Source organism: Paraglaciecola sp. (assembly GCF_051252315.1).
GTDB lineage: Bacteria > Pseudomonadota > Gammaproteobacteria > Enterobacterales > Alteromonadaceae > Paraglaciecola.
The window spans coordinates 1-57,671 of the sequence record NZ_JBPOFP010000003.1; the positions used below are offsets into that span (position 1 = coordinate 1).

Below are 57,671 nucleotides of genomic sequence, written 5' to 3' on the forward strand. Positions count from 1 at the left end.
GTTTAAGTGCGCAGTATTCGGTCAGTGAAGATTTAACGTTAAAATATGCTTATATTGATCAACGTAATAGAATTTTTGCACAAGACGCTGATGTTGATGCAAAAGATCATTTATTCAACGCTTCATATAAATCTTCTGTCGGAACATTAACCGGATATGGATATTTACTTGAAGCTGATAATGGCACAGAAAATAGCCTAGATACGTTCGGTGTGAGTTTTAAAGGCGCTACCAAAGCTGGCGATACAAAAATAACTTATGCTGCTGAATATGCGTCTCAGAGCAACGAAACAGCGGCTACTGATTTTAGTACCGATTATTTGATGTTAGAAGCAGCGGCGGTATTTTCTGGCGTGACAGCTAAAGTAGGTTATGAAGTATTAGGCTCTGACGATGGTATGAAGGGTTTTGCCACGCCGTTAGCGACTCTTCACAAGTTTAACGGTTGGGCTGATGTCTTCTTAGGTACACCAAATGAAGGTTTAGTTGATACTTCTTTCACACTTGCTGGTAAAGCATTAGGTGGTGGTTGGACAGTGGTATATCACAATTTTGAAGCTGACAGCTCAACGGCAACAGTCGATGACCTAGGCAGTGAATTAGATATTTCATACGGTAAAAAGTACGGTAAACATTATTCTGCTGGTATCAAGTACGCGGCGTATTCAGCTGGTGATATTAAAGTTGATACGGATAAAGTATGGGTTTGGGTTGGCGCTAAGTTTTAATTAAGCCAACTTGTTTACTATATAAAACTCTAGATATAGGTAAAACATTAGAATTACGCTAATCTTGATTGGTTAAACCCGCTTATTTGCAAAGATAAGCGGGTTTATTTTTATCTGCTAGTTTGGATTGGCTTATTACAAATTCCATTAAATAACTATTAGGCACTTTGTTACATCTGAAAACTGGAATTAGTTAATACTAAGCAGTACATTTAATAATAACTCAGTGAAATTAAGGCAGCATCATGACTCATCACCATAAAATTAATTATATTGAAATTCCTGTTAAAGCAATGGCCTCAAGTAAAGCATTTTTTAGAGAAGTGTTTGGTTGGGAGTTTAAAGATTATGGGGACGATTATGCAGCGATTAATGGGGCGGGAATTGATGGCGGTTTATTTGTTTCTGAGAATAATGTGTCTGTTGAAAATGGCAGTGTATTAGTCGTTCTTTACAGTAATAACTTGGAAAAGAGCCAAGAGGATATTCTAGCTGCGGGTGGAAAAATTAAAGTACCTACATTTGATTTTCCAGGTGGTAGACGTTTTCATTTTACTGATAGGAACGATAATGAATATGCTATTTGGAGTGAGAAGTAACAGACCGACCGTAGTAGGGGCGGGAGACCTTCTTTATTTTATAAAAAAAACGCGCTAACAGCGCGTTTTTTATGAGATAACTGATTAGTTCACTCTATTTTAAATTAGGTTGAAAATTTAAAGCTTTTACTAAGTGTTTTCTTTGCCATAGAAATATCTGAATCCTGTTCGCCAACAATCACTAAACTAGCTTGATTAAAATCAACGGTTTGGCTTTTATAGGTTTTGTCATTTGACTGACTCTTGTTGTCGTAATTGTCATTATTAGGTACCACAAATACAGATACTTTTTGTCCGTTTAATTGCATCACCATATGTAGGCTTCTGACATTATCAAAATCACAAAAGTTGGCATAATAAATCTGGCCAATCTCACCAGATAGTTGTCCACCAAAACTGGCTAGTTTGGCATTAACCTGCTGGATGCTAATGTTTTCATTAGCATCCAAGGCGTAACCTCCCTCAGCACGAACATGAGCGATAGCATGTTCGGTCATATTAATAAGGTTAACCTGTTGCCATAACGTAAAACTGATACCCATTATAAATGCGACTGAAGCGGCCATTGCCAACTGAAAGCGATGACGCTTTTTCGTGACCTGATGATTATGCATGGTTTGACGCAAAATCAGTTTGCTAGCCAGATCTTTAGGCACTTTGACTTGGCTTGCATCACACATTTTACGGTCAAGCTCTTTTAACTCTTGAATAAATTCTTGTTTTTTAGGATCGTCTTGTGATGCTTTTAATACTTCTTCATCGGTAGAGTTGGGATCTGCATACAAAGTACGACGAAATTCTAAATCATCCATTGTGTACCTCCCTTAGCGTTGTGGCTTTTTCTAATGCTTCTTTAACTTGGTTTCTGGCTCTGAATAACCGAGTCATTACCGTGTTTTTATTTAAATCGAGTTGTTTAGCTATTTCTTCACCGCTATAGCCAAATACTATCTGCAACATCAAAGGTTCTCTATATTCTTCATTGAGCGAAGCCATAATTGTTCGTAATTCTTTATGCTCAATTTGAACTTCGTTACTGAGAGACTCGTCAATAACAGACACATCATCTATATCAACTAAATCAAATTGTTTACGTTCAAAACGTCGGGCATTTTCCCTACGTAAAATGGTAATTAACCAAGACTTAGCCGCCTTTTCATCTTTTAGTGAATCTAAAGATTTCCAAGCTCTAAGAAAGGTTTCTTGTACTATGTCTTCCGCAACGGATTTGTCTTTTACCAACCAAATCGCGTAGCGGTATATATCACTATGAAGAGCCAGTACTAATGCTTCATAGCGTTGTTGTTTATTCGCCATATCATTAGAGACCGAGGCATTGTTACTTTGCTTTCGTGAAAACATTTTTAATTACCTAATCTTTTGGTAGGCAAGAACCAGAACATATTAAGCATTAGGATACAACGGCTGTAAAGACGAATTCGCTTTATTTTGCTGTGACCAGCTTTTTCTAAGCTCACGTAAAGTCGAATGTAGTTCATCACTATTCCAGCTAGCTTGAGTTTTAGCGTATCGAGCGGCTAATAAATTCTCAATTTGATTATTTAGTTTCTGGTTATTAATTAACTTTAAACTTTGCTCTAAGCTTGCTTTTCGGTGGTTAGTTAAGTGAGCTAACCATAGGCTAAGTTGTGAGTGTATATCTTGAGTTCGTCCCTGATTAAGGGCTTTTTCTAAATCCTTCCAAGTGGATTTTTCATTTTCTGAATGTCGTACTTCTGATTGTACTGAAGTGAGGTTTTTTGTAGACCGATTAGAAACATGTTTCCACCATGCCAATAGGGTTATTAACCACAATACGAACAAAGAAATGCTTAACCATTGCCAATATTGCTCAACACCTTGCACTTGTATCGTCGATGATGGAGCAGCATTGTCTTGCGCACTCGGTGTTATTGGGATCGCCGTTTGAGTGTTGGGTAATCCGGTACCAGGTTGATTGACAGCCGGTTTCACTTGTATGGTTTTGGCTGCCAAAATGGCGTATTCCGTTTTTTGAGTGATAGTATTAAACCACGGGATTTTAACCTCAGGTATGGTTAATGCTCCTGCCTGGCTAGGAATGATTGCAATGGATTCTTTACGTTGTGCGATTAAGGTATTGTCTTTTTCTACTGTGGTGGTTTCAGCTTGATCTGGATAGGTTTTCACAGAATCAGGGTATTGACTATTGATAGTAGGAAGTTGTTCTTCAATGACACCCATAGCGGTTAAGGTGATAGTGCGTGTAATTGGCTCTCCCGCAATGTAGCTATCAATATTTCCTTGCCACTCATCATCTAGTTGTACGAACTCGCTAGGTAACCAGTGCTCGTTGTACTTGCTAGGGATGGCCAACACTTCAATTTCTTGAGCGGGTCCAACACGATTTACTGCTTTGCTACGATTGAAAAAACCGAAACTTTGACGACTATTGTCGACGACTTCACCTTCAAAAAGAGGCCCTTCAATAGTAAATGTTCCACTTTGTTGCGGAATAATGGCAAAGGAACGTTCAATTATACGGTAGCGCTTGCCGTCTACTATTTGGTTGTATTCTTTGTCTTTACCGATTTGGCGAATATCCGCATTTTCTAAGGTTGGACTGGATAAACTACCTCTTTGGAGATCTTTTGCTAAGTGTAACTTAACCGTGTAATGAACTTGTTGTTGTAAGTAAACTTTGTCAATGTCGACGTTAGTGGTGATAAATAAATCCCGACCCTGTGAGCTATTATTGGTTGTTGGAGGGACGACTATTAAGTCTATTTCCTTTGTTTTACTGCCGGCAATGTCAAATTCAGGGATCTGGTAGATGCCCCTCTTTTTGGGAATAAGTACGGTTGTCCACGTAGTGCTTCGTGTGGTTGTAAAATTAATCATCTGAGTTTGTGAACTTACAGAGGTTCTACCTACAGTAAAATCTTTGAGCAAAGGTGAAGAATCAAATGCACCTCTGTCTACATCACCTTTTGCTTCTATGGTGAGATTAAACGACTCGTCAGCCATTACAGGGTTTTTATCAACACTTGCGGTGACTTCCACTTGTTGAGCCTGTAATGAGGTACTTAACGCCAATAAAACGATACTTAATCGGCCAAAACTATTTATTAAACTTTTCACTACTACCAATTCCCCTGAATATTTGTTGGTAACCTTTCTCTTTTGCGTCGTTGAGCTTCAATCTGCATTTTGCGTTTTAATAAAAATGCTGGATCATCTGGTACTCGGTTTAACAAGGTTTGCATGCGCTGCATTTGTTCTTTTTGCTCGTCGGTTAACTCTTCTTCTTGACCTTGCATTGCTTGAGCTTGTTGCTCTTGTTCTGATTGGTTTTCAGTTTCTTCTTCGTTTTGTTGCGCAGCCTGCTGTTCTTCAGACTCGTTTTGTTCTTCTTCGGTTTGCTCGTTTTGTGCGCCTTGCTGCTCTTCTTGTTCTTGGTTTTGCTCAGATTGACTGTCTTGTCCATCCTGCTGTTGCTCTTGTCCATCCTGCTGTTGCTCTTGTTGCTCTCCTTGCTGGCTCTCACCGTCTTGCTCTTGTTGATCGCCTTGCTGGTTCTCGCCATCTTGTTGTTGATCTTGGTCTGACTGGTCGCCTTGTTCGCCATCAGATTGATCTTGATTCTGTTGTTCTTGTTGTTGTTTTAATTTTTCCAATAAAGCCTTATTGGTCAAAGCATCCTCATGATCTGGTTGTTGTGCTAATACTTGCTCGTAAGCGGCGATGGCTTTGTCTAACTCTTGCATTTGAGCCAGCGTATTACCCATATTGTATAAAGCTTGTGGACTGTCTATTTGAGAGTAGGATTTTAACGCTTCTTCATAATTTTTATTTTTGTAGTGTGCATTTCCTTGCCACATTGGGTCGTTGAACTTTTCAGCTGCTTTTTCGTAATCCGTTTTTTTATAGGACTGCATTGCTTGTTGATTGTCAGTTTTCCACATATCTTGCCACCAATCAGCTTGTGCAGATGGTGTATATACAGGCAGTAAAAACGCGGCAAATATTACGGTTATGATACCTCGCCTAAATGCGTAAGCTGCAATTGGTAATAGGATTAATAATAAATATGGCCCCATTTCTTGCCATTTGTCGCCAAAGTTTTCTTTGTCCCCTTGTTTTTCATTCTCTTCTTGGTCATCGTTTTGCTCGATAAGGCTTTGGTCAATCAAATAATTAATGTCGCTGTCATCAGCTTGCATAGGGGCATATCTGCCGCCTGCTGACTTGGCAATGGAGTTTAAGTTACTGGTAGTTAATTTAGGTATAACAATAGCGCCGCGGCTGTCTTTTAATAATTCGCCATTGTTTAACTGAATAGGTGCGCCTTCCTCTGTGCCTACCGCCAATATCGATAACCTATACAATGAGTTATTGAGGATCTCGCTGACCTCCTGCATTTGTTGGTTTTCAACACCATCGGTTATCCAAAATATTTCACCTTGTTGGTAGCCGGCATTGGTTAACAATTCAATTGCTGATTGCAAACCTAATGCTGGGTCACTACCTGCAATCGGCATGATTTCGGGGGTTAAACTTGGGATCAGTGTTGTGAGGTTTTGTGCATCTGAACTTAACGGACTTATAGTGAAAGCGTCACCCGCATAGGCCACTAACCCGGTTTCTCCCTCGGTTATAGCATTAACTAAATCTATTGCTTTGTATTTAGCTCGGGTAAGTCGATCGGGAGTAACATCCGTGGCTCGCATTGATAAAGACATATCAATGAGAACGACTTTGCCCGTATTGAGTTGATATACAGGCTGAGGCAGCCTTTCCCATGTAGGGCCAGCTAACGCTAGAGTGGCAATGATCCAAGCTAAAGCTAAAAGAAACAGGGGAGGCCGTGTTTTTTTAGCCCCTTCACTGGTCATTAGATGTTGATACAAATGATTGGCTAAAACAGTTTGCCAACCAGATTGTTGTTTTTGAATATGCCGAGTTAACCCAACAATGGCTAAAAGCGGAATAATTGCCCACAACCAATGTGGACGAATGAAATGAAAGTCATGTAAATAGGACAATTGATCCATCATAGGTTGCCCCCAATATTTTTTGTGCGATTATTAAATAACCATTCTTTAAGCAATGGTCCAAGTGCCATCAGTACAGTAAGAAGTAGAGCTATTCCCAAAGGGTAAAAGTACAGAGCTCTAAGTGGACGCATCTGTTTACTTTCTCTGGCGATTGGTTCTAATTCATCTAAGGTGGCATAAATTTGTTGTAAGGATTGTGCATCTCTTGCTCTGAAATATTGGCCTCCAGTAGAGGTGGCAATTTGTGTCAGCATATCTTCATCGAGATCTTGAGATGGATTAACTTGCCTATTGCCAAAAAAGCTCTGAACCAACATTTTGTCTGCACCCACGCCTATAGTGTAGATAGTGACTCCGTTGTTCACGGCTAATTCATTGGCTTGTTCAGGTGTAATATTCCCTGCGGTATTTTGACCATCGGTCAATAATACCAGTACTTTGTTCGACTCTTTACGTGCTTCAAAACGTTTAATCGCTAATCCAATGGCATCACCAATGGCGGTTTGTTCACCTACTAAACCAATTAATGATTCATCTAAAAGTTGGTTAACGGTTTCTCTATCGTAAGTTAGTGGTGCCTGCAGATAGGCTGTATCTGCAAACAATATTAATCCAAGTCGATCGCCAACACGGCGTTGGATAAAATCGCTTAACACAAATTTGATCATGCTTAGTCTGTCTACTTGTCGTCCTCTGACTTGCATGTCATCAATTTTCATACTTCCGGATAGATCCACCGCTATCATTAAGTCCCGCCCTTCTGCTGGAATACTGACAGGCTCGCCTAACCATTGAGGTCTAGCTGTGGCCAACACCAATGCAATCCAAGCAATGATGGCGAGTAATAGTTTTAGTTTATTTGTGCCCTTATGAGTTTGCGTGGTTTCTATACCCGTGGTTAAACTTGGTACTCTAAGGGCTGCTTGTTGCCCTTGCTTTTTACTCGGCAGCAATAAGGCTAATAAAGGTAAGGGCAGGGCATATAATGCCCAAGACCATTCAAACTCAAGCATAATTCTGCTCCAGTTTTTGTTTTGTTTTGTTTGATGGAGGCACAGCTATTTTTATCCAATTAGCCGCAAGGCTTTGATAATCTGGTATTTCGTTTAGGTCACTGGTATTAGTGGTTTCACTATGTTTGCGATATAAATTATTTTGTAACGCTTTAATTTGACTAGACAATTTAACTTCTTGTTTAGAAGGTAAAGTGGCCAAAAGAAACTGTGCCCATTCATCACCATGTAACTTTTGAACAGGTGTACTTGGAAAATAAACCATGCATACACGTTTTAATAACTGGTTGATTTGAATAGAATAATTGGGTTCATCGCGGTTAATTTGTTTTAATTCTTGAAGCGCCAGTTTTTTGTTTTTTCTAATGGCATAATATTTAAGTAGCCATTTTGTACTTAATACTATTACCAGTAAAATGACAAAGGCCAATATCCACCACCCATAAGCGAAAGGCCACAGACCGATTTCCGCTGGATTATGAATATCTTGTAGGTTTTCTAAAGGATTCATTAACGTCTACCTCCAGAAAACGGATCGAGTTGTTCCGTTAATGGAACGCCTGCGCTAATCTCAACGACTTGCACTTTACATTGTTTAAGTGTGTGTTTAAGTTTGTCGAAATAAGTTTGATGTTGTTTACTGTATTCCTGCTCCGTGCCTTTTTCACCTAAAAGTATTTGTTGTCTATTTTTACCATCACTTAACGCCACTCTTTGGCTGGTTTTAACTTTAGGTAATTGGTGTTCAAAGGGATCACTTATAGGATGAGCTATCACTTCACAATGTTTACTTAATTGAGAAATATGTTGCTTAGCAATATCGTCTAACTGACTAAAATCACTAATAATAAATATTAGACTTCCGGGGTGGGCTAGACGACGTATTCTTGCACAGGCATCTGCTAATGTTACTTGCGGTTTTTGTTGATCTTGTGGCTGTTGTTGCACTTTAATCATGCTATTAAGAAAAGACAATACGGCTTTTTGTCGCGTGAAAGGTTTACATTCAATATGTTGGTGTTGGTTAAATACCAACCCACCTATTCGGTCACCGCGTTTTCGTGCAGCCCAGGCTATGAGTGAACTAAGATGTGCGGCTTGTACTGATTTAAAAAGGAGCCGGGTGCCAAATTGCATACTCGACGACAAATCAGTCAATACAAAAACGGGACGTTCTTTTTCTTCTCGATATAACTTGGTATGGGTCTTACCTGTACGCGCAGTGACTCGCCAATCAATAGCCCGAATGTCATCGCCAGCTTGGTAATGACGAGCTTCGTCAAACTCCATACCTCGACCTTTGGTTTTGGCCAAGTAAGCGCCGGCCAATTTGGCTTGTACGGCTTTACGAGGAGAAAGGTTTAATAACCCCGTTTTTCCTTGGTAATGGATTAATTCTTTTATTCCAAGATCAACGCCATTACTGTGATGTTTAGTTAGCCACTGTGCAATATCTTGCATGTTTTTACCTGTACTTATTCATAACGTAAATGTTTTTAACTTTATAGCTGTTAACCTATTGGTTTATAAATTAGCAACACTCAAATTACGGAACAGGTACTAGCTGTAAAATTTTGTCTAACACTTGGTTACGTCCAATACCTTCAGCTTCGGCTTCGTAGCTAAGCAAAACTCGGTGACGTAACACGTTATGAAATACTGCTTGTATATTGTCAGGGCCAACAAAATCTCTACCCATCAACCATGCGTGAGCTCGAGCACATTTGTCTAAAGCTATCGTAGCTCTTGGGCTGGCACCAAACTCAATCCAAGTAGCGAGTTCAGCGTTGTACTTTTCAGGTTGACGCGTGGCAATGATTAATTGCACTAAGTATTGTTCTAGGCTTTCGTCTAGATGAATTTTAAGCGCATCTTGTCTAGCAGCAAAGATATCAGCTTGAGATAAATTTGGTGGACTGACTGGATCTTTATGCATGGCCTCATCACGGGTTAAGCGCAATATTTCCATTTCGGTTTCTGCACCCGGGTAATCAATCTCTAAGTGCATTAAAAATCTGTCTAATTGAGCTTCTGGTAGGGGGTAAGTTCCCTCTTGCTCTATTGGATTTTGCGTCGCCATAACTAAAAATAATTCAGGCAAGTTATAGGTTTTATTACCTACAGTAATTTGACGTTCCGCCATCGCTTCTAATAAAGCTGATTGCACCTTGGCTGGTGCGCGGTTTATTTCATCTGCCAACACTAAGTTATGAAACAAAGGGCCTTGTTGAAATACAAAGTTACCCGTTTCAGGACGGTAAATATCGGTTCCTGTCAAATCTGCTGGCAGTAGGTCAGGAGTAAATTGTACTCGATGAAAATCACCCTCAACACTTTTAGCCAGTGCAGTTACTGCACGCGTTTTTGCGAGGCCAGGAGGCCCTTCAACTAATAAATGTCCATCAGCTAATAGCGCGACTAAAATGTTGGTTGTCAGTGTTTGTTGACCTATAACTTGACTGTCTAGATAGGCTTGTAATTGATTAAATTGAGCGACTGGCATGGCGTAAACTATTTCCTTCTTAACTGGGAATTATTTAAAACACAGTATTTCTTATAAAACTAACTGTCCTTACAGACAATGGTACCTGATATAAGGTTCATCCTCTGGAAAAACAATGTTACAAACCTTTTAATTTTTATAATTATTTGTAACGAGTGAACACAGGTGGAATACCCTTAATCTTCTATAATAAACAGAAAATCAACCTAACTTTGACTGTAGTTGCTAATTATTGTTGGTTAGTATGTTTTTGTTTTATATAGATTTAATTTGTTTGGGATGTTGGTTTTTTAGACCCTCTTGAAGTCCTGAGAGTATCTCTGTACAATCACTCAAAACGCCACAGGTCTGACCACTGGTTTTGCAAATTTAATAAGGCTAAATGATGACAAGTAAACAAATAGTTAAAACAAGAGACGGCGATAGGATCGCTATTGTTGCTGGCTTGAGAACTCCCTTTGCTAAAATGGCAACGAATTTTCATGGTGTGCCTGCTGTTGATTTAGGCAAAATGGTGGTCAATGAAATGATTACCCGTAATGATCTCGATCCAAAAATTATTGAACAGTTAGTTTACGGTCAAGTGGTTCAAATGCCAGAAGCGCCTAATATTGCGCGTGAGATTGTATTGGGCACTGGTATGGATATCAAAACTGATGCCTACAGTGTTTCAAGGGCCTGTGCTACTAGTTTTCAGTCAACTGTAAGTGTTGCTGAATCTATGATGTCTGGAAATATTAGTGTGGGTGTAGCGGGTGGAGCAGACTCTACATCAGTATCTCCTATTGGTGTGTCTAAAAAGTTAGGCCGGGCTCTAGTCGATTTGCAAAAAACGAAAACCTTAGGTCAAAAGTGGAACGTATTAAAAAAATTGGGTTTGAAAGACCTGTTGCCTGTTCCTCCGGCAGTAGCTGAATATTCTACGGGGTTATCAATGGGGCAAACGGCTGAGCAAATGGCAAAAACTCATCAAATTAGTCGTCAAGATCAAGATGCCTTAGCGCATAGATCTCATACACTAGCGGCGCAAAGCTGGACTGATGGTAAATTAGCGAACGAAGTGATGACCGCTTATCCAGAACCTTATAAAGCACCATTTGAAAAAGACAATAACGTACGTTTTGATTCAAAATTAGAAGGTTACGCAAAATTACGCCCAGTATTTGATCGTAAACATGGCTCTGTAACCGCTGCCAATGCCACGCCATTAACAGACGGTGCGTCTGCTATTTTAATGATGACCGAAAGCCGGGCGAAGGCCTTAGGTTATATACCTCTAGGTTATATAAAGAGCTACGCTTGGGCCGCGATTGATGTTTGGGAAGATATGTTAATGGGTCCTTCTTACGCCACCCCGATGGCATTAGATCGCGCGGGAATGACCCTAAATGACCTCACGTTAATTGAAATGCACGAAGCCTTTGCTGCACAAACGTTAGCTAACCTTAAAATGTTTGGCAGTGATAAATTTGCCCAAGACAAACTTGGTCGAAAGCAAGCTATTGGTGATGTGGACATGGACAGATTTAATGTTATGGGAAGCTCTTTGGCTTATGGACATCCATTTGCGGCAACAGGAACACGTATGATTACTCAAATGTTAAATGAACTTAATCGCAGAGGCGGTGGTTCAGGTTTATTAACCGCATGTGCCGCTGGTGGACTTGCAGCCGCTATGATTGTTGAAACGGAGTAGGGTAGAAATTATGACAACTATTGAAAACAACAAAACACAGAGTGCTTTTACCCTAGATGTGCGTGAAGACGGTGTTGCTATATTAACTATGGATGTGCCTGGCGAGTCTATGAACACGCTAAAAATTGAATTTGCAGAGCAAATTGATGCGGTATTAAAACAAATTAATGCAGATGCCAATATTAAAGGTGTGGTGTTGATTAGTGGTAAATCAAATTCTTTTGTAGCGGGGGCCGACATTAGTATGTTGGCGGCTTGTGAATCTGCCGCAGATGCCACTGCCATAGCAAAAAGTGGGCAAGACATGTTTCAGCGTATTGAAGATATGTCAGTAACTTTTGTTGCTGCTATTCATGGCCCCGCGCTAGGTGGCGGTTTAGAGTTGGCATTAGCTTGTCACTACCGCGTGTGTAGTGATGATCTGAAAACCCAAATGGGATTACCTGAAGTGCAATTAGGATTATTACCAGGTAGTGGTGGCACCCAAAGGTTACCGCGTTTAATTAGTGTGCAACAAGCCATGAAAATGATGTTAACGGGTGGCGCTGTTCGAGCTAAACAAGCTAAGAAGTACGGTATTGTAGATGAAATAGTTCCTCAATCTATTCTACTCGACGTAGCAGTAGAATTAGCCAAAAAATCAAAACCTAAGCGCAAAGGGCCTAAATTAGATCTGATGGGTAAGTTTTTAGAAAATACTGGTGTGGGTCGTAACTTGATGTTTAATCAGGCTCGTAAGCAAACATTAAGTAAAACTCAAGGTAATTATCCCTCACCAGACTTAATTATAGATTGTATCCAAACAGGGTTAAATAAAGGCTTAACCAAGGGCCTAGAGGTTGAAGCTAGGCATTTTGGTCACTTAGTTAAAACGCCAGAGTCAGAATCACTAAGAAGTTTATTTTTTGCCACCACCGAAATGAAAAAAGAAAACGGTGTACAAGGTATAGAGTCTGCACCTCTTGCAAAAATAGGTGTATTAGGGGGAGGACTCATGGGAGGAGGCATAGCCTTTGTCACAGCTGCAAAGGCCGGTTTATCAGCCCGTATTAAGGATATCCGTCCTGAAGGTATATCCAATGCAATAAAGTACAGTTACGACATTTTAAATAAAAAAGTTAAACGCCGTTTTATTAAAAAATCTGAAATGCAAAAACAATTGTCACTGTTAACCGGAACCTTGGACTATTCCGGACTAGGTAATGCTGACGTAGTGATAGAAGCTGTGTTTGAAAATTTAGAACTAAAACAAAAAATGGTTGAAGAAGTTGAGAATAACTGTGCACAACATACTATTTTTGCATCAAATACTTCATCTATACCCATCTCACAAATTGCAGAAAAAGCGCAAAGACCAGAGCAGGTGATTGGGTTACATTATTTTTCCCCTGTAGACAAAATGCCCTTAGCCGAAGTCATTGCCCATGACAAAACATCTGACCAAACTATTTCTACAACGGTTGAACTTGCTAAAAAGCAAGGGAAAACACCAATAGTCGTTAAAGATGGCGCGGGTTTCTATGTAAATCGAATTCTCGCTCCATACATGAATGCAGCAGCTGAAGCGTTAATGAGTGGCGAACCGATCGAACATATTGATAAGGCGCTGGTTAAATTTGGTTTTCCTGTGGGACCGGTTAAATTGCTGGATGAAGTAGGTATTGATGTTGGTACTAAAATAGGTCCTATTTTGCAGGCGCAATTTGGTGACCGGTTTGCTTTTAATCCCGGCTTTGAGAAAGTATTAGCGGATGATCGTAAAGGCAAAAAGAATAAGCGTGGGTTTTATAACTATTCGGGTAAAAAACCGGGTAAAGAAGTGGATGAGTCAATCTATACTATTTTAGGGCTCACTCCTTCTAGTACATTAAGTAAAGAGCAAATATCAGAACGTTGTGTCTTATTAATGCTAAATGAAGCGGCTATGTGTCTGGATGAAGGGGTTATTAGAAATGCGAGAGATGGAGATATAGGTGCTATCTTTGGCATCGGCTTCCCTCCATTTTTAGGTGGGCCATTCCGTTACATGCACACGCTTGGTATTGCTCATGTTATTGATCGATTAGAACACTATGAGTCATTATTAGGTGATAAATATGCACCAGCTGATTGTTTAAAGAAAATGGTTGAAGAAGGAAATTCTTTCTATTAAAGAATAATCTGATATACCTAGCTGGCTCAATTAATACTTGAGCCAGCTTTTTTTTGCCTGATTATTTAGTAAAATAGGGCCTATAAACTACCGATTGGTTGTTAGGGCGTAGCAGAAGGTTACGAGAGTGTTAAAATAAATCGGTAAGGGTGTGAAGATGTTGTTTGTATTAGGTTCGTTAGTATTCAGTGTACTGTATTATATTCAATCTCATAAAACAGGATTGACAGCTAAGAAGTGGGCGGTTGCAGGGTTAATATTTGGTCCTTTTATCTATCCATTATTTAAGTCTAGACAAAGAGTTAAGTTATTAAAATCCAGAGGGTTTGAAAGCGTATTGTTTCAAGTTTAACTTGGGAAAACGACACAATCATATTCGCTAAAAATCAAGTAGACGAATGAGTTGTTAAGGTGTTTGCTCGGTAAGTCCCTGTGAGCGGGTTTTGACTAAAGATAAAAAAGAGGTTCCCTCTCTTTTGGATTATCTTATCTTTACTTTGAAAGTTTAGATGTGTTGTCTTTAAAATCTAATAGTACCAGCTCTAAGACCGAATCTAATAGTACCAGCTCTAAGACCATTCTTAGTTGTTACTTTAGCTTTAGCCTGAGTCGTTTGACTTTTAGTTGGAGCTTGAACACTTTTTTCTGTTTTAGCTGCAACTGGAGTTGTTGCGAGTACCATTGCTACTGCATAAGCTTTTAACATCTTTTACTTTCCTCGTTTTTTTATTGACGTTTAAGTTCGCCGACATTTTTACGTCGGTCGACATCATTACTGCTTAAACTGTGCCAACTTTCACTGTTTTAATCCTCGTGTAACAAAAATTTAACAAAAGTGTCACCTTTGTGCGGTTAAAAAACAACTCCAAATGAAATCGATTGTTTTTTGTTCAATCGTTTAAAAGTAAAGCAAAGTCTGCAGGGTGTAGGTGAAATCAGTAAATAACTGAAGCGGCAAGTAGCTGCCTCAGAGTGGCAGGTTTTAATGCGCGCTGGCCAATTTATGCCTTCACGTTTTGAATTATTTTACGTAGTTGGTTGTTTTCTTTTAACAATGCTTCAAACCTTACTGTATTGAGAGGCTTGCTATACAAGTAACCTTGCAACATTTCACATTTAAAGCGTCGTAAAATTGACAACTGGTCTTCATGTTCGACACCTTCAGCTACTACTTTCAAGCCTAAGTTGTGAGCAATAGTGATGATAGATTGAGTCATGTACCTGTCTTCAGAGGCTTTGGCTATGTCGTCAATAAAGGCTTTATCTATTTTCAGAGTGTTAATGGGGAAACGTTTTAGATAGGCCAAAGAAGAGTACCCTGTGCCGAAATCATCCAGTGCTAAGTGAATACCCCGTTCTCTTAGGCGTTGCATCATAGTTAATGCACTTTCTGGGTTTTGCATTAAGGTGCCTTCAGTAATCTCGCACTCTAAATGTAAAGGGGATAGGCCAACTTGTTGCAAGATATTCATGATCCTGTCATCAAGATCTGGGATTTCAAATTGTCTTGCGGATATGTTTACAGCTACTCGACCTGTGAATAGTCCTGCGTCTACCCACTTTTTGGTTTCTTGGCAGGCTTTTCGTAACACCACCTCTCCAATGTCAATAATTTGGCCTGTTTCTTCCGCTAGAGGGATAAACTGAGCAGGGCTGACGATGCCTTTTACAGGGTGCTCATATCGCACTAAGGCTTCCATGCTAACCAGTTTGCCACTGGCAATATCAACCTTGGGTTGGTAAAACACTGTAAATAGGTCTTCTTTTAGACCGTGTCTAATTAGATTTTCAATTTGTAGTTGTCTAACTGCATTTTGATTCATTTCGCCGCTGAAGAACTGATACTTATTACCACCGGCATTTTTTGCAAAATACATAGCGGTATCCGCATTTTTTAATAGCTCTTGCGGAGATATGCCGTCTTCTGGGTAAAACACTATGCCTAAGCTAGCACCCAATACAAATTCTTGTTTATTAATAATAAAGGGGCGAGACATGACGTCTAAGATTGATTGAGCAAAGTGCGTAATCTTATGAATGTCAGTAGTGTTGTCTATGAGTACGCTAAATTCGTCACCCCCTAATCTGTAGGTTGTGGCAGAGGTACCGGCTAGTTTTTGTAAACGATTGGCAATTTGTTTAATTAACATGTCACCTGTTTGGTGACCGAGCGAATCATTAATTTTTTTGAAGTTATCCATATCCAAACAAATTAGCGCGTGTGGCGTGTTTCTGCGTACTATGTTGGCGTGGTTGGCCAAAAAGAAAGAGCGGTTAGGTAACTCTGTTAATGGATCGGTATTAGATAGTTTTAATAGTTCTTTTTCAGTACTTTTACGTGTTGTGATATCAGAAAAAACACCAACATAGTGACTAATTTTACCATCTTCATCGGTAATGGCATCTATGTTAAGTTCCATCTCATACTTTTCGCCGCTTACTCTGCGAGATTCAACTTCACCAATCCAATTACCTTTGTGTTTTAGGGCTTTTTTCACTTCTTCAGTAAATGCACCAGGGTATTGATGGAAGCTTAAATAACTGGCTAAGGCTTGCTCTCTGGTTTCACCTGTATATTTGCAATAAGAGTTGTTTACAGAAATATATTTAAACTCTGTATTGGTAATAAACACACCATCTGAAATAGTTTCAATTGAACGTTTAAATAGCTTTAATTGTTCTTCAGCAACTTTTAAATGGCTAATGTTTTTGAGAGTACCTGTCATACGCTGAGGTTGGCTGTTACTGTCTCTAGCCACTACTTTCCCTCTATCAAGCACCCATAACCAGTCACCCTTGTAGGTTTTTATTCTATAGGTTACTTCGTAGTGTTCTGATTTATCTTTTAGATGTGCATCAAGAGACTCTTGTACTCTAGGTATATCATTAAGGTGGATATTCGCTTCGTAGGAGCTGTTGACGCGAATGTCGTCCTGCGGGAAGTCAACAGTCCCCCAAGTATTTGAACGGAAAACCTGACCTTGGTAAATATCCCAATCCCATAACTCATCGCCACTGCTCCAAAGAGTTAGTTTTAAACGTTCTTCGTTTTCTTGAATTGATAATTGTATAGCGCTGCGGTTTCTAGCTTGTTTTAAAATATATAACAAAATCAATATACTGAGTATGCCATATATGACGAGAGCATTTTTTTGTAACCAAAACGGCGGAGCAATATTAATAGTTAAGGTACGAGTGGGTGACCATGAAGATAATTCAGTTTTACTTTGCACTTGCAGCTCATATGTTCCAAAGTTCAAATGAGAGAAGTGTGCATACCGAGGTGACTCAGATACGGTTTCTATCCACTTGTCCGATAGACCTTTTAATTTATACCGGTATGTTACGGCTTCGGGCATTGCTGGATTGATTTGCGCAAATTTAAAGCTCAACATATTAGACTCATAAGGTAAATCTATGTTGTTCAATAAGTGTAGCGGAGCCGTGAGAGGTGTATTTTCTGAGTGAATCGTAACGGGTAGGCTAAATACTCGGAATTGCATGATAGAAGGTGCTTTGTTTTCTTCATTTTTTGGCATGTTGAGTAACTGGTTTTCCACCGACAACTGGTTAGGGTCAAACATTAAAAAGCCATTACCACCACCAAACAGAATATGTTCATCACTCGTAAGCAACCCAACCCCTTCATTTAACTCGTTGAAATCGAACATTTCAGGGGCAATGTTTTGTAAAACCTTATGTGTGCTTAAGGATATTTCGTCGATACCGCCATTTGAATGTGCTGCCCACATGCTATTTTTGTGGATGAACGCACTTAACACTTGATTACTACTCAGCCCATTTTCCATATTGAGTTGATAAATCACCTCGTAGGAATTTTTGTCTATTGTGATCAATCCGTGGACTGCTGAAGATAACCAAAAGGCGTTTTCAGTTTCAATAACCTTGTTGACGTAACTTGTATCATTGTTGGCAAAATCTAAAATGAGCCGGGTAATTTGTTCTGTCACAATGTTGAAATGTAAGATACCGATATTAGTGTCGAACCAGATATTTTGGTTACTATCTAAGAATAAAGGATTGACCGAACTGATATTTTTATTGGATAAAGCAATTGAATGAATTTCAAAGTTCTGTATGTCGATCCAACTAAGTGAATTATTTTTGGTTGGCAGCCATATTTTGCCATCCAAAAAGTTAGCTTTCAAAATACTTTCGTCAGCAAAAAGAGTTTTCTTAAGCGTTAAATTTGAATTGCCATTTTGGTCGTATACGAATAACCCTCCTGAACTTGCAATCCAAATCTGTTCTAAATCGTCTAATGTTATCGACCATATGTGATGTTTAAAATCAGCTAAATATCTTTGGAAGGTGACCGTGTCAGGAGAGAATGAATTGATACCCGCTGTTTGTGAAGCAATCCAAATTTTTCCATCACTACCTTCTTTCATTCCCCAGATATTCTTCCCAGAAAGAGAGTTAGGGTTACTCGAAGAAGGGCTGAATAACTTTATGTCGTTTGCTTTAGGCGTATGTTTATAAACACCGCCAGAATAGGTACCGAGCCAAATAGTGTTATTAGAGTCTGCGTAAAGTCGGTAGAAATGGCTACTCTTTAAGCCAAAATCAATGTTGTTTTGATCATCATAGGTCAATAATAAGTTTTGATTTTCATCTAAAATGCTAATTCCTGTAGAGGTGCCAAGCCAAACTCGGTTATCTCCATCTTGGATGATACTTCTCACTTCTTGACCGGCTATGGCTGGTAAGCTGTTTGGACTCAGTAAATCTACTTGTGACAAGGTAAGATCGACAACATAAGCACCTAGCTCTGTTCCTAACCAATATTGATGGCCGACTTTTTTTATGTCGAACAAATAATTGGCATCTAGGGAAATATTCCAAGGATTATTTTGTTTTAGGTCATATAACCGATTGGAGCTGTGTTCCAACAAAAATAAACCGTTTCCAAAACTACCGATCCAAGTTTTATCCTGTTCGCTCAATATAAATTTAATTTCGTTCGGAAGTTTCCCTCTATTAATTGAAAAGGGGAGAAAACTATTTGACTGACTATCAAACAAATATAGGTCTTCGTTTGTGGCAACTAATAAGTCTCCATTTTTATCGTTGGCCAAAGTATTAATTTCGTTACTTTTTAATGAACTGTTGGTTTTATCGAAAACAGTGAAATTGTCTTGAATTGTATTGTACTTAGCTAAACCACTAACGGTTGCTATCCAAAGGTTACCTTGACTGTCTATGTGGGACTTTTTAATAAAACCTGCGGGTAGGGCATCTTTAACGTTTTTTGAAGGCGTATAGTTCTTGAATTCGTAACCATCGAAACGACTTAGTCCTTCAAACGTAGAAAACCAAATAAAACCATCACGGTCTTCCACTATATCAGTGACAGTATTTTGAATCAGGTTATGGGATTTGTTGTAATTTACGAAGGCATTACTTGCAGCATGAGTTGAATGACTACATTCAAAACATAACAATAAAAGAAACAAAACTGAATTGATTTTACTACGAATATTCACGTTACACCTATGGTAGATATCTACCTTATTTTTATTCTTATTAATTTGCAGCGTATCCGTATCGCTTATAGGTAAATATGCCTAATTTGAGGCCTAGCTACAAGAGGAAATGTAATAAAATTCGTTCAAATGTTATAAAATAAAGTGGTTTGTAGGAAAATCATCCAATTTTCTACTTTTTTACAGGTATCTCGTTGTTTTTTTAAATATTTTGGGATCATTAATGTTTTGGAATTGTTGATCTTTACTGCTGTTTGAATAGGTCCCACAGTGCAAAATTATTTCCCCGAATTCCTGTCGTTCTAATAGCTGTTCAAAAAATACAATTAATTCATTTAAATCTAAACCTTCTATCGCTTGGATCATTTTCTGTGAATGGGAGAAGTCATTATCTTGATTGTTGATTGCCATCCAGAATCTTTGTGCTTTCATACTTAAGTTTGTATCTTTTTCTGATAACTGTTTAATGACACCATTCTTAATGGTTTGCCAAAAATTGGTATATTGATTCAAATCTTTAGTGATCTGTCGTATAAAAGTGTGAATGGCCTCTACGAGTTGCTCTACCGATGCTTGAGGAGATTGAACATAAAACGCAAGGCCGGGGTGTTGATTATAGGGAATGTAACCACTACCAACTAAGTAGCCGAGTTGTTGTTCCGTTCGTAATTGATGAAAGAACGGGCCTGACACAACTTGTTCTGCAATGATGGTTAAGACTGTGTTTTTTACGCCGGCATCCGGAGATTGAAAATAAATGACTACAGCAGAATCTGAATGCTGGCTTTCCACTTGGTGAATGTAAGTTGGTTGATGTCTAATATCAGCGACGCCACGAGGTACTTTGTCCCCAGTCTTGTAGTTATTTCTAAAACTTTTAATCACTTTGGAAATATCTAGAGCCTCCGCATGAGTCCAGTTTCCATACATTAAACCTTTTAAATGGAATTGGTTTAATAGTTGATTTTTTGTTTGGTATATTACTTCAGGCGTGATGCTTTGCATTACGTCACACATGTCTAAAGGCATGTAATTGTGTTGTTGCATCAACACCGCCAATCGAGCAAATAGGCTGTTTATTGGTTTATTTAATAATTTGTTAGATAACCCTAATAATTGTCTGTTTTTTACTTGTTCGAAACTGTGTTCAAAGTATTCATGCTTTACAATTTGGGTTAAAAGTTTGCTATAAAACTCTAATTGATTGTCACTAAATCCGTTGGTTTGTAATGAAAAACCACCTTGATGTGGATAGAAATGAAAATGCATGCCAGCCAAATTTGCTTGGTAATACCTTTGGTTTAACTTTTCATTTAGAAGCGCAATCCATAAACGTTTTGCGGTGACTACTTCAATCCCTTGATTGACGGCTAGGCAATCGAAAGTTAAATAACAATCACCTTTGGGTTGGTTAAATTTACTGTCTTGGCCATACCAAATATGTAATCCGGGGTCTTCAATCACCTTTTGTGGAGTGTCAAACTTTTGGTTAATTGGTTTTATGGCCTGTTCTTTTGGTAAAAACTCGTTGGGTTTAGCGAGGTTTAAGCTTGAGTCGACGTTTTTATTTGAGAAAGCTTGAATAAGCTGATTACTTATTTTATCGACCGCGTAAGGTGTTTCATAATATTTAGCTATTTGGTTGGTTTTAATATCAGGCCAAATAGATTTAAGCCGCATATTTTCCGGGGTAAAATATTCTAATAACTCTAAGACTAAGTCAGGTTTAATCTGATCTAAAACATAATCTCCTTCGAGCAAAAACTCTTTGGGATATTCAAACATTGTTTGGCTAATATGCAAACTTTCATCAACGCTTTTGGTGGTCTCTGCGTAGTGCCACATTAGTTGGTTTATAGCGGCAACTTCTTCTATTCTCCAGCTTTCAATTCCATCGTTTTTAATAAGGTGAATAAACGAAAAAAGTGTTTGGGTAATTTCATTGATTTTGCCAATACCAGCAGGCGTTAGCTGAATATTTATATTAAAATCTTTAAAGTTACTTCCTTCGATCCCGCCGCCAGCATTTACACTGGTTGCCCATCCTTTCTGTTTATAAAAATGTAATAAACTGCCTTCTCCTTCATCACCAAATATATGGCTTAGGATAATCAGGGGTTTACTTCTAAAGTCTTGTTTAGGATTAGGTAAGGCAAAAGTAATTATCAAGCGTTGTGTTTTTACGATTGGTTTTATATTGATGTTAATCGCTAAATTTTCTGGTGCATAAAGGGGGGGGAGCTTTTTTGAACCAATTGGCGTTTCTTTTTTCCAGGATTTAAAACAGTTTTCGACATGTATATGCAGTTCGTCTAAGTGCAAAGGACTTACAATACATAAACAAGCATTTTGAGGTTGATAATATTTGTTATGTAAGGTTTTTAACTTTTTCTGTAATTCAGAACTCGGAAATGATTGGAATATGTCTTTATTGCCGACTGAAAACTGACTAAAAGGGTGGACTTGGTTACAGGTTTCTTTGTGTACTTGATAAAGGCGACGTAATTCGTCTTTTCTTTTTAATTGAAACTCAGCATCGATGACTTCAATTTCGTTGGTTAGTAGTGCTTCATCAAACAAAGGGTGGATTAACATTCCGCCCAAAAGGTGCAGACTTTGTAGTAGGTGCTCATCAGGGCAGTCTAAAAAATAACTTGTAAATTCAGTGCCCGTCAGAGCATTAATACTTCCATTAATTGATTCAAGAAAGTTTGGTACATGATTGGCAGTAGCGTTATTACGATCACCTAAAAATAGCATGTGTTCTAAAAGGTGACTTAAACCTTGGCAATCATTGTCATCATTAAAATGGCCTGAATTGACGGTTATTGAAGCAGCGCTTTTGTCGCAAAATTCGTCCTGAATTAGAAAAACACGTAGGCCATTGTGTAAAGTTAAGTGTTTAAATTGGCGATGGTCATGGTCACTTATGCGCAAAACTCGACTCTCTTTATTACGAAATCTTAACAAGCATAAACTAATTTTCAGATGTTAAGGATTTTTCATCTAAATATTTGCTATATTCTTAATACCCTCTAGATTTTCATTAAATATATGAAATTAATTATCATGCGTCATGGAGAAGCAGAAACATTTGGCACACTAGATAGTGCAAGATGTTTAACTCCAAATGGTATTAAACAAGCTCAAGTTGCAGGTACTTGGCTAAGACAGTATCTTGGTGAAGATCAACACGTCGATATTGCTTTAGTGAGTCCTTTTGTTCGTGCCGAGCAATCCTTTATTGAAGTCAGTAAAGAAGTGAATTGCTCTCAAAAACTCATTTCTAACGACATTATCCCAACTGGAAATCAGCAATTAGCCCATGACTACCTAAGAACTTTATTCGCCGGTGATAGCGAAAATAAACACGTGTTGCTGGTTAGTCACATGCCTTTTGTGAGTTATTTTGTAGAAGAAGTTACGATTAATAAATGTGCTATGTTGTTTGACACGTCAAGTATAGTTGTCATTGATTACAACGAGGGAGAATTAGCTGGTTTATTAGAGTGTGTCTATCACCCGAATTAGTTAAAAAATAGTAGGATTTTTCTTCAGGAAAGTAGGGTGTCGGCCGATAGTTTGTTCATGACGACTAAAAGTTTACCGGCCTACTTACAACAGGTGTTAAAAAACCATGTTGATGAATCACAACTGACTCACGATGATGAGCTTCAGGGAATTATTGATCGTCTTAGTAATTTGAATGATAAAGTTGAAGTCTTAAAGAAGAAAATTAAAGTCAATCGTCAAAAAAACGAACAAGCTTAGTTATTTATTCAGACACTTCATCTTCTACAGAGCGGTAGTGTGCAGGCATAACTTGGACCGTTTTAACCATATTATCTTTCATTTCTTTAATTTCTATGGGGTAACCCGCTAAACGTAAACTGATATTAGCTTCGGGAATTTCTTCAAGATATTCTAGAATTAGACCATTTAACGTTTTAGGCCCTTCTGTTGGAAAGTGCCAATCAAGTTCTTTATTTAGTTCTCTTATGTTGGCACTGCCATCAATGAGCACACTACCGTCTGTTTGAACGTCAGCTTCTTTACTGTGATCCGGTAAAAAGCTAGTGGTGAAATCACCGATAATTTCTTCCAAAATATCTTCAAGCGTTACGAGCCCTTGAATGTCTCCATATTCATCTACCACTAAACCAATACGTTCTTTTGCCGCTTGAAACTTATACATTAGAGTATGTAAAGGTGTAGATTCTGGGGTGTAATATATTTCTCGAACGGCTCTTAATAAAGACGCTTTAGTGAACTGATCTTTTGATAAAAGTCTTAATGCATCACGCACATGCACAAAACCCACTGCATCATCTATACTATCGCGGAATAATAAAACACGAGTATGTTGGGAGTTGACTAGTTGCTTTTGAATATCTTTCCAATCGTCATTAATGTCTATAGCTACGATATCACTACGAGGCACCATGATATCTTCAGCAGTCACTTTTTCTAAATCCAAAATTCCCACTAACATATCTTGGTGTTTTTGCGGGATTAGCGCTCCGGCTTCGTGGACGACTGTTCTTAATTCTTCACGACTTAAGTTTTTCCCTTCATCATTAACGGGACTTATACGAATCAGCGCTAATAAACCATTACAAATTCCATTCACTAAAAATACAAATGGATAGAGTACAAACATTAAAGGCAATAAGATGATAGAACTGGGGAATGATATCTTTTCTGGATAAAGTGCTGCTAGTGTTTTGGGCGTCACTTCAGCAAATATTAACACGACTAACGTTAACGAAAATGTGGTAATGGCAGTGGCAACACCTAAACCTAAGTGGCCAAATAAACGCATACATATAATAGTCGCAATGGATGAAGCGGCTATATTAACAAGGTTATTTCCAATTAAAATAAGGCCGATTAAACGGTCTGGCCTTTGTAGTAATTTTTGGACTCTGATCGCGCCTTTGTGTCCTTCATTTTCAAGATGCTTTAGACGATATCGATTAATTGACATCATGCCGGTTTCTGAGCTTGAAAAATAAGCGGAAAGTAGAATTAAAACACCCAGTATTATGAATAAACTACTGGTGGTGATGCTGTCCAACTGGGCAAATCCTTGGTAAAAAGTGAAGTCGAACTTTAAGTGCTATTGAGTTTGTATTCAAGCGTTAAGTAGCACTTCTCTAACAAAACGACTGCCGAAGTAGGCTAAGGTAAGGATTACGCTACCGATTATGGTTGATGTAATCACGGGTTTACCTCGCCAACCAAATTTTGCGTGGCCGAAAACAATGGTGGTGTAAATAACCCAAGCAATTAAAGATAACACGGTTTTGTGGGCTTGTTCTTTAGTAAACATATTGTCTAAAAAGATAAACCCACTAATTAAAGATAAGGTGAGAAGTACGGTTCCAACCAATAGTAGCTTAAACAAAATATGTTCAACTGCCATTAATGGAGGTAATGAAGAATGTAATATAGAGGCGTTTTTTTCTTTTAATCTCAAGTTGATATAGAAGAGTTGTAAGGCGTATAAAAATGCAATACCTAAACAAGCGTATGCGAAAAGAGCCAAACTAACATGAATGATTAAGCTTGGTTGGATGTTCATTTGCACAACGTGTGCACCAGGCATTGCGTTGCTTAATAATACTAAAATTCCTGTAAACCCGTATACCACGGGTAATAAAATAGTATTGGGCAATTTAAATGAGGCGCTAAGCATGGTAATGCTGATGATCCAACCGACAATAGAAGCCACATTTAGAATGCTCATGTTTTGGCCGGGTTCTATCAATATCGTACTTTTTAAAATGAATGTATGTAATACGATCGCCACAACTGCGGTTGCGATTGAAAGTGTTTTGTTTGGCCCTTGTTCCTGAAACATACCAGCAACAATGATTCCAGATGTGAATAGATAAAAAGCAAAACAAATATAATCTAACAACATATATCAGCCTTTAAATCAGCGAATAATTTTACACTTTGGAATAACATGAATTTTAAATAAGTCCGTCAGATGGCGTCATTGTGGTTAACTAGGTTAAAACTATCATTATTTTTGAATACATGACATAAAAGTTGTCATTTTAAGCTTTAAAGATGCTTCAGTTTTAATAAATATTGTAAGTTATTAATAAGCGGCGTTATTAAACATTCTTATCTGGTCTCACATTCGATATAATTAAAGTAATAACAATTGTAGGTAATAAAAGCAGATGTTCGAGAATCTCACAGAACGATTAAGTAAAACTCTTAAAGATATTAGCGGCCGTGGTCGTCTAACCGAAGATAATATTAAAGACACCTTACGTGAAGTAAGAATGGCGCTGTTAGAAGCTGACGTTGCTTTGCCTGTTGTTCGTGAATTTATCAGTCAGGTGAAAACAAGAGCCGTTGGCACTGAAGTGAGTAAAAGTTTAAACCCGGGCCAAGTGTTTATTAAGATTGTCCAGTCTGAACTAGAATCAGTCATGGGGCAGGTTAACGAATCATTAAATTTGGCTGCTCAACCACCGGCTGTTGTTTTGATGGCAGGTTTACAGGGTGCTGGTAAAACCACGAGTGTCGGTAAGTTAGCCGCGTTGTTAAAACAACGTGATAAGAAAAAGGTTTTAGTTGTTAGTGCTGACGTATACCGTCCAGCAGCAATTAAACAACTAGAGACCCTAGCCGGCGAAGTTGATGTAGGTTTTTTCCCATCTTCAATTGAACAAAAACCTATTGATATTGTTGAAGGTGCCATCGAGTTTGCACGCAAACAGTTTTTTGATGTTCTATTAGTTGATACAGCGGGTCGTTTGCACGTAGACAGTGAAATGATGGGGGAAATTCAAGCGTTACACAAAGCAATTGATCCTGTCGAAACGTTATTTGTAGTCGATGCCATGACAGGTCAAGATGCGGCAAATACAGCTAAAGCGTTTAATGAAGCGCTTCCTCTTACTGGGGTTATTTTAACCAAAACGGATGGTGACGCCCGCGGTGGTGCTGCACTGTCAGTAAGGCATATTACTGGTAAACCTATTAAGTTCTTAGGTATGGGCGAAAAGCTAGATGCATTAGAACCATTCCACCCAGAGCGAGTTGCTTCTCGTATATTGGGCATGGGTGATGTGCTTAGTTTGATTGAAGAAGTTGAACGTAAAGTCGACAAAGATAAAGCCCAAAAACTTGCGAAGAAAGTACAAAAAGGCAAAGGCTTCGATTTACAAGACTTTAAAGAACAGCTTGAACAAATGCGTAATATGGGTGGCATGATGTCACTTATGGACAAAATGCCTGGTATGGGCAATATGTCGGCACAAATAAAAGATAAAGCCAATGATAAGTCTTTCAATCAAATGGAAGCCATTATTAACTCAATGACTGCTTTAGAAAGAGCTAAACCTGAAGTGATTAAAGGTAGCAGGAAACGTCGCATTGCAGCAGGTTCCGGGACCCAAATCCAAGACGTAAACCGCATGTTGAAACAATTTACACAAATGCAGAAAATGATGAAAAAAATGTCCGGTGGCGGCATGAAAAAAATGATGCGGAATATGAAAGGTATGATGCCTCCCGGTGGTCCAGGTGGAATGGGTGGCATGTTTCCACCAAGATAAATTCTAATAAAATTTAATAGACCTTGTATCTATGACCAATAAACCTTCACACTCCTATATCAATATAATCTTTGTGGTTATATTGCTTTTGGGAGTGTTGATCAGCGGTTTTATATATTACACAGGAAACCAAATAGCTGATAATACAAAAGGTTTGATTACCCAAAAGTTACCTACCTACGATTTACTCCGAGAACTTAACAACAGCGTAATTGAACAAGAGCGATTCTTATACGAGTTTTATGCAACTGAAGATGAAAGTAAATTAGCGCTCGGATATTTACATACTAGGCAAAGCTCTCAAGATGAGTTAAGCGCGTTATTTGATATTTACGGCGAAATTTCGCCACTTATTGTCACTAGAAATAATTTACATACATTTAATCAAATTACAGATTTATTCATCGAAAATATTCGATCTGAAAATACGAAGTGGGATTTAGCTCGCGACCATTTAGCTCAATTGAGTGAGGTAAGGTCTGCAATTACGCCTAACATTAAACAGCTTATTGAGTTAACAAAAGAGAATGTAGAAAAATCTGAAAGTTATATCATTCGAGATTTAGGTACGGTTAACTTTTTTGTATTGTTTTACGCATTTGCTACCTTATTCATTGTATTTAGCGTAGTGAAAGCTTGGAAAGCTTATTTGATCAGTGCAGCTGATAACGACCGTTTGTCTTTATTTCCAAAACGAAACCCTAATCCTGTTATTAGTTTAGATGCAAAAAATAAAGTGACTTTTTGTAATCCCGCCAGCGACCGAGTTTTAGCTAAATTAGGTAAACCACTGGGGCAAGCCGAGTTTTTACTCGCGGCCAACCTTAATTCCTATCAACAGATCATTCTGGCAGATGAAAATATAGATTCATTGTCTTTTGAATACGCAATTAACGAATACTATTTTCAATGTGAAATACATTGGTTGGCGGACCAACAGCAATGGGATATTCACTTAAATGATATTACCGCTCGTAAAGAAGTGGAAAAAGAACTGGAATATCGTGCCAGTCATGATCCTGACACAGGTCTTAAAAAACGTTACGAACTAGAAAGGGCTGTGGGTGAGTTGAGTGCTAATCAACAACGTTTTTCATTAGGTTTAATTGAGATTCGCTCATACGGACAATTGGTTTCTAGTAGTGGTTTAACTGCCGCATCCCAAGTAGTCAAAGAGGTGGGAGTATCGATACAAAAGATTATTAGCCAAATTGGCGATGGTAGTTGTGAAGCGTACAGAACAGGTGAAAAAAGTTTTGCTTTAATCAGTACTTTCTATTTGGATAAATCCCAAATTGACCAATTAGTAGCAGAAATAGAACAAAAGGTTAGCTCTCAGGAATTTCACTATCAATACCAAGTAAAGTTGGACTTTGGTTTTACGTGTTTTCCAGAACACGGTGAAAACTATACTCAGTTACATATTAATTCCTTGGCCGCCCTTGATAAGTCTGCACGTAGTGATGATAAAAGTTATGTGGTATTTAACCCTGAGTTGGGAGCTAAAATAGCCCACCAACAAAAACTAGTGACTGATTTGAAATCGGCCCTTGTGGATGAAAAGTTTGAACTTTATTTTCAGCCTCAATTATCATTGATGACTGAAAAAATAATTGGTGCAGAAGTACTGATTCGATGGCAAAGGGATAACGAATGGGTTTCTCCAGGTGAATTTATTCCTTTAGCGGAGTCAGCTGGTTTAATTGTCGAACTTGGAGATTGGATTTTACGTTCCGCTTGCGAAAAAGCCTATCAACTTGTTAGCCAAGGGTTTGAAGACTTGGTTATTGCGGTAAACATTTCTCCCGTGCAGTTTGCTAGGGCAGATTTTCTAAGTAAGGTGACTCAAGTACTGGAAGAAACTAAGTTACCCGCACACAATCTAGAGTTAGAGATTACCGAAGGCGTGATAATTTATAACGAAGTTGAGACCTTAGAAATGCTCTCGTCACTCAAAAAACTGGGGGTCAAATTGGCGATTGATGATTTTGGCACAGGTTATTCGTCGTTAAGTTATTTAAAAAAGTTCAATATCGACAAACTTAAAATAGACCAGTCATTTGTAGGGCAGATTGTCACAGATGAAGCTGATCAATCAATTGTGCGTACTATTATTGAACTAGGCCGAAACTTAAATCTAACTTTGATTGCCGAAGGCGTAGAAGAGCTTGAACAACAGTCTTTACTAAAATCTTTGGGATGTGATGAAATTCAAGGTTATTACTTTAGCCGCCCCTTACCTGAGCAAGACTTTGTTAAGTTTATAAAAAACTACACTCATGCATAAAACACTAACGCATAATCCACCCACACATAAACCAATCTCGACTCAACAAGCTATGCAGTATAGCCGGCAAATATTGTTGCCGGGATTTGATTTGGATAAACAAGAAACGTTAATCAATAGCAGCGTGCTGTTAATTGGGGTAGGTGGTCTAGGTTGCGCAGCGGCGCAATATATAGTGGGAGCAGGGATTGGTTCAATGACGTTAGTCGATGATGATAAAGTCGAATTATCCAACCTGCATAGACAAGTCTTGCATGGTCATAAAGATATTGGTACTGCGAAAGTCCTTTCAGCAAAGCAGACTTTATTATTAATTAACCCTGACTGTAAAATCGACTGTATTGAAAAACGTTTAGATGAACAAGAGTTAGACGAATTAGTAGATTATCACGATATTATTATCGATTGTTCAGATAATTTGACCACAAGGAACAGGTTGAATCAGGTTTCAATAAATTCAAAAACACCGCTTATTTCTGGCGCTGCTATTCGCATGGAAGGTCAAATTTCGAGTTTTATTCCTAATACTAAAAATGCTTGTTATCAGTGTTTAAGTAACTTGTTTGTTGAACACAACCTGAGTTGTGTTGAAGCAGGGGTTATGTCTCCAATAGTGGGGATTATTGGTGCTATGCAAGCCTTAGAAACCATAAAAGTATTAACCGAGTTTGGCGAACCTTTAGTAAATAAACTGATGTTATTTGATGGCTCTAGTATGCAATGGCAAACATTTAAAGTGAAAAAGTCGTCTGAGTGTACTGCTTGTAACATTTAGTCAATTTATCGGTTATGGCCTATTCAGCCATAACCGATTCATCTTATTAGTATATTAATTGTATAATTTATAAAGCTCACTACCCGTTAATAAGAAAGCCCCTGTTGCATAAACTTGTGTATCTTCGGCAGATACGTTATCCGGCGCTTCACCTATTTGTTGTACCCAACCTAATTTACCGCTAGGTTGCACCGCTGATATTAGAGCGGCCCATGCTTTTTCAGCAACAGGTAGAAAAGTTTTCTTGTCTAAGATCCCTTGATTGATACCAGATGCAAAAGCAAAAGCCATTAAACCTGTACCACTGGTTTCTTTAAAAGGTTTGGTTTGAGGATCAAGTACCGAAGGGCGCCATAAACCATCTGCTTGTTGTGCCTTAGCTAAACGAGCCATCATCTTTTTAAAAATATCTTCGTATTGATGACGGTTTTGATGGGTTTTAGGTAGGTGTTCTAAAATTCTAGCTAAACCTGCTGCGACCCAACCGACACCTCTAGCCCATATGACTTTTTCACCATTAGGTTCACGTTTGTCAAAAAAGCGCGTATCTCTGAAAAACAAATGATCTTCATTATCCCACAACAGATTGACAGTTTCCCATAGTTCTTTGTTGGCAAAGTCTAGATAACGTTTATCGCCTGTTACTTTGCTTAAATGGATCCAAACTGGTGGCCCCATGAATAATGCATCAGCCCAACACCAACGATTTTTACAAGGACGTAAGTTAAATTTTCGGTGGCCAAATTCGTCGACAAACAATTTATTAGTGATAGGGGACTTCTGTGTCACATCTTCGTATGTGAGACTGGTTGTAGAGGGGCTTTGTAAAATGATAGAGAAAATAACTTTTAGAGGAGCCAGAATTTCGTCTTTTGGATACTTTTCGTATAAATCTAAATAGAGTTGACCTATAGCATAGTCGTCTGCATTGTAGATACGGGGGGCAAATAAATAATTACCGTTTTTTGCAATGTCTAACAACTGTTCGTAATATTGTTCATTACCTTGTTCACTGGACAGTTTAGCCATTCTGGCCATTCCCACATAAAAAGCCGCGTAAACCCAACCTTGAGGATGGCTACTTTCGTCAGTAGGAGCCATATGTGCGCCATCGTCATAACCTTTAAATAGATAGGTCTTTGAATCAAATTGGGCCATTTGCCAATCGGCGACTTTTTGCATGGCTTGATACACTGATTTTTTATTAGCTTGTGCACTCAAAACAACTTGGCTACTGGCAAAAGATAACTTAATACAACTGACGATTACTAAACTGCTTAAAACTATGGCTTTAGACAAATACATTTTGGATTCCATGATTAATATCTAACAAATTAATTATTTAGGTTACTAATTACACATAATACATTTCAATCAGATATCAGACAAGTGATTGGTTTAAGATTTAGAAATTGGAGGCTTACATAAGCGAAGAAGATATAATAAATGGTAAAAAAGGGGGAGTGTAGATAAGGATGTTAACAAACTCATACCTGAATATGAGTTTGATTTTATTTAATCGTTATAAAAATTATGTATCTGTAGAGAACGACTCTTCAATTTGGCTATGTCTTTTTATGCTGTTGCCTAAGTGTGCTTTAATCGAAGCTCTGGCTAAATCACTGTCTTGAGCTTTTATCGCTCTACATATTTGTCTATGCTCTTCTTGAATAACCGACAGTAATTTATCCCCACCAAATCCATTTTCATAGTTAGTGATCATTTCTCGTGCTGGGATGACACCTGAACCAATATAATCAATAAAACGTCTAAAATATGGGTTACCAGAAGCATCGGCTATGGCTTTATGAAAGGCAAAGTCTTCTGCAATAGAGTCTTCACCATCCGCAATCTTTTTCTCCATATCTAACATGCACTTAGTGATGTTTTCCATTTGTTCTTCAGAACGCTTGAGTGCGGCCATGGCACCCATTTCAACTTCAACCGACATACGTAATTCAAGAATTTGAATGGCGTTATGAATTGACTCAAATTCAGCTTTAGTGATTTGAAAAGATTTATCATTTTTCTTTGAAGTTACAAATACACCAACACCTTGTTTACTATCAACCAAACCTTCGGCTTTAAGTTGAGCAATGGCTTCCCTAACAACACTGCGGCTAACACCCGATTGTTGTTCGATGATTTTTGAAGAAGGGAGCTTGTCACCTATCTTAAGATTACCTTTGAGGATTTCTGCTCTAAGGGATTCAACTAATTCTGTTGTAAGACCACCCGATTTTTGTACTCGAGCTAAATTGAATGAAGTCATATTTAGTAGGCTGTTCCTATGCATTTATAGTGGCGAGCATATCAAATTGCACAGAAGAACACCATATTTGCTAGATCAAATAGCGCTTGCTCTGCATTTGCAATTGCTTGTAAGATATCATTTATTCATAACAGCTAAATTATTGCAAATTATAATTTTGTTAATTTAGCTTTGTTTAAAAATATGTAAATTGATAAGGCTTTAAGTATGGGTGTAATGAGTAAATCTGGTGTATTAATGTTGTTTGTTACCATGTTTTTGGCATGTAATCAGCTTCAGCATAATAATAATTTGCTAAACGTGGACTCCAGTGAAGTGATTAAACCCTGGCAACGTTATTTAAATAATCCGAATACAAAGCTAATTGATTATTCGGCAGTGGGTATAAATTATTCAGAATCCGCTGCCGTAGATAAAGATTTACCCGTTTTTTCTGTAGCAGATTATGGTGCAGTTGCTAACGACAACATTACTGACAAACAAAGTATTCAAAAGGCCATAAATGCTGCTGAATTGGCAGGTGGAGGTGTAGTAACTTTCCCTAAAGGACGTTTTCTAATTAACACTAAGTTAGATGGGAGCCCTCTAAATATTGGAAGTTCAAATATTGTTTTAAGAGGCAGTGGAAATAGCAAAAACGGCACACATTTATTTATGCAACGGGCACTTTCTCCTGCAGATCCTGCTAAGAAGTGGACAGTGCCTGCAATGATCCAGTTTAGGCCCAAAAACGTTTCCGCACCATCTACCAGCAAAGTTGGAAAATATAAACAAACCTCCTTAATCATCGCCGATGTAAAACAAGGTGCTCAGTATATTCGCGTTGAACATCCTGAGCGGTTCAACGCAGGAGATTTAATAACGTTACAAATGCAAAATACACAAGCGAATGATGATTTTTTGTTAGGTAAAAAGCCACGTTTTAATTGGCAATCGATTTTGCAAAAAGGGGTTCAGGTAAAAGAAACATTAGAGCTAGAGAAAGTGGTGGATGACCGACTGTATTTTAGGCAACCTTTGTTGACCCGCATAAAATCAAATTATGGGTGGAAAGTGCATTCCATCAATTATATTACGGGAGTAGGTATAGAAAATTTAAGGTTTACCGGAAATTTCAATCAGAACTTTGTGCATCACAAAAATGCTTATCATGACTCTGGATATACCGCTATTTCACTTATGTATACAACTCATTCATGGGTTCGTAATCTTGTTTTTGAAAACGTATCTGATGCAGCTAATATTTCTGGTGGAGTGGCTAATAACATTTTACTAAATGTAATCGAAGGTAATAGAGGACATGCTTCATTTGGTATCAAGTTTGGAACCAGAAATTTAATTGGACTTAATATAGATAAAACCAATCATGGCCAATGGCATGGCCCTGGGGCATCTCATTTATCAGTGGGAAATGTGATCTGGCGTTTTATTAGCCCTGAGTCACGGGGAATCGACTCTCATGGTGGAAATCCTCGTTTCACCTTATTCGATAAGGTAACGTCAAAGGGATTTGGTGGTTGGGGAGGAAGTTATAAGAATTTGCCAAATCATTTGGAAGGGTTAGTGTTTTGGAATTTTAAACAAACTGGTGACAAAGTCGGGGAGTGGCACAAAGATAAATTTAATTTTTGGGACATTCAAGCTCCTAAAGAGCAAAACTACACTTTCTATACTGCCGTAAACCCTATGTTAATTGGTTATGAAGGCAGTGCAACTGGGTATAATCCAAGGCAGGTTGAGCATGTTTCAAGTTTTGGGCAAAACGTGGCATTAGACTCCCTTTATGAGTCGCAATTAACCTCAAGGTTGGGTAATACACCCATTTGGATGCGCGAGGCACTGATTGAGTGGAAAACCTTACAAAAAAAGTACCTTCCTTAGCGACAATAGTTTGTTTAATGAAGACGTTTAACTATAGCTTTATTTTAGAAAATGGATCACTTTCAAAATAGGTTGAGGCTGCTGCAGTGGCCTTTTTAATATGTGTTTGCATGGCCATTTTAGCTTGTTCTGGATCACGTTTCTCTAGGGCTGAGACTATATCTTTATGGTCTTGAATACTGGGGTGAACGCCATCTTCTCGTAATCTAATCGCAAATGCCGAACTTAAATCTGATTGACTTCGTAACTGCCATAACCAATCGACTACGGTAGACATTGCACTGTTTTGGCTTGCTCTGGCAATAATATTGTGAAACTTCCAATCGGCCTTTTCAGAGGCATCGGGTCTCTTCTCTTCTTCTTCCATTTCAACAATTGTATCTTTTAACTGTTGAACTTGAGCATCTGTAATATGTTCGGCAGCTAGGGCACAGGCTTCGCTTTCTATGATTAGCCTAGTGTCCAAAATTTCAAATGGACCAATTCCTTTGTCTTCGATAGTAAGAAAAGGCTTTCGCTCTGTCACATAAATACCAGAGCCAGTTTTTATTTCAACTATCCCTGACAACTCGAGTGCAATCATAGCTTCGCGAATTGTTGGGCGGCTCACATCAAGTTTTTCAGCTAACTCTCGCTCAGATGGCAGTCGTTTACCTGGGGGTATCACTCCGTCATTAATCAATTTCGAAAGTTGTTCTGCTACTTTTACATATAGCCTGTCAGTTTTTATTGCTTGTAATTCCATACTTACCCTTAAATCTAGTTTAAAGATAACCAACTCATGCCCAAACGTTGCGATAGTGAACTTGTATTTATCGGTAGGGAAATCAATGGCTTCTTTAGTTATTTGTGATGGTAAAGTGGCATTACCAATAATTCAAGCGGTATTTGTGCTAAGTGGCCGTTGTTCCTTATTATTTTTTATCTCTGTATGCAAAATTGTATATTCAACAATATTAGTGTCGTATGTCACATGTCATTTGGTAAGGCCGCTTTACACATTTGTCTTTAATTTTGATTTTAGTGATGTTAAATTAATCGCTTAAAGATAGATTAAAATATTAATTTGTTGGTTACTGATGCTGCTTAAAGGTAGTCAGGTTGATTGTTGATTAAGTGGCAGTTAAATCTTAATCATGGTCAGTTACCAACGACTTATGATTTGACGATTTGGGTTGAATGAAAGAGGTTGTTTAGATGAAAATATATATGAGTGTTTTAGTCAGTTTATGTTTGCTGGCTTGTTCAGAGCAAAGTGCTCAAATTGACGCTACAAAAAACATTGATAAAGCAATTAGTGAACCTGTTATCAGCGAGATTGAGAAGGGTACGCTTGATGCACCTCTACAATTTGACACAGCTGATGCTAGGAATAACTTAACTTTCGTAAAAGATCAATATCTAAAAATGATTGCCTCAGTTGATGCTAACAAAAACCTTAAATTAGCTCAGAGTTGTGAAAAAGAGCAGGCAATTTGTTTTCCTAGAGCAATGGAACACAACGCCATATATATGGAAAGATTAACCAAATGGACGAATGGGTTTTATCCCGGGTTGTTATGGAAATTATTGGCGGTTAACCAAGATATAAGCGGATTTACACTATCTCAAAAAGAAAAGGTACTGAGTAAAGCCCAGTTTTACCAAGCTGCGTTAATATCTGAAACTAAGCGTGGTTCTACTCATGATTTAGGCTTTTTGCTGAATGATTCTTTTGGAGAAGCGTTAGAATATGCTGAATTATCAGAAGATTTACGCAGCGAATACCAAGAAGCTTTGGCTGTAGGACGAAATACTCTTGCGACACGTTATGACGAAAAAGTTGGATTAATTAAGTCTTGGGACTGGGAGGCGCAATATCTAGCCCACATCAAAAATGGTGAACAGACCAATAGGCTACTATTAAGTCTTGCAAAACCTTGGGCGTTTCCAGTGATCGTAGACAACATGATGAATTTAGAATACATGTTCGATAGTACTGACCAAGCTCATAGAGATCTCGCTTATTCTCATGCAAAACATACGCTGATTAATCATTATTTTTACGAAGCTGGCGATGCCGATAAACAATTTCCTATTGCGTATCATGTATTTGACTATGGTGAAATGAAACCTGGTAATTGGCAAGGGGCCGGTAATATATCTGCTTGGGCTCGAGGTCAAGGGTGGTCACTTTATGGTTATGTTACTGTGCTAGAGGCTTTGAAGGTAAAGGGGACTGACTTAGATATTCCTGATTTTGATTCTCATGTTAAACGTTTAGTCGCTTCAATCGAAAAATTATTGGGCGATGAGTTTGTTCCAGATTGGGATTACTACGCAGAACGTCCAGATGCTGCTGAAATAGCTGCTAATCAGCATGCTGATACTGCCCGCTACTCTCACCTACTTGGTTTATGTGACTTTCAAATTGAGAACGATATATTGCCCTATGTAGGTTATGCGCCTATCAAGGTAGATAAGTCTATCATTGCTGATGATACTCTTGCGTTTTTAGCTGATAAGAAATCAGTATATGGTGAAGACTATGTTCATGAAGATTTTGTGGCTCCATGTGGCACTCAAGCTTACGACATAACGGCTACTCATATTCCTAAGGATACGTCTGCTGCAGCACTGTATGCCGCTGCATTGTATCGTTTAGCTTTGCATACTGAGGACAAAGTACAAAAAGATAAAGCTGTGTTGTTAGCAGATAACATCATGGCAGAATTAACGAATAACTACCTGACGTCAAAGGCTAAAGGTCAAGATTACGACCTAGGTTTTGTATTAGCCGAGGCTACTGGTAATTTACCTAATGCAAGTGAAATTAATACATCGATTGTGTACGCAGATTTCTATTTTTTAGAGGCCAATATTCTTAAACTTGAAGTGGCTAAAACGCAATAAATACAATTGCTTGGGTGTGTTAGGTGTGCAGGCCTAACTCGCCCTATTAACGCTGTTAGGCCTGCACTTACACCTAACCCTGCAATATCCCTCTTTTGTGAAAATACTTGATTAATTATCTATTTTTGTTTAAATTGGAACGGTGGCCTTACCAATTTAGTGTTGGGTAACTCGACAGGTTTATTTGATTTAGATTTAAGCCTTAACGAATTGTAAACTGTATATTAGGAACAAACTGTGGCTGAAACATTAACCTTACACCCAGATCGCTTATTTAGCTCAGATCCCATCCAAAGGGACATCGCTCGACGCCTTTATAATAAGATCAAGGACCTGCCTATTGTGAGTCCTCATGGGCATACTGATCCAAGTTGGTTTGCTGAAAATGAAAATTTTTCAAATGCCACCGAATTATTGGTCCAACCCGATCATTACTTATTACGTATGTTGCATAGTTACGGTATACCTATGCAATCTTTGGGTTTTGTAAGTAAAACAACTGACGGCCAAGAGATACCTGTTGAAACGGACCCTAAACAAGTGTGGCGAACATTCGCTAAACATTACTACTTATTTTTAGGCACACCCACCCGTACTTGGTTAGATTACGTATTTGTAAACGTGTTTAATATTGAAGAAGCGTTAAGTGAAGATAATGCAGATAGTTACTATCAACAAATTACAGATGCCCTGCAGTTAGATTCTTTTAAACCACGTGCTTTATTTGAACGCTTCAATATAGAGGTGATTGCCACCACAGAAGGTGCACTTGATGATTTAAAACATCATAAAACAATAAAAGAAAGTGGTTGGACGGGAAAAGTTATTACGGCGTTTCGCCCAGACAATGTCACAGATCCCGAGTTTGAAGGGTTTGAAGATAATTTAGCTAGACTCGCTGAGATTACCCAAATCAATATTGACACTTTTGCTGGTTACTTAGCCAGTTTACAAAATCGTCGACATTACTTTAAAGAGATGGGCGCTACTTCTACTGATCATGGGCATGCTACAGCGCGTACGTTAGATTTGTCTGATGAAGATAAAGAAGCTTTGTATCAAACTATTCGCTCTACAGACTTCACTGCTGAAGAAGCTGACCGTTTCCGTGCACAGATGTTGACAGAAATGGCGACTATGAGTATTGAAGATGGGTTAGTGATGCAAATACACCCAGGGGTATACCGCAATCACAATCAATCTTTGTTTGAACAGTTTGGCCGAGACAAAGGCGCTGACGTACCTGTTGCCACTGAATATGTGCACAATTTACGTCCGTTGTTAAACAAATATGGTTCACATCCTAAATTTAAGGTTATTGTCTTTACATTAGATGAGACTAATTACACACGGGAATTAGCGCCACTTGCAGGGCATTATCCTGCGTTGAAATTAGGTCCGGCTTGGTGGTTCCATGACAGTCCAGAAGGAATGCGCCGTTACCGACAACAAGTCACTGAAACTGCCGGTTTTTATAATACAGTAGGCTTTAATGATGATACGCGAGCATTTTTGTCTATTCCAGCAAGACATGATGTGGCTAGGCGAATGGATTGTGCCTGTTTAGCTGAACTAGTTTCAGATCATAGATTAACCGAAGCCCAAGCAGAAAAGATTTCGTATGATTTAACTTATACCTTGGTTAAACAAGCCTATGATTTATAAAAATTGACTTGACTAAGATGAATGCAATCATCAATAAAAAGTAACTCTTATTGTGTATAAAAATGTGAGCCGGCTATCCATAGTCGGCTTTTTTTTACTTAATATTTAACATTTCATTTTGTTTGATTTTAACCTTTTACTAACAATTTCAGTCATATATTGTATATAACAAGCGTTGTTGTAAAGGGGTTAGCAATGCTTGTGAGCGAAAATGATTGAAAATGCTTGACTATGTTTTTCTTAAATGTAAAATTACGTTAACAATTTGGAACAAGAGCTTCTTGTACATCAATCGCTGGAGTTAAACAGAAGATGCCAAGCAAAAAGAATGAATTTAAACATGTTGATTATAACTGGGACGATGCCGTCGCAGATAAGTTAACACCTATTGAAAGCCTAGTTTATCGTTCGAATATTCTAGGAGCTGACCAACGTATAACGAATACAGGTGGTGGCAACACTTCAGCTAAACTAACTGAAATTGATCCTCTAACGGGCGAAGAAGTTGTCGTTTTATGGGTAAAAGGATCGGGTGGTGATTTACGTACCGCTAAAGTAGAGAACTTTTCTTCTTTATATCAAGGCAAATTGAATGCTTTAGATGCTACTTACCAGGCTCGTGACGACAAAGGTTATAAGCAAGCTGGTGAAGATGCCATGATTGGTATGTACAAACATTGTAACTTTTGTTTGAACCCAAGAGCGTCATCAATTGATACTCCTTTACACTCAATGATTGCAGATAAACATGTTGACCATTTACATCCAAATGCTGTTATCGCTATTGCATCTTGTAAAGATCAAGAAGCATTAACTGAAAAGGTTTGGGATGGCAAAATGGCCTATGTGCCATGGATGCGCCCTGGTTGGGAAGCGGCCAAAGTGTGTGAAGATGCATATGCAGCAAAACCAGATAGTATTGGTATTTTACTTGGCCAACACGGTCATACTAACTGGGAATCTGAAAGCAAAAGTTGTTATGAAACTTCTTTATGGGTTATCGAAACAGCAGCCCGTTATATTGAAGAACACGACAAAGGTGATAAAACATTTGGTGGTGCTAAGGTTGAGAGTTTGTCTGAAGAAGACCGCACTGCGTTATTAGCTAAATTTTTGCCTGTAGCTCGCGGTATTTTATCGAATAAAGTTAAATTTATTGGCACTGTTCAGTCAGATGAAACAGCATTACGTTTCGTCAATAGCGTTGATGCACCTAGATTAGCTAAGTTGGGGACATCATGTCCTGACCATTTCTTACGTACAAAAATTCAACCTTTATATATTGATTTCAATCCAAAAGCAGACAGCTTTGAAACCTTGGTTGAAAAACTAAATGCTGGTATCGAACAATATCGAGTTGAATATAAAGCTTATTACGACGCATGTAAGCGTGATGATTCTCCAGCCATGCGTGATCCAAGCCCTACAGTTATTCTAATCCCAGGCGTGGGGATTATTGGTTGGGGTAAAAATAAGTCAGAATCACGTGTGACTACTGAATTCTATAACTGTGCTATCGAAGTGATGCGCGGTGCAGAAGCAATCAGTGAATACACTGCATTGCCTCAACAAGAAGCATTTGATATTGAATATTGGGCACTAGAAGAAGCTAAGTTACAGCGTATGCCTAAAGAAGCGCCTTTAGCTCGCGATGTTGTTGTTGTTATTGGTGCGGGTGACGGTATTGGTAAAGAAACAGCATTTCGTGTTGCAAGAGAAGGTGCTCACGTAGTTTGTGCTGACCTACGTTTTGAAGCGGCTCAAAAAACCGCTGATGAATTAGCAGCTATATACGGTCAAGGTATCGGTGTAGCGGGTACAGGTATTTCTGGTTGTGGTCCTGCTATTGCACAAGCAGTAAATATTACTGACCGTGAAAGTGTTCAGAAGATGTTTGAACAGGTTACCTTAGCCTACGGTGGAATTGATAAAGTTATCGTTACTGCTGGTGTGTTCTTGGCTCCAGGTCAAGCGGGCATGAGTGATGATCAACAGTTTGATGTGAGTTTTGCGGTAAATGTTAAAGGTGGCTACATTGTAGGCACAGAAGCAAACAAAATTTGGACAGCGCAAGGGTTGAAAGGCGCTATGGTATTAACCACTAGTGTTAATGCAGCTGTAGCGAAAAAAGGTTCGTTGGCTTACGACACAAGTAAAGCCGCCGCAAATCACTTAGTACGTGAATTAGCCGTTGAATTATCGCCATTAGTCAATGTGAATGGACTAGCACCTGCTACCGTAGTAAAAGGCAGTACTATGTTCCCACGTGACCGTGTTATTGCTTCTTTGACTAAATACAATGTTGAATTTGGTAAAGATGATTCAGATGATGAGTTACGCGATAAGTTAGCTATGTTCTATGCTCAGCGCACATTAACTAAATCTCCAATTACACCGGCTGATCAAGCTGAAGCGGCATATTTGATGGTTTCGGGTCAGTTAAGCAAAACAACTGGTCAAATTATTAGTGTAGACGGTGGTTTACACGAAGCGTTTTTACGCTAAGTTACGAACGAATTAGGAATTATTATGACTCAACGTATTGATAAAGGGCTTATTGCCGAAGAAAACGCTAAGTTAGAAGCGGATCTTAAAGAAGATTATCAAGCACTAGGTAACAAGTTATCTCGTGAAGGTATCAACATAGATGAAATTACTGCCAAAGCGCAAGAGTTCCAAATCGCCGTTCCTTCTTGGGGAACGGGAACGGGCGGAACACGTTTTGCTCGTTTTCCTGGTGAAGGTGAACCTCGCAATATTTGGGAAAAATTAGAAGATAGTGCTGTCATTAATGATCTATCTCAGTGTACCGAACGTGTTTCGCCGCACTTCCCATGGGATAAAGTAGATGATTTTTCAGAACTTAAACAAACTTCTGACAATCTTAATTTGAAGTGGGACTCGATCAACTCAAACACTTTCCAAGACCAACCTGGTCAAGAGCATAGTTTTAAGTACGGTAGCTTGAGTAACACTAGTCAAGCGTCACGTGACTTAGCGATTCAGCATAACCTTGATTGTATTGAATACGGTAAGGCGTTGGACTCAAAGACGCTAACAGTTTGGGTGGGTGATGGTTCTAACCATCCGGGTCAACAACATTTCCAACATGCTTTTGAGCGTTATTTAGAAAGCATGAAAACAATCTATGCTGGTCTTCCTGCTGATTGGGAATTGCATATCGAGCATAAAATGTTCGAACCTGCTTTTTACTCAACTATCATTCAAGATTGGGGCAGCAATGTACTAGCAGCCATGGAACTGGGTCCACAAGCTAAGTCTTTAGTTGATTTAGGACACCATGCACCAAACGTTAATATCGAAATGATCGTATCTCGTTTGATCCAATTCAAGAAATTAGGTGGCTTCCACTTTAATGACTCTAAATATGGTGACGATGATTTAGATAGTGGTAGTTTACACCCGTATCAGCAATTCTTAATTTTTAATGAATTAGTGGATGCAGAATATCGTCAACAAGCTGAATTTGGGCCTAACTACATGTTAGATCAATCACATAATGTGACTGACCCGATTGAAAGTTTGATGAACTCAGCTGCCAGTGTGCAACGTTCTTATGTGTCAGCATTGATTGTTGACCGTGAAAAATTAACTGGTTATCAAACCGCTAACGATGCACTGATGTGTAGTAATATATTGAAGAAAGCCTTTACAACTGACGTATCGCCAATCCTAGAAATGGCGCGTTTACAAAAAGGTGGAGCGATTGATCCAATTGCGGTTTACCGTAAGTCTGGATATCGTGCACAAGCTGGTGTTGAACGTCCAAACACGGGTGGAAATGGTTCTGGAATCGTATAAATTTCTAGAATAATGAAAAAACAAAACTCAAAGATGCAAGGGCCAATTGGTACTAGTGTCTTTGAGTTTTTTGTAATAGAACGAAAATAGACCGAGCAAAAAATAATAATTAGCACTAGCAATGTAATACTACTCGACTAGTGATATCGGAGGCAAAATGTCTACAGCTGAAGAATTTGAAATTAAACCCGTCTCACCTCAAAAACTACAAGGGCCAAAAACCTTTGCTGCCAGTTATGCCGGTGAACATGTGGCCGGAACAGAGTTTGTTATTGGCGCATTGTTTGTTGCTTGGGGGGTCGGGGCAGCCGACGTTCTAGTAGGGTTGCTATTTGGTAATTTACTTGCGGTATTGACCTGGGGTTTAATTACTGCACCTATCGCGACTGATACCCGTTTAACACTATATGCATACTTAGAAAAAATTGCTGGGCCAGGTACCATCAAATTGTATAGCGTGGTTAACGGTATCCTGTTCTGTGTGCTCGCAGGCGCCATGATTACCGTATCCGCTTCAGCTGTCAGGATCTTGTTTGGAATTGAAGACCAAGTGGGTTATTTACCTTCTGATATGCGTTTTGTGCTAGTTGTTCTTGGTGTTGGTGCTGTGGTGGTTTACATGGCAGTAAAAGGTTTTAAAAAACTGGCCGCTTTTGCTGAAGTGTGCGCACCTTGGATGATACTCATGTTTTTCGTTGGTGCTTTAGTCATGATGCCTACCACAATTGGAGCTACAGCTGGCGTTGAAGGCATCAGTAGTTTTGACGACTTTCTAACGGTCGCTAGTGAATCTATTTGGAAAGACACTGAAGGTGAAGTAGGTATTTGGCATGTCATCGCTTTTGCATGGGTTGCTAACTTAGCTATGCACGGCAGCTTAGGCGATATGACTTTACTGCGTTTCGCAAAAAGTGCCAAATATGGTTATTTCTCAGCTCTTGGCATGTTTATTGGCCACTACATGGCTTGGGTTTGTGCGGGCATTATGGGTGCAGGTGCAGCTATTCTTCTTAAAACCAGCATTACAGCCATTGACCCTGGTTCGGTAGCTTATACTGCTTTAGGCGCGTCTGGTATTTTAGCGGTTATTATTGCTGGTTGGACAACCTCTAACCCCACTATTTATCGTGCTGGTTTGGCATTTAGTTCATTAAACAGTGCATGGGGTCGCACTAAGGTGACTATCGTAGTAGGTATCATTACGACTATCATCGCCTGTTCGCCATTTGTATTCTCTGGTTTATTAGGCTTTGTCGGATATATGGGCTTATTGTTAGCGCCAGTAGGGGCGATTATTGTTACCGAACACTGGATATTCCCTAAAATTGGTTTAACGCGTTATTGGTCAAGTTATAAAGGCAATACTACAAACATCGCTGCCTTTGTTACATGGATTGTGTCTATGATTGTTGGTGTTGCTGTTGAGCAAGCTGGCCTATTACACTTATTCTTTGTTTTGGTGCCATTATGGTTATTCTCTACTGTGATGTACATCGTGCTTGCCTCATCAATGGGAGCTAAAGACAGTTACCCAGAAGCACAAGCTGCTGAGCAAGCAGAGTTAAAGCGTAAAGAAACCGAAGCAACTTATTTAGCCTCTGAAAATGCAATTGAATCTTCAAGTTCAAACGATGTACCCGTCGTGGCAACTATGTCTAAGTACGTTTCTTGGGGCGCCTTGTTAGCCTGTTTGTATATGGGGATCATGTCTTATGTGAATAACGATATTGAAACTATTACTACTTGGTTAATTGTTCCTACCCTTATTTATTTCGTCACTGCGACCTATGCATATGTCGCTAGCAACGATGGTGATTAATATCTAAACGGAAAGAGGTATTCAATTTAAGTTTTTGAGTATGCTCTTGGTTAATGTGATAATAATAAGCAGTGATTGGTAACGCTATATTTTGGTGTCATTAATCACTGCTTTTTCGTTGTAATCTATTTGTTGTTTATTTAGTTGATAAATAAACAACTACGTTAAGGTGCAAATATATGCACCGAACGATAAAAAATAATAATAAAAATCAAAGATTTACAATCCTTTTGTATCCTACAGAGCCTATTGGAGGTTTTTTTTAATGACAAATTTAGTAGATTTAGTACCCGCTGGTGTAGTGAGTGGTAAGGATTTAGATACCTTATACCGCGTAGCTCGTGAAAATAAGTTCGCCTACCCAGGCGTTAACGTAGTGAGTACCAATTCAATCAATGCAGCGCTTGAAGCTGCACATAGAATTCAGTCCCCTATAATTATCCAACTTTCTTATAGTGGTTCGGCTTTTTTCTGTGGAAAAGGAGCTCCATTAACAGGTCATCAGCCGGCTATTGTTGGCGCTATTGCTGCGGCGTATCACATTCATAATGTCGCAAAACATTATGGTATCCCAGTTATTCTGCATACCGACCATGCCGCTAAAAAGTTATTACCTTGGATAGACGGGTTACTTGTAGAAAGTGAAGAACTCTATGCTCGTACAGGTAAACCTTTATTTAGTTCACATATGTTAGATTTATCTGAAGAGCCATTGGAAGAAAACATCTCCACTTGCAAAGATTATTTAGCCAGAATGGATAAAATGGATATTTCCATTGAAATCGAACTAGGTTGTACAGGTGGTGAAGAAGATGGTGTTGATAACACTGATATCGATAATTCATTACTTTACACTCAACCAGAAGACGTGAGTTATGCCTACGAAGAGTTGAGTAAGATAAGTGACCATTTCACTATCGCTGCCTCATTTGGCAATGTGCATGGGGTATATAAGCCTGGCAACGTTAATCTTACTCCGGTAATTTTGAAAAACTCTCAGGTTTATGTGTCTAAAAAGCATAACTTACCAGACAACTCTCTTAACTTTGTTTTCCACGGTGGATCTGGTTCTACACCTGCTGAAATTGAAGAAGGTATCAGTTACGGCGTGATAAAAATGAACATTGACACTGATACTCAATGGGCAAGTTGGAAAGGGGTGTTAGATTATTATCAAGATAATAAAGATTCTTTACATACTCAAATAGGCAACGATTCAGATCCAGATGCGCCTAATAAAAAATATTATGATCCTCGCGTTTGGTTACGTAAGTTAGAAGAAGGTATGGCAGATCGCCTAATACTGGCTTTTAAAGAGTTGAATTGTGTTGAGAGGTATAAAACTAGGTAAGAATGACTTTCCTGCACTCCTCTTGCTCTGCAAGAGGAGTATTTGTTTGTTGCTTGTCAGGTAATCTATGTATAGCAAACAAGATTTCGTCGTTTGTATGCTGCAAAATATCAACGCGCTTGCGTTAGAGCCTATGTTCAAAGCTAGGCATCTATTAATAATAAAAACTTATCTCAGAATGTTTCTTGTTAAACTCAATTAAAGTTTCTTTATTGAATTGTTAGATAAAAGGGGCAAAATTAATTGTGTCCATAAAGATAACTTTTTACCTGAACCATTTCCCACCTGTGTGATATTTTGCTTGTTTGAAAAAGTACCAAAAATACGATCCCATATAATCAATACACAGCCATAGTTTGTATTACTTTCTTGGTAATTAAGGGAGTGATGAACTTGATGCCATTCTGGCGTGGTAAATACCTTGCCGTATACACCCGCTGTGAGCGGTAAATTGCAGTGGTTGATATGTACTGTGGTTAAAACAAACATTATCATCACCGCTACTACATCACTGCTCGCACCTAATAATGGCATAACTACGGCTGAGCCTAGGTTTAATCCGATAAACTCAAGGGGATGCGTTCTATCTGTGCGGCATACACTCATTTTTGTAATATGGTGATGTGTGGCATGAATGCGCCATAAGAATAAAAACCTGTGCTGCACTCTGTGTGCCCAATAACCAATAAATTCACGAGCTAATAAGCAACAAAATGCCATCAATATTAGGCCACTTATTGTATTGGCTTCGAATCTAAATGTTATACCTAGTGGTTCGCGAATCGCACTAAATATATGTTCAATGTGGGAGTCATAATGCCTAGCATAAAGTGGTATCCAAAATAAGTAGGTTGCTAAAACCCAGAAGGCATCGATTGCTAAATCATATTTATTAAGAAACCAATCTTTTCGTTTGGGAATAATACGTTCTAATAGCAAAAAGAATGGAAAAGACAGCCAAGTTACCCAGCCCACTAAGCTCCATGGTTTTATCCAACCCGATACACAAGCACTAGCAGTTAGTATGGTTAACGTTAAAACAAATATTGGTTGAGGTAACGACCATAAAAAAGTGCGTTGTTTAGATGTATCCATATCAATTTCCTACTTTGGCCACTGAGCATTCACTTTAATTAATGACCATACATTAGTTTTTAACGCATTTCATAGTGAATATCACATATTAGCCCTTGTCATTTAGGTATAACATTCTGGCCTTTAATGAACCAATAAGCATTTTTTGACTGAGATAATTTTCAGATGACTTATCAGGTGTTTTTAACCAATTTGGGGGTAACTGAACGTGAAATGGGGTGGTATACTTGTCTTTTAATATCGCGGCAATGTTCATAATTTCTAAAGCTTGTAAAGGGCTATCCGCTGTATAAATTAACTCTTCAATGGCTCTGGTTGGGTTGACTGCTTCTAGATGAGCTAAGAACTCAATGGCTCGAGCTTTAACCAAATGATGGGAAATTGTGGAATCACTACTTTGTTTGAGTAAACCTTTTACTTGTTCAATTTGATTTTTGGCTTGTGTTCCAAAAGTGGTGAGAGTCATTAACGTCCAATATTTTTCAAGCTCAGTTCCGTTTTTTAATAGTTGTTCTATACGTTTTTGGACTTCAGAGAAAGGAGACAAGGTTAGGTTGGTGATATCAATATACTTGGCAATGTTTTGTTGCTGAAAAGACGCATATTGTAGAGTATTGTTGTTGGGTGATTTCGTTTGGTAAGACTCAGGGATAAAACCTAAATCCGGAAGAGATTTTAGGCTGGTAAATAACTTTTTCCGTAAAGTCACAATGATAGGTTTATACTTATCTTGGTTTGCTAAGTTAGTTAATTCTTGTGGATCTTCATTTAGATCGAACAAAGCTTCTATAGGCTTTTGTTTAAAAAATGCGGCTTGATTATGATTAAGTTTTCCTGCTTTAAATAAGCTTTTCCATTCTTGAAAAGCAGCACTTTTATAGCGGTAATTTTGAAATAACCCATCTGGGTTCATGGGTGTAAAGTGCCTAACATATTTGTATTTACCTACACGAATTGTTCTAACTAAATCAGATTTTTCACCAAATCTATCGGCAAATCCGAATATGGTATTTCTTCTGTTAATTTGGTCTAAATGTAGTTCTTTAGATAAAAATGCTTTACCTTGATGGGCCGTATACTGCTCTAACCCAGCGAGTTTTAAAAGAGTAGGCGGCAAATCTACAAAACTGATAAAACCATCCACTTGGGTGTTGTTTAATAAGGTTTTGCTCACTAAATGGCGGTAGTTTTTAGGTATTCTCACAAGCAACGGGATCTTTAAGCCAGATTCATTGGCGTAACCTTTGGAGCCAGGCAGCACACCACCATGATCACTAAAATAAAATACGAAAGTGCTTTCTAGCTGTTTATCTTCTTTTAGCTGTTTAATCACTGTGCCAATTTGTTTATCTAGCTGAGTATGTAAATCTAGATACCTGGCTTGGGTGTATCTAAATAAAGGGGTATCAGGGTGGTTTTCTTTTACTTTCATTTGACTCACTTGATGCTGAGTCGGCACAGTTATTAGATCACTAGCGGGAAATAACACACGACTTTCATGGGTTATGGTAAATGTTTGAGTATGGAAAAATGCTTGATCCTGTGCTCTATTTCGCCAGTGAGCTAATTTCCCCTCCTCAGAAAATAATGCTTGGTTTTTGACTGCAAAATTAAAATCCGTTTTAGCATTATTAGTAACGTAATATCCGCCTTCTTTCATTAATTGATAAATGGTTTTAAGTTGGCCGTCATAATTAGCTTTAGTAAATGCTCTGTGATGCATAGTACCTGTACTGGGTGCATACATTCCTAAGGCTAATGTACTTCTAGCTGTAGAACATACGGGCGTTGTTGAATAAGCGTTGTTAAATTGCAGCCCATGTTTTGCTAAAGCTTCTATATTGGGGGTTACGGCGCCATTTTTATTATATAAACGTAAATAATCTGGCGAGTTATCTTCTGATATTAACCAAACAAAATTAGGTTTTTTTTGTGGGGGAGTATGAGATTGTAACTGAGTATGCTGACATCCCGTAAATGCTAAAATACTAGCTGCAAATATTAGGTAATATTGCACAAACAAATTTTGCGTTTTTTTTAACAAATTAATTATGTTTGTTGCGGAACGTAAAACAAACATTAACACTCTCACATAAGAACTATTGGATAGTCCTCATGTTAATTTGTTTCTATAATAGATACAAGGTGGCCGTGAGAGTTTAGAAACCTTGGTACACACTTTTGTTTACCAAGGTTTTGATGGGTTACTCAGTGATATACACGTTACCTTGAGTTAATTTAGACAATAAATCTTGCCATTCACTTACGTCCCAATTAGCGCTTGACCCCATAAAAATAGCCTTTTCTAAATGTTTAATCACCTGACTAAAGTCACGGTTTTCTCGTTTTCTGTAAGACTGGGCAAGGACATAAAAGTATTCAGGGTTGGTATGCTGTTTTTGTTCTATTTGAGCAAGTAAATCAATCGCACCTTGTACATCAAATAGTTCAGGGCTAGTTGTGGTGAGTTTCAATTCAGCTGCTTTTAATGCTGCAGCTGCGTGGTCTTTTTCTGCGGCCATTTCAAACCAAAACAAGGCTTTATGTTCGTCGTACTTAACCCAAGGGCTGGTCACAAACAGTCTACCTAATCTATATTCTGCACGGGTTAATCCGTAGCTACTGGCAAGGCCAATCCATTTTATTGCTTCTTTTATATCTGTCTGTTCACGGTATAATTTCATGCCGTATTCGTACATGGCGCCTGGATGTCCTAATTTAGACAAAGCTAATAAACGTTGAGCTACTTCACCTTCTTCTTGGGTAACCCAAGAGAAGTTTTGTAAAGCCATTACGTATTCGTATTGGGCGTTAAGTTCAGTACTGTTTTTCTTATCTTTAACTGAGCGTAAAATGTTGGCGTACATAGGCTCATTTTCTTGCACCATAGTAAATTTACTATAGGTTGCTGCGCCCATATAGGCTCTATGTACAAACTCTGTGGGTTCACCTTTAAAGGTAGGAATGGCAGTTGGAAATAACTTGTACTCGTCTCTAATCGTTAGTGTGCTACCCATCTTTTGGATATCAAACATATTTCGTTTACTACCATCTGGACCAATATCATGCTCCACAATAAGAAATGGCAGCTTGGGTGGTGTCATCAATAAGTCAAAACTATCTTCATCTTCTTGATCACCGTTGTCATCAAAGGTGCTAAGGCCATCATAAGCAGAAGTGTATTCATCTGAATTAATATCTTCTACATAAAACTTAGGGTCTATGCTTGGTTCGCCTTCAAAGGTAAATTTTTCCTTTAGATTTTCAGTGATTAATTGAGGGAAATATAGTTGTTGGATGGCCGCTTTCCCTTTTGTTTCTTTGTATTCGGCCAATATTTTGTTTACGGTTTTCTTTTGATTTTCATTAAGAGGACTTAATAAGGTTTGCAAGGTGGTATGAGCTTTTTCTAAATCATAGTCCGCGGCAAGTGATACATAAATCAGTGCATTGAGTGCGTCTTTTTCAACTCCTAACCCTTGCTGATACATTGTTGCCAACTGGTAATAAGCGTGGGGGTTACCTAACTTAGCTGCTTCTAAATATCCATCTTTAGCTAAATCATATTGCTTAGCTGTATATTGGCGGTCAGCTTTTAAAATGTCTGCTGAGAATGTTGAGGTCGATACGAGCGCCCCGACCAGTGCAATTCTTGATAATTGCTGAAGTAGCTTATTCACTTGTGACTCCAATAGCATGTTAGTGATCCAAAATGATTGATTTGAATTGTATGTGACAGTAGTTTCTGTGGAAATACAATTTACGCTTATTTTACATACGTCCTTTGGCACCAGCCTCTATGGTTTTTTGTAAAAAGTAGTCATTACCGTTGTAATAGGACATCTTCGACCAAGGGGCGTTTTTTTGGGGGACATAGCTAGCTAATTTGTTTTTGACTTGGCTGTAAGCCTTGTCATTAGCTACATTAGTCCATTCGTCTCGATCAATTTTATGATCGTATAGTTCTTCCGTTCCATCTTCATATTGAATATAACGGTATCTTTCGGTTTTTATGGCGTGATTATTAGCACCATACGTGGTGACAGCGACATGCGCCCATGGTGCGCTTGGATCGAACAATAATGGTGTTAAATCTTGCCCTTCATTATTGGGATTAGGTGGTAATCCACACATTTTTATTAAGGTTGGATATAGATCTAACAAACTCACTGGTTTGTGGCTTGTTTGTTTGGTATTTGACTTGGGCGGCTTAATGATTAAAGGCGTACGAGTGGCTCGTTCCCATAATGCCATTTTGGCAAACTTGTCTTTTTCACCCACTTGATAACCATGATCACCCCATAAAACCACGGCCGTGTTGTCTGCATAGGCACTGTTTTCTAACGCATCTAAAACAATGCCAATACATGAATCAACAAAAGACACACTGGCTAAATAACCTTGCACCGCATTACGAAACTCCCCGTTTTTTATTGCCCACTCTGTAGTTGGCATCATAGGGTGGTCGGCAATAATTTTGGCAATGTCAGGCACGTCATCTAAGTCATCTTTTAAATAGGGGGGCAGTACGATGTTTTGGGTTGGATGTAAATCAAACCACTTTTGTGGCACATGCCAAGGGACATGTGGACGAATAAAACCACAGACTGTAAAAAACGGTTTATCGTGTTTTTTCTCGAGCTCTTTGGCTACCCAGTGCGCGGAATGAAAATCAGGCATCTGATCATCTCGCTCAGGAAAAGGCCCCCAGTCTGTGCTGGTCTTGGGCTGATCCCACACCATGTTTTTTTCTGGGTATGGACCAAAACCTTGTTCACGACCGCCATACACATCAAAGCTACCTTCCACTACTTTTTGATGGAATACCTTACCTATGGCTGAGGTGTAATAACCATGTTGCTTAAAGTACTCACTTAAAAATACGGATTGGCTGGTTTTGTCATGAGCTGAACGAATATCTTTATCACTAATATGTCCATAAATCCCCGTTGTAGAAGGCGCAAGGCCTGTCATGATACTCGCTCTTGATGGGCCACAAAGTGGGGCAGATGCATGGGCGTTGGTAAACAGAGTTCCTTGATTGGCTAGTCTATCTATATTAGGTGTTTTGGCGTTTGGATGGCCTTTCATAGCCCCAACCCAATCATTTAAGTCATCGACAATTAACATCAACACATTTGGATATTCTTTTTTTAATTCTGCCAACCAAGCTTGTTGCGGAAAAGCGGCCGCAGTGATGGCGCCAGCACCACCTAACAAAAAATTTCTTCTCGTGATCATGACTTTCGGTTCCGTTTACTTGGTATGTCCAACTATCTTGGTATGCCCAACTTTGTATTGATGTGTGTGACTTAAATTAACTTTAGTTAATTTAAGTAGATTTTCTCATTTAAACATTTTGGTCATTATTGTTCAAGTTGGGTCACTTGGCAGGTTGGTTTGATATATATATACCGAAAACTATAATGCTTACTTCCTTGTTTACTAATAGTTACGGCCATTTTATTGGATGGTTTTAACGCCTTACTCGTTGTTTTATCGCGGATTTTACTAAATGTGTATGTGTGTCTTAGGTGATTTTTAGTCAAATTAGGTCATTTTAGGTCTTTGTGTGATTGTTTTATTCATGTAATATAGGCGCCAAATGTTATCAATTTGTACATTTTGCTTATAGATTGTTAAAAGTATAGGTGCACAAATTGGCTAAATTGGAAGAAATAATGAGAAATATAAAAAACGTGACAGGTCGTAAGTTGATCACCTCGTTAGCAAGTGTGGTGTTTGGTTTTGGTTTATCTGCTAGTAGTTTTGCAAGTGAAAAGCCGAATATCATATTTATCTTAACTGACGATTTGGGATTCAACCAAATTGGTGCTTATGGCAAAACCCCAATCAAAACCCCAAACTTAGACAAAATGGCCGAAAATGGTATTCGTTTTGATCAGGCGTATGCCGGTAATACTGTATGTTCGCCTTCAAGAGTGTCTTTGTTCACTGGGCGAGATGGGCGGTATATGAGTAACAATTCAAATACCGTTGAATTGACCCATTTAGATATCACCCTTGCTCATATCCTTAAATATGCAGATTACGATACGGCTTTATTTGGTAAATATTCTATTGGCCAACAAATGGGCGTGACGGATCCGTTAGCTATGGGATTTGACACTTGGTATGGCATGTACTCAATTCTTGAGGGGCATAGGCAGTATCCACAAATCATGTGGCGTGATGGTAAAAAAATCCGTATTACGGAAAACGAAGGTGGCCGAAAAGGGGCTTATGCACAAGAGTTATTTACTGAAGAAGCGATTAGTTACATTAAACAAGAGCGTGAAAATCCGTTCTTTATGATGTTGACCTTTTCTTCACCTCACGCTGAGTTAGCTGTGCCAGAAAAATATAGCAAACAGTATGAGTTTGACGAAAAAGCTTACACAGGCATGAAAGATGGCGTACCTGCTGACAAGTATGCAGCCTATTACCCGGAACCAGTGGATAAGCCTAATGCTGTTTTGGCTGGTATGGTAAGTGCTCTGGACGACTACATTGGTCAAATCACTGCTGAACTAGAAGCTCGAGGTGAATTAGACAATACCTTAATCTTTTTTACTTCTGATAATGGACCACATGACGAAGGTGGTGCTAGCCCAGAATTCTTCGAAGCATCAGCACCTTACAAAGGTCAAAAGCGCGACCTTTATGACGGCGGTATTCATGTTCCTATGTTAGTGCACTGGCCTGAAAAAATTAAGAAAGGCCGTGTTGATAATACCCCTTGGTTATTTGCCGACGTATTACCAACCTTTGCAGAAATTACCGATGTGAATTTAAACATAGTGCCTAGAGTGAAAACTAACGGTAAATCTATTGCAGGCTTGTTAAACGATTCTCCTGAAAAAATGCAAGAGCGTACCTTGTACTGGGAATTTGCTAAACAAGTGGGTGACCCTAACTCAGGCATCATTGGTGACGTGTTCCAAGCGGCCCGAAAAGGTAACTGGAAAGCGGTACGTTATACGGTACAAGGTGAAACAGAACTGTATGACATTATTAAAGATCCAAGTGAATCCAATAACTTGGCTACTAAAAAACCAAAGTTAGCCGAAGAGTTTTATCAGTTATTTGAAAAATACAAAGATTAATTATGCCATTAGATCGCAGGTAAATTATTTCAAGGAAGGTGTGTGGGTTTATTTGAGGTCTTTTGGTGTTATTAAAGAACCTGGGTTCGGGTTAAGTAATTGAATTATAGAGTTAAATTTAGTTTGGTTGATACTTCTTATCCAGAAGTCAGGTTAAATAATTAAATCGGGGCTGAGGCCCCTTTTTTATATGGATTGTTAAAGGAAATAAGATGAAGTGTTTGTTGGCAAATCGCATCGTGCTCAGTGTCCTAGTGTGTTTCCAACTTGGGGGGATGGCTTGTTCTAAAGTGGAACCTATTGTCCCGTCAGGTTCAAAGCAAGCAGGCTCCGAGCAAACAGAGTCTAAAATCACTGTTCAAAATGCAGAGATCCGCCCCAATGGCTTATTAGTCGAGGGGAATATAAAACCGCTTAATGTGCACAACCAGCAAGCTCGTTTGTCATGGTTAGCAAATGTCATTTCTCAGCATGCTTACCAAATTCAAGTCGCATCAACACTAGCGTTATTAAACAACGAAAAAGCTGATTTATGGGACAGCGGAAAAGTCACCGATAAAGCTTCGCGTAATATTGCCTATCAGGGCCCCGTTTTAAACAGTCAAGACAGTGCCTATTGGCGAGTTCGAGTATGGTCAGACAATAAACAAAACCCCAGTGAATGGAGTGAAGTAGGTTATTGGCAAATGGGCTTATTGCAATCAAGTGATTGGCAGGCCAAGTGGTTACAAGCTCCAGAACGTAAAATTGTCACCAGTGAACTTGCCGTTAGTCAATGGATAGATTTAGTTGGTACTGTAGAAAAAGAAGATGGCAGTATTGCGACTTCGGCAATTCAACAATTACATAAAATGCCCTCAGCCAGTTTGTTCCGTCACGAGTTTTCGTATAACAAACAGATAGTTGGAGCAAAATTACATAGTACCGCTGGTGGATATTATGAAGTGTTTATTAATGGTCAACAGGTAAAAGATCGTTTGATGGATCCAGGTCAGACTGACTTTGATAAACGTATTTTGTATAACACTGATGATGTAAGTACTTTTTTACAGCAAGGTAAAAACGTCATAGGCGTACATTTAGGCAGTGGTTGGTACGACGAAGATATTGCATTTAGTGGTTGGAAAAATCCAGATGCTCAATCTGCAAATAAAGCGCGTAAAACCTATACCTTTGGTCAGCCAACTTTTATCGCGCAACTAGAATTAACTTTTGATGATGGCAGTACCCAAATAGTTGCCACCAATAAAAATTGGTTAAGCCATTCATCGCCTGTTGTTAAAGAAGGTATATTTTCTGGCGAGTTGTATGATGCGTCAAAAGTGATCGAAAATTGGAATATGATTGGAGCTGTCGAGCATGCAAAAAACTGGAAACCAGTAAAAGTATTAAAAACATGGCCAACTTTATCATTAGAGCCACAGCTGCTACCTGCTATAAGACCCGTTAAACTCATGCAACCAGTAAAGGTATTCCAACCAAAAGAGGGTGTTTGGGTATTTGATTTTGGCCAAAATTTTACCGGTATTCCCACCTTATATTTAGATAAACTTAATCTTAAACCTAGACAAGGTGTGTACTTGCGGTTTGCTGAATGGGCAGATGATAAAGGCGCTATTAGCCAGTTAAGTGGTGGTGGATGGGCAACCAATTTAAATGCAGTAGACGGTTATATTGCTGGTGAAACTAAGCAAAAGAGCTGGACTCCGAGTTTTACTTGGCATGGGTTTCGTTATGTTGAATTGACGGGCTTAGCAGAAAAACCATCGTTAGATGTATTAAGTGCCCAACTCATACGCAGTGATGTTAAACGTGTAGGCCAATTTGAAAGTTCTGATCCCTTAATTAACCGCATTCACGATACTGCCATGTGGAGTTACGAAAGTAACTTAATGAGTGTGCCGTTAGATTGTCCTATCCGGGAAAAAGCGGGTTGGACAGGTGACGCACACGCAGCGCTTATTACCGGTAACTACAATTTTAATATGCAGACTTTTTGGGAAAAATACTTAGGTGATTTCGAAACGGCATTAAAAGTTGCGCCTACTGTTGTTCCAGGTAAACGTACCGGAGGAGGCAAGGTTGATTGGGCCGTGGCTGAGGTGTTTATTGCATGGGAGCATTACCGTCATCATGGTGACAAACAAGTGTTACTTAATCAATATACCAGTTTGCAAAAATATATGGCCTTTGGTAAAAGCCAAATGTCTGATTTTTTAATAAAAAGTGGCTATGGAGATTGGTGTGATCCGGTTCCATCACCTGGTACTCCTAGAGTGGGAGGTCGAGGTACGCCTCAGTGGACTACCACAACTGTGACTAGTACGGCCTTGTTTACCCAAGCTGCTAATTATATGTATAAAATAGCTCAAGTATTGAATAAAAATGGTGATGCAGCCGAATATCAATTGCTTAATCAAAACTTAAAGCAAGGCTTTCATCAGGCCTTATATGAAGCTGAATCAAGGCATTATGGCAGTCAAACGGCAGATGCCATGGCATTGCAATTTGGCATTACGCCAATTGAGCTTAGGCAAGGTGTGGCAGATGCACTAAACCAAGATGTTGTTGAAAATTGGAAAGGCCATTCATCAGTGGGCGCCCTTGGTCAAACGTATTTGTACTTGTCTTTAAGTGATTATGGTTACACAGACACCGCCTTTAATATATTTAAAGCCAAGGGGTATCCGGGATATTCCTATTTGTTTGATGAGCTAGGTGGTACCACTCTATGGGAGCGAAAAGGTGCGTTTGACCCAAGTAAAGGGCGTGGGCCACTTCGTTCTTTAAATCACCCATTTCATAGTGGTTATGATGGCTGGTTTTATCAAGGTTTAGGCGGTATTCGACCACTAGACAACAGTGTTGGTTTTCAAGAATTTATGCTTAAACCTGTATTCCCTAGTCAGTTAAAAACTGCTGAGGTTGTCTACGATGCAGGGTATGGCCAAGTAAAAAGTCATTGGTTGCGAAAAGGCGATAACATCCATTGGGATTTTGAAATCCCTAATAACACTCAAGCATGGGTGATTCTGCCAAACCAAGACAAGCAAATTTACACTGCTGGCTCTTACTCATTGGTCATACCCAGTGGTCAAGATTATTCTGTAGGTGCGAGCGTTATCGGTAACAATCCAAAAGAAAGAGTTACTGCTTTATCCGAAGAATCTTTTGAAGGAGGGGGCTGGAACGCAGGCAGATTGTACGCAACCTATCATCCAGGACACAATGCAAGCTTACCTAAAAACTTCCGCTTTACCCAATTTCAAGGCCCGCACTCGTTTGTAGCTGAAAGTAGCATCACTCGTTTAGGTAATTATTCGGCCAAGCTACATTGGAAACATGGTAATCCGGCTAAATGGAATCGCGACCCAAATAAATTAGATAACGAAGATCGCAAAGCCATGTTTCATGGCACAAATGCCAGTAGTAACACGGCCACTGTATGGCATGGTTTTAGTGTCTACTTTCCTAGTGAAGATACCCTACTTACCGATAAACAAGATCCGCTATTTTTTCAGCTCCATGGCGCACCCGATAAAACAGCAGAAGGCAAAGAACCTGGCCGAAATCCACCATTGGCACTGACTATTACCAATTACGGTTTTGATGTGGGCTATGGCTGGGACGCTAGAAAATTCGCCAAAGATACTGGTGGTCAAGGCCGTGATAAATTTACTGTGCCGCTTAACATCGACGATTACAAAGATAAATGGGTAGACTTTGTCATCGAAGTTCGCGCTAATCCCTTTGAAGAAAAAGGTTATATCAAGATGTGGATCAACGGTAAACAAATGGTTAACCGCACTAATATTCAACTTGGCTATAACGATGACAAAGGGCTTTACCCATCTTGGGGTTGGTATCAAACCGGCAAACATAACGCTGGTCG

At 38.8% G+C, this 57,671-nt stretch carries 38 protein-coding genes and 1 pseudogene (1 of these 39 running past the window's edge); 19 read left to right on the forward strand and 20 right to left on the reverse strand.

From position 1 onward, the window contains the following. Together ACSHXM_RS00885 and ACSHXM_RS00890 are read left to right on the forward strand one after the other, a co-directional pair. Positions 1-728 (forward strand): annotated as a pseudogene (locus ACSHXM_RS00885) (alginate export family protein); the annotation flags it as partial. A gap of 245 nt (positions 729-973) precedes the next feature. Next, a complete protein-coding gene (locus ACSHXM_RS00890) occupies positions 974-1,327 on the forward strand; it encodes a VOC family protein (RefSeq protein WP_435686826.1) in 354 nt (117 codons plus the stop codon). A gap of 104 nt (positions 1,328-1,431) precedes the next feature. Here ACSHXM_RS00890 and ACSHXM_RS00895 read toward each other — a convergent pair whose 3' ends face one another. From ACSHXM_RS00895 to ACSHXM_RS00930, 8 genes are all read right to left on the reverse strand, one after another. Further along, entirely contained in the window at positions 1,432-2,139 is a 708-nt protein-coding gene (locus ACSHXM_RS00895) for a DUF3379 domain-containing protein (protein ID WP_435686827.1), read from the reverse strand. Continuing rightward, the gene (locus ACSHXM_RS00900) at positions 2,132-2,689 is read right to left on the reverse strand and encodes a sigma-70 family RNA polymerase sigma factor (protein ID WP_435686828.1); all 558 of its coding nucleotides are present in this window, start codon (positions 2,687-2,689) and stop codon (positions 2,132-2,134) included. The genes ACSHXM_RS00895 and ACSHXM_RS00900 overlap by 8 nt, the downstream gene beginning before the upstream one ends. A 42-nt stretch (positions 2,690-2,731) precedes the next feature. After that, on the reverse strand, positions 2,732-4,447 hold the full coding sequence (locus tag ACSHXM_RS00905) for a BatD family protein (RefSeq protein WP_435686829.1): 1,716 nt from the start codon (positions 4,445-4,447) through the stop codon (positions 2,732-2,734). A 2-nt stretch (positions 4,448-4,449) separates the two neighbouring features. Further along, positions 4,450-6,363: a vWA domain-containing protein gene (locus ACSHXM_RS00910; protein ID WP_435686830.1), complete on the reverse strand. Its 1,914-nt coding sequence runs from the start codon at positions 6,361-6,363 to the stop codon at positions 4,450-4,452. Continuing rightward, positions 6,360-7,376, reverse strand: a complete 1,017-nt coding sequence (locus ACSHXM_RS00915; protein ID WP_435686831.1) for a vWA domain-containing protein — start codon at positions 7,374-7,376, stop codon at positions 6,360-6,362. Before ACSHXM_RS00915 ends, ACSHXM_RS00910 begins: the two co-directional genes overlap by 4 nt. Beyond that, complete coding sequence (locus ACSHXM_RS00920) at positions 7,369-7,887, reverse strand: DUF4381 domain-containing protein (protein ID WP_435686832.1); 519 nt, start codon at positions 7,885-7,887, stop codon at positions 7,369-7,371. The genes ACSHXM_RS00915 and ACSHXM_RS00920 overlap by 8 nt, the downstream gene beginning before the upstream one ends. Beyond that, positions 7,887-8,837: a DUF58 domain-containing protein gene (locus tag ACSHXM_RS00925; RefSeq protein ID WP_435686833.1), complete on the reverse strand. Its 951-nt coding sequence runs from the start codon at positions 8,835-8,837 to the stop codon at positions 7,887-7,889. The genes ACSHXM_RS00920 and ACSHXM_RS00925 overlap by 1 nt, the downstream gene beginning before the upstream one ends. Before the next feature lie 85 nt (positions 8,838-8,922). Beyond that, on the reverse strand, positions 8,923-9,879 hold the full coding sequence (locus tag ACSHXM_RS00930) for an AAA family ATPase (RefSeq protein ID WP_435686834.1): 957 nt from the start codon (positions 9,877-9,879) through the stop codon (positions 8,923-8,925). Positions 9,880-10,264: 385 nt separating this feature from the next. Here ACSHXM_RS00930 and fadI point away from each other — a divergent pair, with 385 nt between their 5' ends. The 3 genes from fadI (at position 10,265) to ACSHXM_RS00945 (ending at position 14,079) form a co-directional block, all read left to right on the forward strand. After that, complete coding sequence (gene fadI / locus ACSHXM_RS00935) at positions 10,265-11,575, forward strand: acetyl-CoA C-acyltransferase FadI (protein ID WP_435686835.1); 1,311 nt, start codon at positions 10,265-10,267, stop codon at positions 11,573-11,575. Between the two features lie 10 nt (positions 11,576-11,585). Continuing rightward, a complete protein-coding gene (fadJ, locus tag ACSHXM_RS00940) occupies positions 11,586-13,727 on the forward strand; it encodes a fatty acid oxidation complex subunit alpha FadJ (RefSeq protein WP_435686836.1) in 2,142 nt (713 codons plus the stop codon). Between the two features lie 157 nt (positions 13,728-13,884). Further along, complete coding sequence (locus ACSHXM_RS00945) at positions 13,885-14,079, forward strand: hypothetical protein (protein ID WP_435686837.1); 195 nt, start codon at positions 13,885-13,887, stop codon at positions 14,077-14,079. 168 nt (positions 14,080-14,247) lie between these two features. On the opposite strand, the gene ACSHXM_RS00950 is transcribed toward ACSHXM_RS00945, so the two are convergent. The 3 genes from ACSHXM_RS00950 to ACSHXM_RS00960 form a co-directional block, all read right to left on the reverse strand. Beyond that, a complete protein-coding gene (locus ACSHXM_RS00950; protein ID WP_435686838.1) occupies positions 14,248-14,433 on the reverse strand; it encodes a hypothetical protein in 186 nt (61 codons plus the stop codon). Positions 14,434-14,728: 295 nt separating this feature from the next. Next, positions 14,729-19,234, reverse strand: a complete 4,506-nt coding sequence (locus tag ACSHXM_RS00955; RefSeq protein WP_435686839.1) for an EAL domain-containing protein — start codon at positions 19,232-19,234, stop codon at positions 14,729-14,731. A 180-nt stretch (positions 19,235-19,414) separates the two neighbouring features. Then, positions 19,415-22,171, reverse strand: coding sequence for an insulinase family protein (locus ACSHXM_RS00960; protein WP_435686840.1), 2,757 nt, complete (start codon positions 22,169-22,171; stop codon positions 19,415-19,417). A gap of 117 nt (positions 22,172-22,288) precedes the next feature. Here ACSHXM_RS00960 and sixA point away from each other — a divergent pair, with 117 nt between their 5' ends. Together sixA and ACSHXM_RS00970 are read left to right on the forward strand one after the other, a co-directional pair. Beyond that, the gene (sixA, locus tag ACSHXM_RS00965; RefSeq protein WP_435686841.1) at positions 22,289-22,765 is read left to right on the forward strand and encodes a phosphohistidine phosphatase SixA; all 477 of its coding nucleotides are present in this window, start codon (positions 22,289-22,291) and stop codon (positions 22,763-22,765) included. A 36-nt stretch (positions 22,766-22,801) separates the two neighbouring features. Then, entirely contained in the window at positions 22,802-23,005 is a 204-nt protein-coding gene (locus ACSHXM_RS00970; protein ID WP_435686842.1) for a hypothetical protein, read from the forward strand. A gap of 4 nt (positions 23,006-23,009) precedes the next feature. On the opposite strand, the gene ACSHXM_RS00975 is transcribed toward ACSHXM_RS00970, so the two are convergent. Both ACSHXM_RS00975 and ACSHXM_RS00980 read right to left on the reverse strand, forming a co-directional pair. Beyond that, positions 23,010-24,311: an HlyC/CorC family transporter gene (locus tag ACSHXM_RS00975; protein WP_435686843.1), complete on the reverse strand. Its 1,302-nt coding sequence runs from the start codon at positions 24,309-24,311 to the stop codon at positions 23,010-23,012. Between the two features lie 57 nt (positions 24,312-24,368). Continuing rightward, positions 24,369-25,160, reverse strand: a complete 792-nt coding sequence (locus ACSHXM_RS00980) for a cytochrome C assembly family protein (protein ID WP_435686845.1) — start codon at positions 25,158-25,160, stop codon at positions 24,369-24,371. A gap of 268 nt (positions 25,161-25,428) precedes the next feature. On the opposite strand from ACSHXM_RS00980, the gene ffh reads away from it, so the two are divergent. The 3 genes from ffh to moeB are packed head-to-tail and all read left to right on the forward strand — an operon-like array spanning position 25,429 to position 29,876. Next, a complete protein-coding gene (ffh, locus tag ACSHXM_RS00985; RefSeq protein ID WP_435686846.1) occupies positions 25,429-26,814 on the forward strand; it encodes a signal recognition particle protein in 1,386 nt (461 codons plus the stop codon). A gap of 31 nt (positions 26,815-26,845) precedes the next feature. Continuing rightward, positions 26,846-29,101, forward strand: coding sequence for an EAL domain-containing protein (locus tag ACSHXM_RS00990; RefSeq protein ID WP_435686847.1), 2,256 nt, complete (start codon positions 26,846-26,848; stop codon positions 29,099-29,101). Further along, on the forward strand, positions 29,094-29,876 hold the full coding sequence (gene moeB / locus ACSHXM_RS00995; RefSeq protein WP_435686848.1) for a molybdopterin-synthase adenylyltransferase MoeB: 783 nt from the start codon (positions 29,094-29,096) through the stop codon (positions 29,874-29,876). The genes ACSHXM_RS00990 and moeB overlap by 8 nt, the downstream gene beginning before the upstream one ends. A gap of 54 nt (positions 29,877-29,930) precedes the next feature. Here moeB and ACSHXM_RS01000 read toward each other — a convergent pair whose 3' ends face one another. Together ACSHXM_RS01000 and ACSHXM_RS01005 are read right to left on the reverse strand one after the other, a co-directional pair. Continuing rightward, positions 29,931-31,193 carry a glycoside hydrolase family 88/105 protein gene (locus ACSHXM_RS01000; protein ID WP_435686849.1) on the reverse strand — a complete coding sequence of 421 codons (1,263 nt, stop codon included), beginning with the start codon at positions 31,191-31,193 and terminating at the stop codon, positions 29,931-29,933. Between the two features lie 214 nt (positions 31,194-31,407). Beyond that, positions 31,408-32,148: a FadR/GntR family transcriptional regulator gene (locus ACSHXM_RS01005; protein ID WP_435686850.1), complete on the reverse strand. Its 741-nt coding sequence runs from the start codon at positions 32,146-32,148 to the stop codon at positions 31,408-31,410. Positions 32,149-32,364: 216 nt separating this feature from the next. Here ACSHXM_RS01005 and ACSHXM_RS01010 point away from each other — a divergent pair, with 216 nt between their 5' ends. After that, positions 32,365-34,029 carry a DUF4955 domain-containing protein gene (locus tag ACSHXM_RS01010; protein WP_435686851.1) on the forward strand — a complete coding sequence of 555 codons (1,665 nt, stop codon included), beginning with the start codon at positions 32,365-32,367 and terminating at the stop codon, positions 34,027-34,029. Between the two features lie 31 nt (positions 34,030-34,060). Here the strand turns inward: ACSHXM_RS01010 and ACSHXM_RS01015 are convergent, their stop codons facing one another. Then, on the reverse strand, positions 34,061-34,774 hold the full coding sequence (locus tag ACSHXM_RS01015) for a FadR/GntR family transcriptional regulator (protein ID WP_435686852.1): 714 nt from the start codon (positions 34,772-34,774) through the stop codon (positions 34,061-34,063). A 452-nt stretch (positions 34,775-35,226) separates the two neighbouring features. Between ACSHXM_RS01015 and ACSHXM_RS01020 the strand changes: the two genes are divergently transcribed. The 6 genes from ACSHXM_RS01020 (at position 35,227) to fbaA (ending at position 45,578) form a co-directional block, all read left to right on the forward strand. Continuing rightward, positions 35,227-36,921 carry a hypothetical protein gene (locus ACSHXM_RS01020; protein ID WP_435686853.1) on the forward strand — a complete coding sequence of 565 codons (1,695 nt, stop codon included), beginning with the start codon at positions 35,227-35,229 and terminating at the stop codon, positions 36,919-36,921. A gap of 237 nt (positions 36,922-37,158) precedes the next feature. Further along, on the forward strand, positions 37,159-38,586 hold the full coding sequence (gene uxaC, locus ACSHXM_RS01025; RefSeq protein WP_435686854.1) for a glucuronate isomerase: 1,428 nt from the start codon (positions 37,159-37,161) through the stop codon (positions 38,584-38,586). Between the two features lie 312 nt (positions 38,587-38,898). Further along, positions 38,899-41,091: a bifunctional rhamnulose-1-phosphate aldolase/short-chain dehydrogenase gene (locus ACSHXM_RS01030; RefSeq protein WP_435686855.1), complete on the forward strand. Its 2,193-nt coding sequence runs from the start codon at positions 38,899-38,901 to the stop codon at positions 41,089-41,091. A gap of 24 nt (positions 41,092-41,115) precedes the next feature. After that, on the forward strand, positions 41,116-42,408 hold the full coding sequence (rhaI, locus tag ACSHXM_RS01035) for an L-rhamnose catabolism isomerase (protein WP_435686856.1): 1,293 nt from the start codon (positions 41,116-41,118) through the stop codon (positions 42,406-42,408). Positions 42,409-42,565: 157 nt separating this feature from the next. After that, positions 42,566-44,227 (forward strand): nucleoside transporter, encoded by a 1,662-nt coding sequence (locus tag ACSHXM_RS01040; protein WP_435686857.1) that lies wholly within the window; start codon positions 42,566-42,568, stop codon positions 44,225-44,227. A gap of 265 nt (positions 44,228-44,492) precedes the next feature. Further along, on the forward strand, positions 44,493-45,578 hold the full coding sequence (gene fbaA / locus ACSHXM_RS01045) for a class II fructose-bisphosphate aldolase (RefSeq protein ID WP_435686858.1): 1,086 nt from the start codon (positions 44,493-44,495) through the stop codon (positions 45,576-45,578). A gap of 198 nt (positions 45,579-45,776) precedes the next feature. Here fbaA and ACSHXM_RS01050 read toward each other — a convergent pair whose 3' ends face one another. The 4 genes from ACSHXM_RS01050 to ACSHXM_RS01065 all read right to left on the reverse strand — a co-directional run bounded on the left by ACSHXM_RS01050 (position 45,777) and on the right by ACSHXM_RS01065 (position 51,914). Next, a complete protein-coding gene (locus tag ACSHXM_RS01050) occupies positions 45,777-46,673 on the reverse strand; it encodes a sterol desaturase family protein (protein WP_435686859.1) in 897 nt (298 codons plus the stop codon). Between the two features lie 88 nt (positions 46,674-46,761). Then, entirely contained in the window at positions 46,762-48,753 is a 1,992-nt protein-coding gene (locus tag ACSHXM_RS01055; RefSeq protein ID WP_435686860.1) for a sulfatase family protein, read from the reverse strand. Between the two features lie 124 nt (positions 48,754-48,877). Beyond that, positions 48,878-50,353, reverse strand: coding sequence for a tetratricopeptide repeat protein (locus ACSHXM_RS01060; RefSeq protein WP_435686861.1), 1,476 nt, complete (start codon positions 50,351-50,353; stop codon positions 48,878-48,880). A 91-nt stretch (positions 50,354-50,444) separates the two neighbouring features. Continuing rightward, positions 50,445-51,914, reverse strand: a complete 1,470-nt coding sequence (locus tag ACSHXM_RS01065) for a sulfatase (protein WP_435686862.1) — start codon at positions 51,912-51,914, stop codon at positions 50,445-50,447. Between the two features lie 440 nt (positions 51,915-52,354). On the opposite strand from ACSHXM_RS01065, the gene ACSHXM_RS01070 reads away from it, so the two are divergent. Continuing rightward, positions 52,355-53,779 carry a sulfatase-like hydrolase/transferase gene (locus ACSHXM_RS01070; protein WP_435686863.1) on the forward strand — a complete coding sequence of 475 codons (1,425 nt, stop codon included), beginning with the start codon at positions 52,355-52,357 and terminating at the stop codon, positions 53,777-53,779. A gap of 212 nt (positions 53,780-53,991) precedes the next feature. Then, on the forward strand, positions 53,992-57,671 hold the 5' portion of the coding sequence (locus ACSHXM_RS01075) for a family 78 glycoside hydrolase catalytic domain (RefSeq protein ID WP_435686864.1). 97 nt of this gene lie beyond the right edge of the window; the window shows 3,680 of its 3,777 coding nt (coding positions 1-3,680); it begins with the start codon at positions 53,992-53,994; its stop codon lies beyond the right edge, outside the window.

Coding starts and splice junctions, on each gene's coding strand:
- ffh (WP_435686846.1), top strand. CDS start 25,429: ATGTTCGAGAATCTCACAGAACGATTAAGTAAAACTCTTAAAGATATT.
- ACSHXM_RS00925 (WP_435686833.1), bottom strand. CDS start 8,837: ATGCAAGATATTGCACAGTGGCTAACTAAACATCACAGTAATGGCGTT.
- ACSHXM_RS01040 (WP_435686857.1), top strand. CDS start 42,566: ATGTCTACAGCTGAAGAATTTGAAATTAAACCCGTCTCACCTCAAAAA.
- ACSHXM_RS00895 (WP_435686827.1), bottom strand. CDS start 2,139: ATGGATGATTTAGAATTTCGTCGTACTTTGTATGCAGATCCCAACTCT.
- ACSHXM_RS01030 (WP_435686855.1), top strand. CDS start 38,899: ATGCCAAGCAAAAAGAATGAATTTAAACATGTTGATTATAACTGGGAC.
- ACSHXM_RS00920 (WP_435686832.1), bottom strand. CDS start 7,887: ATGAATCCTTTAGAAAACCTACAAGATATTCATAATCCAGCGGAAATC.
- rhaI (WP_435686856.1), top strand. CDS start 41,116: ATGACTCAACGTATTGATAAAGGGCTTATTGCCGAAGAAAACGCTAAG.
- ACSHXM_RS01005 (WP_435686850.1), bottom strand. CDS start 32,148: ATGACTTCATTCAATTTAGCTCGAGTACAAAAATCGGGTGGTCTTACA.
- ACSHXM_RS01070 (WP_435686863.1), top strand. CDS start 52,355: ATGAGAAATATAAAAAACGTGACAGGTCGTAAGTTGATCACCTCGTTA.
- ACSHXM_RS00910 (WP_435686830.1), bottom strand. CDS start 6,363: ATGATGGATCAATTGTCCTATTTACATGACTTTCATTTCATTCGTCCA.
- ACSHXM_RS01055 (WP_435686860.1), bottom strand. CDS start 48,753: ATGTTTGTTTTACGTTCCGCAACAAACATAATTAATTTGTTAAAAAAA.
- ACSHXM_RS00900 (WP_435686828.1), bottom strand. CDS start 2,689: ATGTTTTCACGAAAGCAAAGTAACAATGCCTCGGTCTCTAATGATATG.
- fadJ (WP_435686836.1), top strand. CDS start 11,586: ATGACAACTATTGAAAACAACAAAACACAGAGTGCTTTTACCCTAGAT.
- ACSHXM_RS01065 (WP_435686862.1), bottom strand. CDS start 51,914: ATGATCACGAGAAGAAATTTTTTGTTAGGTGGTGCTGGCGCCATCACT.
- ACSHXM_RS00930 (WP_435686834.1), bottom strand. CDS start 9,879: ATGCCAGTCGCTCAATTTAATCAATTACAAGCCTATCTAGACAGTCAA.
- ACSHXM_RS01000 (WP_435686849.1), bottom strand. CDS start 31,193: ATGGAATCCAAAATGTATTTGTCTAAAGCCATAGTTTTAAGCAGTTTA.
- ACSHXM_RS01010 (WP_435686851.1), top strand. CDS start 32,365: ATGAGTAAATCTGGTGTATTAATGTTGTTTGTTACCATGTTTTTGGCA.
- ACSHXM_RS01015 (WP_435686852.1), bottom strand. CDS start 34,774: ATGGAATTACAAGCAATAAAAACTGACAGGCTATATGTAAAAGTAGCA.
- ACSHXM_RS00945 (WP_435686837.1), top strand. CDS start 13,885: ATGTTGTTTGTATTAGGTTCGTTAGTATTCAGTGTACTGTATTATATT.
- ACSHXM_RS00950 (WP_435686838.1), bottom strand. CDS start 14,433: ATGTTAAAAGCTTATGCAGTAGCAATGGTACTCGCAACAACTCCAGTT.
- ACSHXM_RS00890 (WP_435686826.1), top strand. CDS start 974: ATGACTCATCACCATAAAATTAATTATATTGAAATTCCTGTTAAAGCA.
- ACSHXM_RS00990 (WP_435686847.1), top strand. CDS start 26,846: ATGACCAATAAACCTTCACACTCCTATATCAATATAATCTTTGTGGTT.
- ACSHXM_RS00980 (WP_435686845.1), bottom strand. CDS start 25,160: ATGTTGTTAGATTATATTTGTTTTGCTTTTTATCTATTCACATCTGGA.
- ACSHXM_RS01020 (WP_435686853.1), top strand. CDS start 35,227: ATGAAAATATATATGAGTGTTTTAGTCAGTTTATGTTTGCTGGCTTGT.
- sixA (WP_435686841.1), top strand. CDS start 22,289: ATGAAATTAATTATCATGCGTCATGGAGAAGCAGAAACATTTGGCACA.
- ACSHXM_RS00915 (WP_435686831.1), bottom strand. CDS start 7,376: ATGCTTGAGTTTGAATGGTCTTGGGCATTATATGCCCTGCCCTTACCT.
- fadI (WP_435686835.1), top strand. CDS start 10,265: ATGACAAGTAAACAAATAGTTAAAACAAGAGACGGCGATAGGATCGCT.
- ACSHXM_RS01050 (WP_435686859.1), bottom strand. CDS start 46,673: ATGGATACATCTAAACAACGCACTTTTTTATGGTCGTTACCTCAACCA.
- fbaA (WP_435686858.1), top strand. CDS start 44,493: ATGACAAATTTAGTAGATTTAGTACCCGCTGGTGTAGTGAGTGGTAAG.
- moeB (WP_435686848.1), top strand. CDS start 29,094: ATGCATAAAACACTAACGCATAATCCACCCACACATAAACCAATCTCG.